The organism is Myxococcus sp. AM011 (assembly GCF_013372595.1).
GTDB classification, from domain to species: Bacteria; Myxococcota; Myxococcia; order Myxococcales; family Myxococcaceae; genus Myxococcus; species Myxococcus eversor.
This window is the reverse complement of sequence record NZ_JABXEM010000045.1, coordinates 1-50,737: the sequence shown is the minus strand read 5'-3', so window position 1 is coordinate 50,737 and position 50,737 is coordinate 1. Positions and strand designations below refer to the sequence as shown.

General features: G+C 67.3%; 42 protein-coding genes. 18 read left to right on the top strand and 24 right to left on the bottom strand.

The window, feature by feature from the left end; genetic code table 11:
• Positions 1–1,002, top strand: a 1,002-nt coding sequence (locus HUW62_RS12335; RefSeq protein ID WP_217911283.1) for a triacylglycerol lipase, incomplete at its 5' end; no start/stop codon positions are given.
• A 120-nt stretch (positions 1,003–1,122) separates the two neighbouring features.
• Here HUW62_RS12335 and HUW62_RS12330 read toward each other — a convergent pair.
• The 5 genes from HUW62_RS12330 to HUW62_RS12310 all read right to left on the bottom strand — a co-directional run bounded on the left by HUW62_RS12330 (position 1,123) and on the right by HUW62_RS12310 (position 7,986).
• Complete coding sequence (locus HUW62_RS12330; protein WP_163861682.1) at positions 1,123–2,829, bottom strand: hypothetical protein; 1,707 nt, start codon at positions 2,827–2,829, stop codon at positions 1,123–1,125.
• 27 nt (positions 2,830–2,856) lie between these two features.
• Complete coding sequence (locus tag HUW62_RS12325) at positions 2,857–3,852, bottom strand: hypothetical protein (RefSeq protein ID WP_163861680.1); 996 nt, start codon at positions 3,850–3,852, stop codon at positions 2,857–2,859.
• Positions 3,853–3,948: 96 nt separating this feature from the next.
• Positions 3,949–4,374, bottom strand: coding sequence for a hypothetical protein (locus HUW62_RS12320; protein WP_163861678.1), 426 nt, complete (start codon positions 4,372–4,374; stop codon positions 3,949–3,951).
• Positions 4,375–4,452: 78 nt separating this feature from the next.
• Positions 4,453–7,362 carry a tetratricopeptide repeat protein gene (locus HUW62_RS12315; protein ID WP_176434545.1) on the bottom strand — a complete coding sequence of 970 codons (2,910 nt, stop codon included), beginning with the start codon at positions 7,360–7,362 and terminating at the stop codon, positions 4,453–4,455.
• A gap of 15 nt (positions 7,363–7,377) precedes the next feature.
• The gene (locus tag HUW62_RS12310; protein WP_176434544.1) at positions 7,378–7,986 is read right to left on the bottom strand and encodes an RNA polymerase sigma factor; all 609 of its coding nucleotides are present in this window, start codon (positions 7,984–7,986) and stop codon (positions 7,378–7,380) included.
• A gap of 171 nt (positions 7,987–8,157) precedes the next feature.
• Between HUW62_RS12310 and HUW62_RS12305 the strand changes: the two genes are divergently transcribed.
• Entirely contained in the window at positions 8,158–9,072 is a 915-nt protein-coding gene (locus tag HUW62_RS12305; RefSeq protein WP_176434543.1) for a cupin domain-containing protein, read from the top strand.
• Between the two features lie 1,140 nt (positions 9,073–10,212).
• On the opposite strand, the gene HUW62_RS12300 is transcribed toward HUW62_RS12305, so the two are convergent.
• The 6 genes from HUW62_RS12300 to HUW62_RS49645 form a co-directional block, all read right to left on the bottom strand.
• Positions 10,213–10,683 (bottom strand): NUDIX hydrolase, encoded by a 471-nt coding sequence (locus tag HUW62_RS12300; protein WP_163861666.1) that lies wholly within the window; start codon positions 10,681–10,683, stop codon positions 10,213–10,215.
• Entirely contained in the window at positions 10,680–11,855 is a 1,176-nt protein-coding gene (locus HUW62_RS12295) for a DUF2380 domain-containing protein (protein ID WP_176434542.1), read from the bottom strand. Before HUW62_RS12295 ends, HUW62_RS12300 begins: the two co-directional genes overlap by 4 nt.
• Before the next feature lie 119 nt (positions 11,856–11,974).
• The gene (locus HUW62_RS12290) at positions 11,975–12,457 is read right to left on the bottom strand and encodes a hypothetical protein (protein ID WP_176434541.1); all 483 of its coding nucleotides are present in this window, start codon (positions 12,455–12,457) and stop codon (positions 11,975–11,977) included.
• 456 nt (positions 12,458–12,913) lie between these two features.
• Complete coding sequence (locus HUW62_RS12285; protein ID WP_163861662.1) at positions 12,914–13,372, bottom strand: OmpH family outer membrane protein; 459 nt, start codon at positions 13,370–13,372, stop codon at positions 12,914–12,916.
• 290 nt (positions 13,373–13,662) lie between these two features.
• Positions 13,663–14,822 (bottom strand): IS3 family transposase gene (locus tag HUW62_RS12280; RefSeq protein ID WP_176434540.1). Its coding sequence is split into 2 segments (ribosomal slippage): positions 13,663–14,543 and positions 14,543–14,822, totalling 1,161 coding nucleotides; the frame shifts between segments, so codons are not numbered across the junction.
• Positions 14,823–14,937: 115 nt separating this feature from the next.
• The gene (locus tag HUW62_RS49645) at positions 14,938–15,171 is read right to left on the bottom strand and encodes a M57 family metalloprotease (protein WP_163861655.1); all 234 of its coding nucleotides are present in this window, start codon (positions 15,169–15,171) and stop codon (positions 14,938–14,940) included.
• 184 nt (positions 15,172–15,355) lie between these two features.
• Between HUW62_RS49645 and HUW62_RS12270 the strand changes: the two genes are divergently transcribed.
• A complete protein-coding gene (locus HUW62_RS12270; RefSeq protein ID WP_163861652.1) occupies positions 15,356–15,727 on the top strand; it encodes a hypothetical protein in 372 nt (123 codons plus the stop codon).
• A 142-nt stretch (positions 15,728–15,869) separates the two neighbouring features.
• Positions 15,870–17,084: a methyltransferase gene (locus HUW62_RS12265; protein WP_176434539.1), complete on the top strand. Its 1,215-nt coding sequence runs from the start codon at positions 15,870–15,872 to the stop codon at positions 17,082–17,084.
• Between the two features lie 10 nt (positions 17,085–17,094).
• On the opposite strand, the gene HUW62_RS12260 is transcribed toward HUW62_RS12265, so the two are convergent.
• Both HUW62_RS12260 and HUW62_RS12255 read right to left on the bottom strand, forming a co-directional pair.
• Entirely contained in the window at positions 17,095–18,693 is a 1,599-nt protein-coding gene (locus tag HUW62_RS12260) for a hypothetical protein (protein WP_255203390.1), read from the bottom strand.
• Between the two features lie 329 nt (positions 18,694–19,022).
• Entirely contained in the window at positions 19,023–19,568 is a 546-nt protein-coding gene (locus tag HUW62_RS12255; RefSeq protein WP_176434538.1) for a DUF3060 domain-containing protein, read from the bottom strand.
• Positions 19,569–19,783: 215 nt separating this feature from the next.
• Here HUW62_RS12255 and HUW62_RS12250 point away from each other — a divergent pair, with 215 nt between their 5' ends.
• Positions 19,784–21,451, top strand: coding sequence for a phosphatidylserine/phosphatidylglycerophosphate/cardiolipin synthase family protein (locus HUW62_RS12250; RefSeq protein WP_176434537.1), 1,668 nt, complete (start codon positions 19,784–19,786; stop codon positions 21,449–21,451).
• A gap of 204 nt (positions 21,452–21,655) precedes the next feature.
• Positions 21,656–23,374, top strand: coding sequence for an LVIVD repeat-containing protein (locus HUW62_RS12245; RefSeq protein WP_176434536.1), 1,719 nt, complete (start codon positions 21,656–21,658; stop codon positions 23,372–23,374).
• Between the two features lie 187 nt (positions 23,375–23,561).
• On the opposite strand, the gene HUW62_RS12240 is transcribed toward HUW62_RS12245, so the two are convergent.
• Positions 23,562–24,437 carry an alpha/beta fold hydrolase gene (locus HUW62_RS12240; RefSeq protein ID WP_176434535.1) on the bottom strand — a complete coding sequence of 292 codons (876 nt, stop codon included), beginning with the start codon at positions 24,435–24,437 and terminating at the stop codon, positions 23,562–23,564.
• Between the two features lie 74 nt (positions 24,438–24,511).
• Between HUW62_RS12240 and HUW62_RS12235 the strand changes: the two genes are divergently transcribed.
• Positions 24,512–25,051, top strand: a complete 540-nt coding sequence (locus HUW62_RS12235; RefSeq protein WP_176434534.1) for a GFA family protein — start codon at positions 24,512–24,514, stop codon at positions 25,049–25,051.
• Here the strand turns inward: HUW62_RS12235 and HUW62_RS12230 are convergent.
• Positions 25,029–25,400, bottom strand: coding sequence for a TetR family transcriptional regulator (locus HUW62_RS12230; protein WP_368670393.1), 372 nt, complete (start codon positions 25,398–25,400; stop codon positions 25,029–25,031). The two genes, HUW62_RS12235 and HUW62_RS12230, sit on opposite strands and share 23 nt — an antisense overlap.
• Before the next feature lie 131 nt (positions 25,401–25,531).
• Between HUW62_RS12230 and HUW62_RS12225 the strand changes: the two genes are divergently transcribed.
• Positions 25,532–25,735: an aldo/keto reductase gene (locus HUW62_RS12225; RefSeq protein ID WP_255203389.1), complete on the top strand. Its 204-nt coding sequence runs from the start codon at positions 25,532–25,534 to the stop codon at positions 25,733–25,735.
• A 51-nt stretch (positions 25,736–25,786) separates the two neighbouring features.
• On the opposite strand, the gene HUW62_RS12220 is transcribed toward HUW62_RS12225, so the two are convergent.
• Positions 25,787–26,365: a TetR/AcrR family transcriptional regulator gene (locus HUW62_RS12220; protein ID WP_176434533.1), complete on the bottom strand. Its 579-nt coding sequence runs from the start codon at positions 26,363–26,365 to the stop codon at positions 25,787–25,789.
• Between the two features lie 63 nt (positions 26,366–26,428).
• Between HUW62_RS12220 and HUW62_RS12215 the strand changes: the two genes are divergently transcribed.
• From HUW62_RS12215 to HUW62_RS12200, 4 genes are all read left to right on the top strand, one after another.
• On the top strand, positions 26,429–26,854 hold the full coding sequence (locus tag HUW62_RS12215; protein ID WP_176434532.1) for a VOC family protein: 426 nt from the start codon (positions 26,429–26,431) through the stop codon (positions 26,852–26,854).
• Between the two features lie 159 nt (positions 26,855–27,013).
• Positions 27,014–27,376, top strand: a complete 363-nt coding sequence (locus HUW62_RS12210; RefSeq protein WP_176434531.1) for a MarR family winged helix-turn-helix transcriptional regulator — start codon at positions 27,014–27,016, stop codon at positions 27,374–27,376.
• A 97-nt stretch (positions 27,377–27,473) separates the two neighbouring features.
• Positions 27,474–28,256 carry an SDR family oxidoreductase gene (locus tag HUW62_RS12205; protein ID WP_176434530.1) on the top strand — a complete coding sequence of 261 codons (783 nt, stop codon included), beginning with the start codon at positions 27,474–27,476 and terminating at the stop codon, positions 28,254–28,256.
• Positions 28,257–28,699: 443 nt separating this feature from the next.
• Positions 28,700–29,020 carry a hypothetical protein gene (locus tag HUW62_RS12200; RefSeq protein ID WP_176434529.1) on the top strand — a complete coding sequence of 107 codons (321 nt, stop codon included), beginning with the start codon at positions 28,700–28,702 and terminating at the stop codon, positions 29,018–29,020.
• 92 nt (positions 29,021–29,112) lie between these two features.
• On the opposite strand, the gene HUW62_RS12195 is transcribed toward HUW62_RS12200, so the two are convergent.
• Together HUW62_RS12195 and HUW62_RS12190 are read right to left on the bottom strand one after the other, a co-directional pair.
• Positions 29,113–29,436: a hypothetical protein gene (locus HUW62_RS12195; protein ID WP_176434528.1), complete on the bottom strand. Its 324-nt coding sequence runs from the start codon at positions 29,434–29,436 to the stop codon at positions 29,113–29,115.
• Positions 29,437–29,751: 315 nt separating this feature from the next.
• A complete protein-coding gene (locus tag HUW62_RS12190) occupies positions 29,752–30,399 on the bottom strand; it encodes a hypothetical protein (protein ID WP_176434527.1) in 648 nt (215 codons plus the stop codon).
• 310 nt (positions 30,400–30,709) lie between these two features.
• Here HUW62_RS12190 and HUW62_RS12185 point away from each other — a divergent pair, with 310 nt between their 5' ends.
• From HUW62_RS12185 to HUW62_RS12175, 3 genes are all read left to right on the top strand, one after another.
• Positions 30,710–32,029, top strand: coding sequence for a hypothetical protein (locus tag HUW62_RS12185; protein WP_176434526.1), 1,320 nt, complete (start codon positions 30,710–30,712; stop codon positions 32,027–32,029).
• Positions 31,998–32,882: a hypothetical protein gene (locus tag HUW62_RS12180; protein ID WP_176434525.1), complete on the top strand. Its 885-nt coding sequence runs from the start codon at positions 31,998–32,000 to the stop codon at positions 32,880–32,882. Before HUW62_RS12185 ends, HUW62_RS12180 begins: the two co-directional genes overlap by 32 nt.
• A 311-nt stretch (positions 32,883–33,193) precedes the next feature.
• The gene (locus HUW62_RS12175) at positions 33,194–34,450 is read left to right on the top strand and encodes a hypothetical protein (protein WP_176434524.1); all 1,257 of its coding nucleotides are present in this window, start codon (positions 33,194–33,196) and stop codon (positions 34,448–34,450) included.
• A gap of 79 nt (positions 34,451–34,529) precedes the next feature.
• Here the strand turns inward: HUW62_RS12175 and HUW62_RS12170 are convergent, their stop codons facing one another.
• The 3 genes from HUW62_RS12170 to HUW62_RS12160 all read right to left on the bottom strand — a co-directional run bounded on the left by HUW62_RS12170 (position 34,530) and on the right by HUW62_RS12160 (position 38,419).
• The gene (locus HUW62_RS12170) at positions 34,530–34,907 is read right to left on the bottom strand and encodes a DUF4345 domain-containing protein (protein ID WP_163861602.1); all 378 of its coding nucleotides are present in this window, start codon (positions 34,905–34,907) and stop codon (positions 34,530–34,532) included.
• A gap of 30 nt (positions 34,908–34,937) precedes the next feature.
• Positions 34,938–35,924 carry a hypothetical protein gene (locus HUW62_RS12165; protein WP_176434523.1) on the bottom strand — a complete coding sequence of 329 codons (987 nt, stop codon included), beginning with the start codon at positions 35,922–35,924 and terminating at the stop codon, positions 34,938–34,940.
• A gap of 137 nt (positions 35,925–36,061) precedes the next feature.
• Positions 36,062–38,419, bottom strand: coding sequence for a hypothetical protein (locus HUW62_RS12160; protein WP_176434522.1), 2,358 nt, complete (start codon positions 38,417–38,419; stop codon positions 36,062–36,064).
• A 440-nt stretch (positions 38,420–38,859) separates the two neighbouring features.
• Here HUW62_RS12160 and HUW62_RS49950 point away from each other — a divergent pair, with 440 nt between their 5' ends.
• Positions 38,860–41,403, top strand: coding sequence for a glycosyltransferase (locus HUW62_RS49950; RefSeq protein ID WP_275902347.1), 2,544 nt, complete (start codon positions 38,860–38,862; stop codon positions 41,401–41,403).
• A gap of 24 nt (positions 41,404–41,427) precedes the next feature.
• On the opposite strand, the gene HUW62_RS12150 is transcribed toward HUW62_RS49950, so the two are convergent.
• Both HUW62_RS12150 and HUW62_RS12145 read right to left on the bottom strand, forming a co-directional pair.
• Positions 41,428–44,655: a hypothetical protein gene (locus HUW62_RS12150; protein WP_176434521.1), complete on the bottom strand. Its 3,228-nt coding sequence runs from the start codon at positions 44,653–44,655 to the stop codon at positions 41,428–41,430.
• Positions 44,652–45,905: a Tat pathway signal protein gene (locus HUW62_RS12145; protein ID WP_176434520.1), complete on the bottom strand. Its 1,254-nt coding sequence runs from the start codon at positions 45,903–45,905 to the stop codon at positions 44,652–44,654. Before HUW62_RS12145 ends, HUW62_RS12150 begins: the two co-directional genes overlap by 4 nt.
• A 447-nt stretch (positions 45,906–46,352) precedes the next feature.
• Between HUW62_RS12145 and HUW62_RS12140 the strand changes: the two genes are divergently transcribed.
• Positions 46,353–47,537, top strand: coding sequence for a fibro-slime domain-containing protein (locus HUW62_RS12140; protein WP_176434519.1), 1,185 nt, complete (start codon positions 46,353–46,355; stop codon positions 47,535–47,537).
• Positions 47,538–47,692: 155 nt separating this feature from the next.
• Here the strand turns inward: HUW62_RS12140 and HUW62_RS12135 are convergent, their stop codons facing one another.
• Positions 47,693–50,095 carry a hypothetical protein gene (locus HUW62_RS12135; protein ID WP_176434518.1) on the bottom strand — a complete coding sequence of 801 codons (2,403 nt, stop codon included), beginning with the start codon at positions 50,093–50,095 and terminating at the stop codon, positions 47,693–47,695.
• Between the two features lie 233 nt (positions 50,096–50,328).
• On the opposite strand from HUW62_RS12135, the gene HUW62_RS12130 reads away from it, so the two are divergent.
• Positions 50,329–50,737: hypothetical protein (locus HUW62_RS12130; RefSeq protein ID WP_176434517.1), on the top strand; the 409-nt coding region annotated here is incomplete at its 3' end.

The following is a 50,737-nucleotide window of genomic DNA, read 5'->3' as shown; positions in this document are numbered from 1 at the left end:
GGCGCCGCCCTGACCGAGTGGCCGACCGTGCAGGCCTCCTTCGCGCCCCTGGCCCCGCCCACTCCCGTCCTGAACCCCACGCCGACCACGGCGGGCGACCGGACGAATGGCGCGGAGCGCTCTCGGATGCGCATGCGCTGTGGCATGTGCGAGCTCCGGCCCAGAGGTCCCATCGACCCGAACAAAGTGCCCCACATCTCCGTGCATGGCATCGGCGCAGGCCCCGAGGTGATGGACCCGGCCATCAACAACTTCCCGTCCAATGCGCAGGTCTACGACTTCTTCTATCCCGACAACCGGCACCCCATGGAGACGGCGGACTGCCTGCGCAACGCCATCATTCAGGCACGGGGAGCGCACTCGGGGACGACCGTGCAGGTGGTGGCGCATTCCCTCGGCGCCATCATCGCGACGGGCGCGGACCACTCGCTCGCGGACCCGGAGTGGATGCCTACGGAGGTCCCCACCAACTGCGGGTTCATGAAGAAGGTGCGCGGCCGGCACCGCAATGGCTTCGTGCTGGAGCCGGCACCGAGCCCGAGTCAGCTCGACCTCCGGATGACGTTGATCGACCCGCCCTTCCAGGGGTTCACGGATGCTCCGCTCATCGTCTCCGATTGCGTGCCCGGACCGGGAGACCTCACCGCGGGCAGCGCGCTCATGCAGACGCTGAACACCCGGCCCACTTTCTCCAGACAACGCAGGGTGTTCTATGCCAACCGCGCGAACGACGACAAAGCCCGTGACCTCACCGAGTTCGATGACGCGGACCTGGAGCTGATCTGCAAGGCCATCCGAGGGGAGACCGTGCGCACCCGGAAGTTCGGCCTCATCAACGCGTGGAACGCCGTCAAGAACCTGCGGGGGCCAGGAGGGAAGAAGCTCAAGGACGCCCTGGGCTGCGGCGGCTGCTCCGCGGCACGCATCAAGGAGCTCGCCGGGCAGGTGGCACCCCGGTTGCCGGGCGACCACACCGAAGTCATCAGGGAAATCACCTTCTGACTCCTCCTCCTGGGACGATGGAAAGGGCCGCCGCGCCGGGCGGCACATGAGACTCGCTCTGGCTCATCCCCGAAGCAAAGCGTGTCGCATGGCCGCGCGGAGGGTGGCGTCGGAAGCCCGTCAGTCCACCCGCGCCTCCGGGAGATTTCCGGGGGCCGCGAGGTCCTGCTTGGAGACGGCGGAGTAGGGACAGGGGCGCAGAGGAGAGGCGTCCCGGTGGGGCTCGGGTGGGACTCGCAGCCGGGCCGTCTCGGTCTGCGCGGTCTGCTCGGTGCAGATGCTGCCCCAGTCCGCGCCGGTGGGAACGGGGAGCAGGGGGATGGAGCTCTGTGGGAGCTGGAGCAGCGTGCGGACCTGCGCGCCATAGCGCGCGCCCATCCACGCCTTCGTGGCGCAACACTTGTCCGGCGCGTAGCAGATGTTCTTCGCCTCGACGGGCACGTGGCGGAGCGCCTGATAGAGGTCCTTGCCCTTCGCGATGCGCTCCATCACCTGCTGGCATTTCTGCTTGCGGGCCTCGCCCGTGAGGTTGCCGGCTTCAAACGACATGTCCCGGTAGGCGTTGAACAAGGACTGCAGGGAGTCACTCACCGTCTGCCGGGCAAAGGCCCACTGTCGCTGCTCCACCACGGGGCCGCTGTCGGTCTCCCGGGGAAACAACTTCCCATCGCCAAAGCCCGTCCACTCATTGCCCGACACGCTCTTGAGCCGTGCACCAAAGTGGTTGAAGCCCGAGTGGTATTCCTCCTCGCCTCGCATGTGGCGCACCCAGTTCAGGTTGTAGGAGGCCAACCGGCTGGAGCGAGGAGCAGGCAGCGGCTTGGGGACCGACGCGGCGGTCTCTCCCTGCGCGTTCATTCCCCGCATCCATCGGAGCGTCTCATTGTTCTCGGGCGTGACGCGGTTGGACGCGTAGATGCCCTTCACCGTCTCTTCCCGGCTGGTGATGAGGTGTCCGGGCGCGAAGAGGTCCGTCAGACTGTGCAGCCCGTTGGCCTCGTAATGCAGGGCCTTCCAGAGGTGGGCCTCCTCGCGCGTCTCGACGGCGAGCCGGGCGTAGTAGAGCGCCTGGCGGTGCATGGCCACGTACCAGCGCAGCGCATGCTCCTGGAAGTGCCAGTCGTTGGTGAAGGCCAGTCGCATCATCTCATCGCCCCACCACGGGCCATCGGTGGGGGTTCCCCCCGAGTCCCCCGTCGCATTTCCCAACGCACCAAACGGAGGAACCTCTCCACGACCGATGTTGCGCAGGTGGCCCAGCAGGCTGGGGTCCATGTGCGTCGCCGCGTCACCGAGCGCGCACGTCCTGTCCTGCTCGTCGCAGGTGACGGCCCGTCGATAGTCACCGTAGAGCGCGATGAGGTCTCCGAAAGTGAGGTACTCCCCTCCCCCGGATGGATGGATGGAGTCCCCGACCCAGACGAGCACGGGGCTGATGGGGGGCGCGGCGGGCGGCACATAAAGCGCTCGGATGTAGGGGAGCTGGCCGCTGGTCTTGTTGTCCACGTAGCACTGCTGTCGAGCCATCAACTCCTGCTTGAAGGCCGCTTGTGAGCGCTGGTCCACCAGTCGGATTCCATCAGGGGTGCTGGGCTTGAAGGTCTTCATCAGGTCGAACTGGATGAAGTCCTGCCCCGTGCCGGAGCGTGCCGTCCGCGTCATCACCCGCCAGGGGCGGCAATTCCTCTCCTGGGGTTGGTTGCACAGCGGAATCAGGGAGCTGCCCTCGTCTCCAAGTCGCTTGTGCTCGTCGGAGTTGAAAGCGAAGGCGGAGGCGCCGTGCAGGAGGAGCAGCAGCGGCAGGATTCGCGTCAGGGTCTTCATCATGTTCTCCAGGGATGGCATTGGTCGGGCTCACGCGAAGCGGAGGGCGTAGTTGCCGAGGAAGAGGTCGACTTCGCCCGGCTCGCCATCGAAGCCGATGGCCGCGGGCGACTGGCCGTAGCGGTCGATGATGGGTGACTCGCCCTGGGCGGCGACCCGGTAGAACTTGATGTTGAGCGAGGCGCCCGGCGCCACGCGCGCGCCACGCGGCAGCCGTGTCTCCACCCGAAGCTTTCCCTTGAAGCGAGGCGGGAGCATGACGGGCTGAGACGTGAACAACTCGGCCTCCGGACGGCTGACGCTCCAGGCCTGTCTCAAGTGGGGGTCATCGCAGCACGCCTGCACCGCGGTGCCCACGGGGAGCTGGCGGGCGGCGATGACGAAGCGGTAGCGCGTGTGGACGGGGTCCGGATTGGTGAAGCCCGTGTCCACCAGGTGCTCCTGGCGCGTGGTGGGCACCACGGTGACGTTGCGGTGGCAGACGCCTGGATTCTCGCGAACCCAGCGGGCGTACTCCTCGGAGGTGATTTCGTCGGCGGGCAGCGGGTTGGCGTGTCCCTCCGTCACCACCCGGGCGATGAGGCACGGATGCGTGCCCATGGGAGAAGGCGGACGCCACTCGAAGTGCTCGCTGGAGCAGACGAAGTCGTTGGCTCCACCGCTCACCTGCACGTAGTCCGTGAGGCCCGTGGCCGTGCGCAGGACCTGGTGCTTCCAGTCGCGCGGGTGGGTGAGCAGCGCGGAGTCGGACCAGTAGAGGAAGACGCGACCCGACTGTGGCGTGGACTTGTAGTTCCACCCTCGCACGTAGATGTTGTTCAGCACGCCCGCCAGCACGTTGCGGCCAGCGTCCTCGGCCCAGGTCCGGCGCTGCTCCTCGGGCGAGAGCTCCTCGGCCTGCATCGGGATGATGTCGGGGGAAATCCACCACGACACATTGGGAGAGGGGATTCGTCCGTCGTCATCGAGGGAGTCCCTGAGGTTGATGTCGCTCCAGGGCGTACGGGTGGCGTCATGGCCAGGCATGCTGTGCTCCAGGTGGGTTGTGAGAGGTGCTCCGCGCTCACGCCGTGGCGGCGGAGCGCGGTTCGTCAGGGCTTCATGAGGGACGCGAGGCCCGGGTCAGACGCCGCCGCCCTTCTTGATGACGACCTCGGGCGAGATGTCCACGGGAGGCGAGCCCGTGCCCTCCGGCGAGGACCGGAGCACCAGTCGCCACGTGGCCAGGCGCTCCGGGTGGGCGAAGTCCTTGCCCAGCTCCCCGTTGATGCCGCGCACGGTGAAGGGCCGCTCCAGCCCGCTCTCCACGTGGAGCGCATGACCGCTCAGCGTGGCCCGCTCCGGCTGGGTGACTTCGACGTGGACCCCCTCGCTGTGCGCGTCCTGGAACGGCACGACGACCTGGTCCCCGGACCGCAACAGGGGCTGGGTCGAGTGCGTCATGAGCCGAAGCTGGATGTCCGAGTCCATCGACTCGGCGCGGAGCAGCACGCGGCGGGTGTCCATGGGGAGCTCGTACGTGGCGGGGGGACTGGCGGTGTCGGGCATCGGGACTCCTGGGTGAAGTGACTCACCCATGGAAGTGTCGCGAGCCTCCGGACTGTTCATTCACGACGCACGATTTCTTCACCGGGCCGTCGTTTCGCGGCAGCGCCGGGGGCCCGCGAGCCAGTCGGAGACCTGCTTCGCCCGCTCGGCACCGGCACCCTTCAGGGTGGCGTAGACGTCCAGCGCGTCCTGGGCGAGTCGTCGCGCCCGGCACGCCTCCCGCCCTTCCCTGTCCAGCACGCGAGCCAGCGTCCACCGCACGTCCGCGAGGTCCACCGGCCGGCCCGGAGTGGCCTCTCGCAGGCGCAGGGCCTCCTCCAGACTGTCCCGGGCCCTCGCCAGCCGCCCCAGCCGCAGCAGGGCTCCGCCCTTGGAGGCCAGCACCAGCGCGCGCAGCCGCTCCCGGTTTCCTCCCGCGTCCCGTGCCAGCTCGGCCTCGGCCTCCTCGAGGATGCGCACCGCCTCGGCGTGCCGGCCGAGCTGCACGAGCGTCTCTCCCAGGTAGCTGAGCGTCTGGATGCGCTCGGCGTGTCCCGGGGGAAGCGCGAGGCGCTGCGCGTCCAGCGCGCTCCGGTACGCCTCCAGTGAGGGCTCCAGCTCCCGGCGCCAGTAGTGCACCACCCCGAGTGACAGCTCCGCGTCCGCGCGCGCGGGGTGTCCTTCGGGGAGCACGCGCCGGTAGATGTCGCGGGCGCGCCGTGCATGCTCCAGCGCCTCGTCGCGACGTCCCGTGGCGAGCATCAGGCTGGTCAGCGCGAGGTGGGCGCGGCCGACGTCGCGGTGCCAGTCCCCATGGGCCGCGCTCCAGAGCGCGAGGGCGCGTTCGAGGCGGGTTCGACTGCTGTCCATGCGCCCCATCGTGAGCTCGAGCGTGCCCAGGTCATGGAGCGCGCGCGCCACCTGCGGATGTCCAGGGCCCAGCTCCGCTTCCATGAGGGCCAGCGACTCTTCGTAGGCGGCCACGGCGGGGCCGGTGTCCCCCCGGGATTCGAGCGCGTTGGCCAGCCCCAGCAGCGCACTGGCGAGCGCGACGGGGGCATTGCCTGCCTCTCTCAGCATGGCGACGGCTTCGCGGTGGTGGGGCTCCGCGCGCTCGGGCTGGCCTTCCACGTACTCCAGGCGTCCCAGGTAGGTGGTGAGCTCGGCCCGTCGTGGCCCTCGCGTGACGCCGATGCGAGCCAGCGCGGCGCTCGCGCGACGAGACCAGTCCCGTCCTTCCCGGGGCGCCTCCAGTTCGCGGACGGCGGTCCGGGTGAGGAAGGTCCAGAGGTCCGCCGCCACGTCGTCGGCCCTGTGGGCCTCGGCCAGGTCCACCGCGGAGCTCAGCGAGGCCACGGCTTCCACGAGCTTGCCGGTGGCCGCCTGGAGTCGGCCCACCTGGAACAGGGCCTCGGCGCGCACGGGCGGGTAGTCGAGGACGTCGGCGCGGGTGAGCGCCTCGCGGGCCTCGGCCAGTCCTTCGGCATAGCGGCCGGAGAGTTCCTCGGCGCGGGCGTGGTCCAGGCGCGCGCGCACCGCGTCGATGGCCGCGCGCGCCGCGGGAGCTTCCGGGAGGGAGGGCAGTCGCTGGAGGGCCTCCAGGTCCGCGCAGCGTGACGGCGCCGACAGCCGGGAGACGGCATCCACCGCGCTCTCCAGCGTGGCGGGGCCCGCCTGGGTGAAGGCGTGAAGCAGCCCCTCCATTTCTCGCGCGGAGCGGTCCAGGCAGGCAGTGCGCAAATCGAGCAGCGCCGGGGACTGCACCTTGTAGACGTGCGAGGCCTCGCAAGCGGCCCGGCGCTCGCGAGCCCAGGCCGACGCATGGGCGTCGAGCCCGCGCACCACCCGGAGCGCGGTGTCCATCGCGAAGGGGCGTCCCTCCCGAGACAGCGCGGCGCGCACCGCGTCCGCGCGAGTCGGACTCCACACCTGGCCGAGCTCGGTGCCCGCCTGGGCGCAGGTCGCCTCCGCGTCCGCGCCGGGCCGGGCCACGACACCGGCGACGAGGCCGAGTCCCACCACCGTCGCTGCCACCACGCCAAGTCGCTGCCGCCGGGGCTCCGGGGCCAGCGCGGTCAGCAGCGCGTCCAGGTTCGCGTGGCGCGCGGCGGGTGTCATGGACAGCCCACGCTCCAGCGCGGCACGGACTCGCGCGGGGACAGGGCCGCGCGGGGGCCGTTGAAGCCTGCCGGCGAGCACGGCGGCGCGGAGCTCGTCGCTGTTCGCGCCCGCGAAGGGGAGCGCGTCAAACAGCGCCTCGTACGTCATGGCGCAGAAGCTGAACTGGTCGCTCGCCGCGTCGGCTTCCGCGCCGCGCCAGACCTCGGGTGCCATATAGGCGGGCGTTCCAACGCGGGTGCCCGTCTGGGTGAGTCGCACCGAGGCGTCCTCACCGCCGCCAGGAGGACTGGGGGGCGAGGTGTCGGAGGTGGACCGGGCCAGGCCGAAGTCCGCGATGCGGGCCCGTCCGTCGGCGCCCACGAGCACGTTGTCGGGCTTGACGTCGCGATGGACCAGTCCGGCCGCATGCGCGGCGGCGAGGCCGCGTCCCGCCTGGATGACCACGTCGAGCACCGTGCGCCAGGTCCGGGGCTCGGCTCGCAGCCACTGACGCAGGCTCTCGCCCCGCACGAGCTCCATGGCGATGAACAGCCGTCCCTCGAAGTGCTCCACCTCGTAGACGTGGACGATGTGGGGATGGGAGAGCTGGGCCAGCGCACGCGCCTCGCGGAGGATTCGCTCCCCGGCGGGGGCCTCCAGCTCGGGCAACATCAGCTTGAGGGCCACCTTGCGCTCGAGCCTGTCGTCATAGGCGCTGTACACCTCCCCCATGCTCCCGGCGCCCAGGCGTTCGAGCAGGACGTAGCGGCCGACGCGCGGAGGCTCCACGGGGATGCCCAGCACCCGGGCGCGGCTGGCGGCCTCCAGTCGTCGCGACTCCAGGTCGGCGGATGGCGCCGCCTGGGCCACGCGTGCGCCAAGTGACGAGGGAGACGAGGGGTCCGTCATGGCGCGGGCCTCCGACTACCCGCCATCCAACCGCGCACGGAGCTGGGCGGCCCAGTGCTCGAGTCGGGTGACGGTGCTGCGCAGGTGCTCCGGGCTGTCGGTGAGCGCGGCCAGGGACTCGCGCAGCAGCTCCCTCGCCCGCATCAGCCGGCCGCGCGCCGTGGGGGCGGGGATTCCGAGCACGTCCGCCATCTCCTCCGAGGAGAGCTGCTCCCAGTAGTGCAGCTCCAGCACGGCCTGATGGGTGACGGGGATGCGACGCAGGGCTTCCAACAGGAGACGCTGCTCCTCTTGCCGGGCGTGGATGCTGCTCGGCCCGGGAGCGAGGTCCTGGATGGACACCGTCTCCAAATCCACGGGCTCACGCGCGCGGCGGCGCAGGTGCGCGCACAGCACGTGGTGCGCGACGCCGAAGACGTAGGAGCGGAAGGTGGCGCTGCTCCGGACGCGCTCCAGTCCCTCCACGCAGCCGGTGAAGGTCTGTTGGATGAGGTCCTCCGCGCCGACGGAGAGCTTGTTGCGGAAGTAGCGGGCGAGCGCCGGGTAGTACCGCTCGAAGAGTCGCGTCCCCGCTCGACGGTCTCCGGCCTTCCACGCGGTCAGCAGCGAGACGTCGTCATCCATGGCGCGGCGCTCTCACGATGTATCAGGGAGACTGCCTTCTGCTGACCGCCCGTTCGTGGAGGGTATCCGCGGACGGGGCCAGCCCTTGTCGGAGCGTAGGCGCCGGAGTGGAGGTGGGCAAGGAGCCGCGAGGACTCCGCGCCCCCATTCGCTCGCGTGTTAGCGTCTCTCATGGACTTGGAGTCATCGGAGCGACCCTTCCTCGAACGGCTCTTCACGCCGCACCCGGGTCGCGAGTTCCTGACGGAGTACTGGCCCACGCGGCACCTGGTCTGCCACGGCCCGCTCGAACGACTCGGGGAGCTCGCGGAGCTGCCCGAGCTCCACGACATCGAGCGGTTGCTGCACACCTACCGCAACCCGGTGATGGTCGCGCTGCCGGACAAGCGCGATGAGCACAGCGTCATCCGGGTAGAGGCGCAGGCTGCGGCGGCCTTGTACCGCAGCGGAATGGCGCTCATCCTCGACTCGGCGGAGCGCTACCTCCCCCTGGTCGAGCAGTGGCTGCACATGGTGGCGTTCGAGCTGGGGCTGGCGCGCAACGCCGTGGCGCGGGCCATCTTCTATGCCTCACCGTCGGGTGGCGGAAATAGCCCCCACTTCGACGCGAACGCGAACATCGTCGTGCAGGTGCGCGGCACCAAGCGCTGGACGCTCGCGCCCAATACGCAGCTGCCCCTGCCCACGGACCGCTGGGCGATGAACATGGGGCCGCCCTCGCCCGAGCTGGCCAGCTACCTGGAGCAGGAGCTGCCCGAGCAGATGCCCGAGGGTGCCGAGGTCATCACGCTCGAGCCCGGCTCGGTGCTCTTCGTGCCGCGTGGCTACTGGCACGCCACCGAGGCCTCGGAGGACACGCTGGCGCTGAACTTCACGTACAGCCAGCCCACCTGGGCGGACGTGGTCAGCGCCGCGCTGCGACAGCAGTTGCAGAAGGACGTGCGGTGGCGCGCGCTCGCCGACGGAATCGGCTCGCCGGACCCCGAGCGCAGCGGAGCGTGCCACGCGCGACTCTCCGAGTTGCTGCACGAACTGCAGGCCCACGTCCTGGAACTGGAGGCCCGGAAGATCGTGGAGGAGAGCTAGGGCTCGGGATTCGGCCCGCCGCAGTACCACCACAACGCGGAGGAACAAGAGATGGAAAGACTGAAGCGAGCAGCCAGGTGGTTGGCGGCGATAGTGATGCTTGGACTGACGGCTGGCTGTGGTGAACCCATGCCTGAGGACTCGCAAGAGACCTTGCAAGAGCGCCCGAGTGAGTTCGAGTCAAACGTGAGGGCCCAAGCATGCGAAGACAACATCGCCTGCCTTTGCTCAAGAGCCTGCAATCAATCTTGCGGCCAGACAAACCCGACGTGCTGGGATGAGTGCTTCCAGAGCTGTGTGAACTGAGGACTGCCGCACAGCGCTTCAGTGCCCTGCCCCCAGCAAGTCGGCGCATGGCGGCCCGCCCTGGTGCTCAAGGACGGGCCGCCAGCCATACTGCCCGGCGGTCATGCCCGACAGGCCGAACTGCTTGCGAGGAAGCATCTCCCAAGGACTGCCGCGCCTCAGCATGAAGACAACAGTGAGAGCCTGGGCTTTCCGTGACACGGTAAAGCTCCAGTTGTCCCTCTCCCATGGGCTTGCGCTCCATGCCGTAGATTCAGTCTCTTATGTTTGGCTATCCTGTAGACTGGTCTGGGCACTCAAAGTGTCCATGGGGGTCGCTCAATGAAGAACGTCCGTGCGGTCATGGCCGCCCTGGTCTGCATTTCCATCGTGGGGTGTGGCGGATCCACTCCCGACAACCTCGACACCGTGGAGGTCTCCTCGGACGAGGAGCGTGGAGCAGTCTCACAGTTCAGTACTTGTTCGGCGAACTGCGGTCCCAATCTGGCCCTGTCCTGCACCAGCGCGATCTGCTCCTCGGAAGATGGAGTGGGAGTGACGTGCAACGGTGTGTTCCAGAGCTGTGACTTCGCGGTCTGCACGGGCCTGTCTGCGTGCAGCCAATGGGCAAACAGCCTGTGCTCTCCCGTGGGTGCGCAGCGGGATTGTTGCCATGGCGATGCGCTGGCCCGAGTCGTCTGCAGATACGAGAACGGCCCTTCGTCGCGGACCTTCTGGCGCCTCGAATACGTCCCGTAAGAGTCATCCCTTTATTGGTTGTCGTGCCCAGCGTGGGACAGCCCACCCTGCCGGAAGCCGCGGCCTGGTCGCTGACTCACCAGCTACGGGCGGCGCTCAGGCTTCGTCGTCGGGGAGGAGCATCCGGAGAAGCTCATCGTCAGGACCGAGAGGACGCCAGCCGGCCGGTGGCGGATTGGCGAGGAGCGATGTCCTGATTTCGCGTGCACGCCCCTTGTGCGTATCTGGGGTATAGGCAATCCAGGGGCCAAGTGCCTTTGCGACTGCGAATCGACTCGTGTCGTCGAGCACTGCCGGCCACCCATCAGGGAGGCTCCCCCATAGCTCGCGCACGAGTTGTCCACGAACCAAGCGGGTCACTTGCTTGCTTCGCACCGCCTCGATGACCAGACCATCGTACACCTGGACTCCGGCAACGTCGTCCGGCCCGAGCTCCTCGGCCAGTGCCACCAGCGATGCGGTGGGGCGGGACTCGGCAAAAGTCGTGAGTGAGTCGTAGCCGCGTTCGCGGACGCGCTCATACACACGGGCCTTCCAGTTCCCCTGCCACGAACGTCCATCCGTCATCGACTTCTCCCTTTGGTGAACTTCATCGGGATGTCGTAGCTCCGCATGCGCTCCGCGACGATGTCCAGAACCTCGTTCCGCGTCAACATCCGACCTGTCGTGGTCTCAGCTTCGTGCAGTGCCTCCATGATCAGCCGACTCCATTCTCCGGGCCACATACGCCCCAGCTTCCAGTTCCCACCTCCGTGAATCGCCTCGTGGTGAGCCTGCTCCAGCCGGACACAGAACTGGTCGATGTCCATGTCGCCCTTGAAGCCGCGCGCCTCGAACCACTCGCGGTGCTCCTTCGGCATGACGTGGTGCTTCGGGGCCTCGGACATGCCCGCTCCCGCCTTGCCCGTCACGCGCATGCCGCGCACCTCGGGACTGTCGCCCAGGGCATCGCGCACGCCCGTGGGCAAGTCCTGGTGAGCTTGCGCCATCATCGCCTGCCCACCGTGAATGCGGATGGCCGCGCTCACCACGGGGACGGAGAGGACGCCCGCCTGCACCAGCCGCCGCATCATCTCCACCCACTCGGCGGAAACGACAAGCTGTGAGCCCACCATGACGCCGCCAGAACTCATGACAAGGCCCACGCCAAGCGTCGCGGGGGCGGCCGGTGGCAGCCTGGGGGGCCCCAACTTCAGCGTGGAAATCATGGCGAGCATCTCCAACACCTGCACCGCCACCATGATCTTGCCCCCTGTCTCCATGGCGGACCGGGCGTCCGCGTGCATCATGTTGAACTCACGCGTCAGCTTCCCCATCAGCTCAGGCATCGCGAGTGCCGCCGCCTCGACGCGCACGGGACTTTGGGAGGTGAGGTCCGCGAGCGTTGGCTCCATCAAGCCCTGAACGCGGTGGAGGTCGATGAACAGCTTCTCGTCGCCGCACATCGGGCACTCTCGGAGCAAGACGTCGGAGAGCTGGAGGAAGTCCACCCAGGTGGCGAACAGCAGGGCGCCGAACATCGCGGACTGGAACCGTGGGCCCGCCATGCGCAGGACGCCCAGCTCCATCTCCGAGTCCCCCACCTCCGACGCGACACTGGCCAGCTCCGTCGCGCCACCGAGAGCGCCACGAATCCACGCCACTTGCCGTGAACCGTGGTCGAGATAGCGCGTGAACGCGCCGCCACTGAGGGCCCTGCCACTGAAGACGGGCGCGCGCCCAGCGAGTTGGGAGAGCATGGACTCGGCCTCCTTCAGCGAGCCCTTCACATCGTCGATGGATTCGAGGAGGGTTTGCCGCGTCCCCTAGGCGCTCGGGCCGCCGCCTCCGGTAGCGGGTGTGCCAGGTCCAGCGAGCGTCACGGCGGCTCGTGGAGTCCTCGGTCGCCACCGCCGTTGCTCCGCATCAGGACCAGCGAAGGAGGACGGGAGGTCAACCGGGACGCGTGAGGACGTGTCGCTCGGTGTGTTGGCCCAAGAGCGCGCCCCTGGCCTGCCTGCCGGCGCATGCCGTACTCATCGAGACACCAGCGACGGCTGCGCTCGCACGCTTGCTCCAAGCTGCGCAGCCGTTCACCCCCGAAGCAGTCGTCACGCACCGTGGGGACGCTGCGCTCCACGCGCCCCTTGTCCTGGGGGCTTCGGGCGCGGGCCGCGTCCACATGGAAGCCCCGGGCCTGCGCGTACTCGAGGAAGGCGGGCGTCACCCGAGCGCCCAGCGCGTCCGCCGTGACGACGAGGGCCTTCGTGTTGTCGGGTACCAACACCCGGAGCTGCCGCGCGATGTGCTTCTTCGCCGCGCCGCCCAGCCGCAACAGCAGCGCCTCCTTCACCTCTTCCATCGTGACCTCTCGAAAGCCCGTCACCTCTCCCGGAGGAGGGGCGTAGGCCGTGAGTCACGCGGGTGGGGTCAAAGGTTTTGAGAAACCCTCATCCCCAAGGGATCAATGGTTTCGAGAAACTTGCCCCAGCGGGGATCAATGGTTTTGAGGACCGACAGCCGCCGTCGATTGTCCAGCCCTACTTGCCTGCCCGCTGGCGGGTGAGCAGCCGTGCGTGCCATGACGCCACCTCCCTACGGCGGCAACACCGCAGGCCCAGGAGGTAATTGCCGGCGTAGAAAAAACGGAGCCCTCCGACCCAAGGCACTTCCACCCGCAGGCCACAGCATCTCAATCACGCGCGGGTGCGCACCAGGGTCATAGAGGCAAGGAAAGAGAGATGTGTCTACCCAATCCCGGAACATGTCGAGACCATCTTTCTTGCCCCTCCCGCCCATCGAATGATGACGGACAAATCTATTTCACTCTCTTCAGCACATGCTCGGTGATGTCGTCAGACGGCCCCGCGTAGACGGTGGCACCGGAGTCGACAACAATGTTGAATCCATTTTCTTTTGCGAGTTCGCGCACCGCCTTTCGGATGCGATTCATTATTTTATTGGTTTCCTCCATCTTGCGCCGACGATTGTCGGCCTCGAAGGCTTGGGCCTTCGCGCTGTAGGAGTTCTGCTTGCGCTGAGTTTCCGTCTCAAGCTTGCTGCGCTCGCTATCAGTCATGCCTGGGCCGTCGCTTTGCAGGCGCTCTGTTGAGCGCCGGACCTCTGCCCACATCTTCTCAAGCTCCGCGGCACGGCTCTTAAACTCATTCTCCAATTGCCTTGCAGTAGCGCTCGTATCCACTAGCTGCCTTGCAATGTTGGCTACATCCACGACCGCAATCTTTGCGACAACCTGAGCATCGACCAGAACTGACATAGTCAAACTCTCCGTAAGTCAATGCGAATCACATTGAGCAGGCGACGACTCAGGAGGTGTTGGTTGATGGTCAGTGCGCCGTCCCATCCCCCCTACCGCCTCATTCTCATTTCCAAGCTATGGTAGGGGTACTTACGGAATAAGCGCTAGTGGGCGAGGGCTGAAGGTGTCTTGTCGCGGGCAGCCCCTCAAGTCCCGGGCCACTGTCGGAATTCGCACGCATCTACGTGGAGTCAGCGCACTTCCTCGCTGACGCACCTGGGAGTGATCCGGTTCGATGGACAGGTTGACTACGCCGCTGCTCTTTCGAACTCGGCCGGCGCAGCGTAGCCGATTGCCGAGTGCAAGCGCTGCTGGTTGTAGAAGACCTCAATGTAGTCGAACAGCTTCACCTTCGCGTCGTTGGCGCTCTCGAAGACTTCTCCCAACTCGTTCTTCAGCGCGCTGAACCAGCTCTCCATGGCCGCGTTGTCGTAGCAGTTGCCCCGTCGGCTCATGCTGCAGACGATGCCGTGCCTCGCCAGAGCGTGCTGGTAGTCCTCACTGGCATATGTGCTTCCCTGGTCCGAGTGGTGCAACAGCCCCTCGGCTGGGCATCGGTGGCGCAGCGCCATGTCCAGCGCCTTGAGCGTCAGGTGCCTGTCGTTCACCGCGCTGAGCGCCCAGCCCACGACGAAGCGCGAATAGAGGTAGACAATGGCCGCCAGGTAGAGCTTGCCTCCGGGGGTGGACAGCTCGGTGGTGCCTCCTACCCAGCGCTCATTCGGACGTTGTGCCGTGAAGCGCCTGTCGAGCAGATTGCCCGCCACGGGGTGCTGGTGCTCGCTCATCGTCGTGCCTCGGTACCGTCGACGCGCCCGCCCGACCAACTGATCCTCGCCCATGAGACGGATGACGCGATTGCGGCCGACGCGCACTCCCTGGTTCCGCAAGGCCCGGTGGATGCGCGGGCTGCCGTAGGTGCACCGCCCTTTCTGGTGAGCTTCGTGCACCAGCACCTTCAGTTGCGCGTCCTCCCGCTGTCGTGCGCTCGCAGGCCTCTGGCTCCACGCGTAGAAGCCCGAACGTGACACCTTCAGCATGCGGCACAGCCTGCTGTCGGAGAAGTAGGCCCGCTCCGCACGGATGAACTCAAACTTCACCCGTTCTCCTTCGCGGTGTAGGCCACCCATTCTTTTAGCAGCGCTCGCTCCATTTCCAGCTCGCGCACCTGCTTGCGTAGCTTCGTGAGTTCCTGCCGCTCCGCGCTCGTCAGCGCCCCGGGCTTGCCCTGGCCCTTGTCTGCTCGGGCTTGGTCCACCCACATCCTCAACGCCGACAGCGTCAAGTCCAAGTCCCTCGCCACTTGGGACGTTGTCTTTCCCTCCTCCACCACCAGCCTCACTGCCCCGGCCTTGAACTCCTCCGTGTAGCTACGCCGGGGGCGTCGTGGCTTCTTTACTTCCCTCATGTCGGACACCGTACCTGCCTCTTCCTTGGTGTCCGCTGAAGCGGATCACGCCCAACAGCCGCCCCATGGGGCGCGAGTCATTCCTTCGCCTCTCCACCCAGAGTGGAGAGGCCGTCTATCCCCAGTGCGCATGCCCCCGAGCCCACGACGTGCCCGCGCTGTCGTATCCCATTGACCCCGCGGGCTCGGTTTTGTGCTCAATGCGAGTGCCTTCGTTGACCGGACTGCCGCTGCAACTGATGCTTCTGTCGTCGCAATCCGAGCGGTGGAGGCCGACTGAGTGGCCAGGCTCATGTGTAATGACGTGCTTGATTGTGTTGGCCGAGGAGTTCGCAAGGTCGGCACGCATCAGCCGCGAGAGCGTGTCTGGACGGGTGGACCCACACCACCTCCCACCCTCGAACGCGAACAGGAAGTGAGGAAGGAATCCCCCTTCGTCCGTTACTTCACGTGGAAAGGCAGAGACGCTTTCCGAAGCCCCCCGCCCTTCCCGGGCGCGGAGGCCTCAATCCACGGAATGAGGGGACAACACCATGAAGCGAGCGTCCATCGTTGTTGCGGCGGTGATGATGTCGGTCGGGTTTTCCAGCACGGCCCTGGCGGCCCCCATCACCGTGAATGGCTACGTCTGCGCGGCGACCTACACCCGGCAACCCAACGCCTTCTATGGTCAGGGCTACGTGTTCGTGCAGGTGAACACCGCGGCGAACTGCACGGGGAGCTTCGTCGGCACCTACTACTACCTGGGCGCGAGCGCCTCGTCCGCCGGCTACCAGTACAGCGAGGCCGAGCGCCTGGGACTGTTCGAGCGCGCCACCCAGGCCGCCACCCAGGGCACGAAGGTCACCCTGTACGTGGAAGGCGCGGGCGTCGGCATCCTCGACACCACCTACCGCGGCAACTGACGGCGGACCGGCTGCCTCGCACCTCTCCGGCGCAAGACAACGCCGGGGTGGCGTGGGCGCGCCCACGTGTCGCTGAGCATCGTGGTCGAGGGACAGGCCCCGTCATCACAAACCGGCGAAGCGGCGCATAGGATGCGCCGCCATGGACTTCCAGGCGCGACTCGAGGCGCTCACGCACCAACTCCGGCCCTGGTCCTCCCTGTGGTCCCGCTCCATCCTCCAGGGCTGGCCCGGGTCCGGCACCGCCTGGCCCGAGGACTGGCTGGCCTATGCCCGGTCGCTCGATGAAGCAGGCGAGCGGCGGCTGGACCAGGGGGAGCTCGTGGGCGCCCCACCTCCGTCCCTGGGCGCGCTCCTGGCCGCGCTCCAGGAACTGACGGCGCTGCCCTGGCACGAGGGCCTTCACGCGCTGACCGTCTCGGAGACGCAGGGCCTCAGCACCAAGAAGACCCACGAACTCGAGCGGGTGCTCGCCCTGCTCGCGCCGAGAACGCGCTTCATCCACCAGGCAGTGGATATCGGCGGCGGCATGGGACACCTCGCCCGCCTCTGTGCGCGGACGTTCGGATGGACCTTCCACAGCATCGACAGAGACGCCGCGTTGCAGGACAAGGGCCGGCGGTGGCTGACGAAGACCCGCTCGCCAGTCGGGGACACCCTGTGTTTCATCCAGGCCTCCGTCGAGGACGGCCTCCAACCACAGCTCGATCCGCTCTTCACCGGCCGGGACCGGGCCTCGATTGGGCTGCACACCTGCGGGCCACTCGCCCTCACGCAGCTCCGCAAGAGTCAGGAGGCGGGCTTCGTCCTGAACGTCGGCTGCTGCTACGACAAACTGGAGACCCCGCGGGATTACCCCGTCTCCCACGTCGGAGGCGCGCATCCCCTGCCCTTCACCCCGCATGCCCTGGCGTTGACGACGCGGGGACGGCCTCACAAGACCGACGCGGAGTTCGCGCGGATGAAGCGGGTGTACGCGTGGCGCTTCGCGTTCGCGCTCCTCACCATGCGGCACTTCCCCGAGCGCGGCTTCGTGAGGGCCGGGGACGCGCCCCGGGCGCTCTATGACGGACGCTTCGCCCACTACGCGCTCGACCGTCTGGAGCGCCTGGGCCTCGAGACCCGCATGACGGATGTCGAGCTGGATGCCTTCGAGGTGTCCGTCCGCGCCGAGACGCGGGACCTCCTGCTCTGCCATCTGCTGAGGGACCGCTTCGCGAGGGCGCTGGAGGTGGTGCTCCTGCTGGATCGCGCGCTCCTCCTGGAGGAGCTGGGCTTCCAGGTCGAGCTCCTCCAGCTCTTCGAACCACGCCTGTCTCCACGAAACCTCGCGCTCATCGCGTCGAGGAGCACTTGAACACGGGCCGCTACCGCCTGATTTGCAGCGTGACGGAGGCGAAATCCTCGATGTTCGGCTCGCCCGGCTGGACGGGCTTGAGCGTGTAACCCACTGCCTTGAGGCGCAGGCCGCCGAGCGCATGCTCATTGACGGATTTGGCGTTGAACCGCCCCTTCGTCGTCGACTTCATCGCCATGCCCGTGCAGTTCTCACAGGTGGGAGAGCGGTACACAATCACCGTGCCCCCCTCGATGTCATTCGTGGCGTTGAGGCGTGACTTCGGCACGGAGATGAACAACCGCTCCTTGGGCTCGGTGCCGGGAATATCCCAGACCGCGCCCAGCGGGAGGTCGCTGGCCAGCTCGGCATTGGTCCCCACCGGGCGGAGGGTGACCGTGGAGGTGGCACCATTGGCGATGGCCGAGGTGACATTGACGAGGTCCTGCTTCTTCGTCCATCCCAGCCAGTGGAGCTGCGGGAGGTTGTAGTTATCCGACGGGAAACTGCCCATGTACGTACTCGCGTCGCCGTATGGGATGTCCTTGCCGCCTGACGGATTTCTCGCGTTGCCGTGCGCGAGACCGAGGACATGCCCGGTCTCGTGGGCGTGGTCCCGGAGCAGGTTGCCATTGAGGTAGATGCTGCGCGCGCCAGCCCTCGAGACGCTACACAGCCCGCTGGGCATCGTATACACGGTCAGGAACGTGTCCGGGCTGGCGTAGCGGACGGCATAGGTCTTCGCCTCCTCGCAGGTGCTGCCCGCCGGCGCCGTCAGGTCCCGCCGGGTAGGGGCCTCCGCCAGGCTTATCTGATTGCGAGAGGCCCCCTGGAAGAAGTCGTACATGGCGAGGACCTGCGCCTCGATGAGGTTCATCGAGGTCGTGCTCCTGCCCGCGACGGAGACGCGGACGATCTTGACGGTGTGCTTCCGGTTGATGTCGACCAGTCTGCCAGTGTTGTTGTGGTTCTTGACGCACGTCGACTCCTCGGGGGCGCAGTCATACCGGTACTCCGATGGCGGCGCCTCCAAGTCCTGAACCCGGAACGAGCGCACCTTGTCGTTCGTGCTGGTGCCGTTGGCGAACTTCGTCACACAGAAGCTCGCGTCGGTCTGGACGGAGACCCCAGTCCCCGTGCAGTCCACACCGGCGAAGAGCCTCACGGCCTTGCCGATCGGCACCTCGACGTAGGAGGCGCCAGCGGTTTGTCCGAGGGCGTAGCAGCCGTTGGCCTCGACCTCCTTGACGATCTGGGAGGCGCCATTGCAGTCCGCGCGCATGCGCACGAGCGGCGGACGGGGGGTGATGAGCTGCTCGCTCAGCGCGGGCCAGTTGGCCGCCGTGCAGTGACCTGACTGCACCTCTTCGAGAAAGAGTCCGTCCTCGAGTTCCCCGTGCTCGTGAGTCCCGCACGTCTCGACCATCTCGCTCCAGTGAGCCCAGTCACAGGTCCCCGCGTTGGCATACGTCTCGACACACGCGAGCGACGCCTCGAGCTCCGGGGAGAGGACCGCCTGACGGGTGGCCGCGACAGACGCCTCGGGGCCGGGCTGCTCGTGGGCTGGCTCGTCCCACGGTTCTCCCTGACACCCTGACACCCATGCTCCGCACAGCATGACGACCGTCATGGCCACCTTCCGCATACGTCTCCCTATCGCGGCCCAAGGCCGCATGACACCACGCGGCATATGCCACGGAGTCACCGTTGTAGTTCGATGAGTTCGACAGCCTGACGGCTGTGCGGACATGGCTGTCTTGCCCGCGAGTCACGCGGCCAGTTTCCATTCCGTCGCAAATGTTCTTACGCGATTTTCGCGGGAATGGCGACAGGGGCGAGGAATTTTCCGCGCGTCGGCTGGCGCTTCCGCCGTGGCGCGCGGTCTCACCGGAATCAATCACAATCAAATGTGACGGAGGCGCGGCGGCGGCGTGCCGCGCCTCCTCGCGACGTCCCGGCTCAGCGCGCCTGGGTGACGCGGTTGTTGCTTCCGGTGTTGCTGACGCGCGGCTTCTTGCCCTTCTCCGGGCCCTGCTGCCAGGTGACGCTGTTGCCGCTGCCCGTCGTCTCGATGCGGCGCACGGTGTGGACGGTGACCTTGTTGTCGCTGCCCGTCACCTCGACGAGCTCGCAGGTCCCCGTCAGGGTGACCTTGTTATCGGAGCCGACAATCTCCACCTTGCCCCCGTCGGCACAGTCGTGCGCCACGGTGCCGTCGGAGTCCACCAGTTCGAGCGAGCCGCTGCGCCGCGACGACGTGTCAGCCTCGTCGTCGTCGTCCCGCGCCACGGCGCCATCGACCTGGACGTCGACGCCGCCGCCACCGCGGACCCGGGTCGTTCCGCCGCGCGTCTCCACGGTGTTGCCCTGCGACTTCACCTTCACGCTGCCGTCCTTGCCGACCTGGACCGACGCGGCCTCGTCCTCATCCTGGGCACTGGCCGTCATCGCCCCCAGGACACATGCGATGACGATGAAAGTCTTCGACCTGATTTGATTTCGCATTGAGATGGCTCCCTTGAGTGACTGGGCGCGCAATATACGCATGGGCAGCTCCCTCCACACGCGCCCCGCCACCGCCGAGCCCCTCGAGGGCCGCCTGCGTGCGTTCCCGAGCAACGCGCCTGCGTCCCGGTGACAAGCACCCGGCCCTCGCCGGGAGCCCCCCGGGTCCAGAGTCCGGGGACTTCCCCTGGTACGTGGCTTGCTCAACGAGGTCCATGGCTCCGACCCACAACAACACCGCCGTGTTCCTGATGGACGGTGAAGAGTACTTCGACAAGTTCCGCGACTGCCTCTACGAGGTCCGTGACGCGCAGGTCGACCCCAAGACGTACGTGCGACTGGGCTGGTGGTGCCTCCAGCACGACACCCTGCTCGACCGCCACGCGGGCAAGAACTTCGGACAGTGCCTGAAGGAGGTGGCGGACCAGGGCCACCCCGTCGACATCTGCCTCTGGCAACCCGATGACGTCACCGTCAAGGGCCTCGAGCTCGCGAATATGTCGGACCACTTCTCCCTGCATACGCTCGCCAAGAACAAGGCCACCCGGTCCCTGCTGCACGACTACCAGCAACGCATCCAGGTGTATCTGGAGAAGCACAGCGGCGTCGGCGTGGGCTACTCGCTCCACCAGAAGATCGCCATCTTCTCCATCGCCGGCACGCTGAAGGTCCTGGTCGGTGGCTTCAACATCGAGCCCGAGTACTGGGACAACATCGACCACTCCCGGCCCTACGGCCACTCGTGCCACGACACGGGCGTGCTCCTCCAGGGCCCTGTCACAATCGACATCGAGGAGGAGTGGCTGCGCCGGTGGAAGAAGCAGATTCCCACCATCCACCTGTTCGGCCCCCCGCATCCCGCGGTCGCCCGCTCCAAGGTCCAGGCCCTCGCGAACGGCCAGGTCATCCAGAACGGGAACGTCACCGTCACCGCGCTGACCACCAACAGCGAGTCGCTATCCAACCAGACACATATCCGCGACAAGCTGGTGGACCTCATCTCCCACGCGAACAAATACATCTACATCGAGAACTTCCAGTTCTTCAATCCAGAGCTCGTGAAGGCGGTGCGCACGCGCATCAAACAGATGGGGGCCAGGCAGCTCAAGGTGGTGCTGGTCATTCCGGATCCCCTCCACGACGCGGACAAGGGCGTCACCTACCTGACGCGCATCACCTACGCGATGATGGCCGTCGAGAGTGGCTACCTGGACGAGAACTGCCTCGCCGTGGAGGTCATCGACGGGGAGGTCACCTACAACAGCGACCAGCGCCAGCAGTTCACGAGGGCCACGTACTCCAAGGATGACTATGTCTGGGAGATAGACGAGCCGTCCGTCTCCCTCAAGGACTGGCCCCAGCAGGACTACCGGCTGGTCCTGACACACAAGAAGACGAGGGCGAGGAAGGAGGTCCGGCTGGACGCCGTCTTGAGGTTCATCCACAAGGGGACGGGCCAGAAGAGCAAGCCCCAGCCCAAGCACGCGGACGTGGCCCCGAAGATACAGGTGTACTTCCCCTACCGTTATGGGGGCTTCGGGAAACAGCCAGAGACCATCTACCTGCACACCAAGCTGATGATCATCGACAGTCAGCACGTGGTGCTGGGGAGCGCCAACTTCGACTGCCGGGCCATGGACTACGACGGCGAGCTGGACGTGCACGTCGACGACGCGGGCTTCGCGAACCACGTCAAGGCGAGGCTCGTCAACCACTACGGCATCCATGGGATGTACGAAGTCCCACGCGCGTGCTGGAACGACTCGGCCGAGGAGCGCCATCAAGCCCAGTGCGTGGGGCTCGCGCGCAGGGAGCCCGAGGACCTCTGGGCCATGTTCGAGGACGTGGGCAGCTCGAAGAAGCTGAAGTTCAACTGGCTCTGACACGGCGGGGCCAGGGGGACGCGAGGCTGGTTGCAAATCGGCGACCAGGCTGTCCGTAGACCCGGGATTGGACCGCCACCGGTCCCGGGTTCCCCTCGCGGCGCAAGCATCCGCACGCCTCGGAGGTACGGCGACCCGAGCCCTTCGTTGGGCAGGCACACTTCACACCTCCCGTGGAGCCCTCCCTACTTCCGAGGTCCAATCTTGACACGCTCTCTTCGCACCTTCGGGCTCATCCTCGCGACCTTGTGTCTCTCGCCGCTGACAGGTTGTGACAAGGACTCCCCCCCCTCCACGCCCGACGCGGGCCGGGACGCGGGCAGCGATGCAGGCCCCGATGCAGGCCCCCATGAGGTCCCCGATTCAGGACCGGACGCGGGCCCCCATGAGGTCCCCGACGCGGGACCGGACGGGGGGACTGATGCTGGCCCCTATGTCTGGGATGGCACCTATGTACCGCTCGAGGAGCATGGGGACCTCGAGGACAACGGAGCCCTGGCCGCCTGCGGCTTCGACCCCCGGAACGTCTCTGCCACCATCTGCAACGAGTTGGGCCGCACTGACCTCTTCGACCTGTCCCAGTGTGACATGCGCTCACTCGGCTCGCTGCCCCAGGAGGGCATCTACCAGGCCGAGCTCCGGGGCGAGCGCGCACTGCCGGATGGCAGCATCCGCATCGTCCCGTCCCTGGCCGGGTTCCAGCTTCGCGACGACGGCCGCACCAGCACCATGTATGACCAGCCCCTGCTCAAGCTCGACATGGAGGGAGACCGCTTCGTCCTGCAGGGCCAGAATTCGCGAACCGGCCTCGTCACCAACCTGACGGGCTGCGAGGCGAAGTCCCCCAACATCATCACCGGCTGCTTCGCCTATTGCCGCCGAGGCCAGTTCACCCTGGGAGGCACCTTCGAGGCCCAGCGCCTCGCCACGCAGGAGGCCGAGCCCGAGTCCTCGGGCGGACTCGAGCTGCTGTCCGAGCACCGTGTCTCCACGGGCCACGCCGTGGACGTCTACGTCGCCAAGGGCCACGCCTACGTCGTCTCCCTTCCCCACCTGGACCAGCCGGGTGGACTCACCGTCTTCGACGTGAGCAACCCGCGCACCCCCTTGCGCACCGCCGCCATCAGCCTGCCCGGGAACAACGTCTGGAATGGCGTGTGGGCCAAGGACAACGCGCTCTACGTCGCGAGCAATGCCTCGGGCGTCATCGTCTACGACATCTCCCAGCCCGCCGAGCCGCTCTTCGTGCGCAGCGTGCCCACGGGCAGCGCGGGAGGCGCGCACACGGTGCTGGTCGACGGCGACTTCCTCTACGCCATGGACTCCACCTCGGGCACCTTCATCTACGACCTCACCCACCCGCTCGACCCGGTGCTGCGCACCGTCATCCCGGGTGGCCCCCACGACTCCTTCGTCCATGAAGGGCGCCTCTACGTCAGCGACTCCTACGACGGCTACGCCATCTTCGACATCAGCGACCTCGACGATGTCAGCGAGCTGGGCCGCTTCGTGCGTCCGGATGGCTTCGCCCACCACAGCGCCGTGGGTACCTTCGGGGGGAAGACCATCGCCTTCGAGGGCGGCGAGTTCAACGCCTCTCACGTGCGCGCGCTCGACGTCACCGACCCGGCGAACATCGTGAAGATTGGCGCCTTCAAGATGCGGCGTATCACGTCCATGCACAATCTCATCCTGCGCGGCAACCTGCTCTACGTCGCGTGGTACCACGACGGCCTGCGGGTGCTGGACGTCTCCAATCCCACCCAGCTTCGCCAGGTGGCGCACCACCACGTCTTCCGCGAGGCGGACCCGGTCCGAGGTGACAGCATCTTCGAGGGCCTCCTCGGCGTGCGAATCCCAGGCGACGGCTACGTCTACACCGCCGAATCCTCTCGTGGGCTCATCATCTTCAACGAGCTGTGAGCTTCCGCCGCCCTCCGCGGGCATGAAGCCTCCCAAACAGACCGCGACGACCCGCGCGGACCCCAGGGCCGCTGGCTCCGTTCATCGAGGCGGAGCTGGCGGAGTCGGGCATCACCTTCACCCCGCCTCCTCCAGCAGCCTCTCAGGGGCCGCGTGCGAGGTGCGCGTGGCCCCGTCCCGTCTCGCGTCAGCTCGCCCGCAGGAAGGCGCTGATGCGCCCCGCCAGCCATTGCCGGAAGGCATCCGTCGTTGGCGGACAATGGCGACAGTCCTTGATGAGCTCCTGGTCGGCGAGGGTCGGAAAGAGCGCCCGCGCGCGCGCGAGCAGCTTCTCTCCCGGAAAGCTCACATCCCCATCACCGGCCAGTACGAGGGTGGGCGCCTTCAACCTCGCGAGTTCCTCCGGCTTCGCGAGCGCGGGGATGCGCATGTCCATGTTGCACGCGCGGACGGCATCGCCGAGGAACGGCGCCCAGTCATCATCCGTGGTCGTGAGCAGGTGTCTGACGAACGCCTTCAGGCGCCGCTCCGACGGGGACATCCGATAGAGCATCATCGGGATGGCCACCTTCGTGAGCCCCTCCCAGTGCGAGCCGTTCACCACTCCCGCGGGGAAGAGCAAGGCGAGCCTGTCGATTCGCTCGGGTGAGATTGCCGCGAGCCGGATGGACACGAAGCCGCCCCAACTCACCCCCACCACATGGGGACGCTGGAGCGACAGTCCGTCAAGAACGTCTCGGAGCCACTCGCCATATTCGTTGTTCGACACCGACGGCCGCACATCCGCGCTCTTCACCGACTGGCCGACGACGTCCACCGCGTGAAGGCGGAATCGCTCCAGCATCGGGGCCAGCTCGTGGAGCACGTGCGCCGAACTCGCGAGCGCGCCGTGGAGCACGACGACCTCGGGGCCGTCTTCGGGCCCGCCCACCAGCACATGCGTGTCACCGATGCGGGTCTTCACCGTCCGGCTCTCGGTGGGCACCCGCAGGCGGCCGCGGAAGTGCTCATGCCACCGGGAAAGGACTGCCTTCGCCTGCTCGCCCTTGAACGCCGATTTCATCCGCCCAGCATCCCATTTTCTTGCCCTGGAACCGGTTTGGACCTTTGCATTCATTCCGAACGGAGAGCACGCCCATGACCCAGACCAATCGACTCGCCTGCGCTTGCGGACAGGTCCATCTCGAAGTGAAGGGCGCGCCCATCGTCAACGCCGAATGCTGCTGCAACAGCTGCCGTGCGGCCGGCGCCCGGATACAGACCCTGCCCTCGGCCCCGACGTTCCTGGAAGCAAGCGGCGCGACGCGCTTCGTCCTCTACCGCAAGGACCGCGTCCGCCTCCTCCAGGGCACCGACCATCTCAAGGAGTTCCACCTCACGCCCGAGGCGAAGACCCGTCGGGTTGTCGCCACCTGCTGCAACACGCCGGTCTTCCTCGAGTTCAAGAACGGCCACTGGCTCAGTCTCTATGGCTGCCTCTGGCCCTCGGGAACCCTGCCCCCGCTCGAGATGCGGACGATGACAGCGGACCTTCCCGCCGGCGTGGTGCTTCCCGAGGATGTCCCGAACGCCCGGCAACAATCGTTCTCATTCTTCGCCAGGCTCTTGAGCGCGTGGGTGGCCATGGGGTTCCGGAGCCCGAAGATTGCCTGCGTCAACGGAGCGCTCCAGGTCTGACACGCCGGGGGCCTGGTGCGCCGTAGCGCAGCCCGTCGATGAGCAGGTCGACCATTCGCTGGGTGTGGCCTGGGCCGACCTCCGCGACGGGAACGCAGAGGTTCGCCACGCCACGCAAGAGCTCGTACGCGTCGACATCGCCGCGAACCTGCCCCTCCGCCGCGGCCGCCGCGAGCAGTGACTGGAGCGCCGGCTCGAGGTGCTGACGGAAATATTCGGGCAGCGACTGGTACGTCGGATCCCGTGCGTTGAGCGACGCGGCGAGCCCTCGCTTGGTGGCAGTCAAGCTCGTGAACCGGTGAAGCCACCTCGTCAGCGCCTCGAACGCCGGATGCTCACGTGCCAGCACCAGGGCCTCGGCCGCGCAGGCATCGATTTCGCGTCGGTACACGGCGGCGATCAGCTCGGCCCGCTGTGGAAAGTGCCGGTACACCGTCGCGATGCCGACGCCTGCCCGACTGGCGACTTCACGAGCGTGGGATGACGCCGGCCCAACTCTCCGTGGCGTGGGTGCTGGCGAAGCAACCGACGCTCGTGCCCGTGGTCGGCGCGCGCACGCGCAAACAACTGCTCGACGTGCTCGGAGCGCTCGAGAAGCCCTTGTCGTCCGAGGACGTGGCCGCCGTCGAGGCGCTGCTCCCCCCGAGGCGATTTCCGGCAGCCGCTATCCCGAGCAGCAGATGAAGCTGCTCGACAGCGAACGCTGAGACCCCTTCCAACGGAGGCGGCCGCGGCTCAGGCGCCGGAGACGCGGTCGATGAGGCGGAGCATCGCGGCGCGATAGGTCGCGGGGTCCTCCCCCGTGCTGATGGCGAGCGCCGCGCGGTCGAAAGCGGCGGACAACAGGCTCGCGAGCGAGGGCACCAGGGCGTCATCTCCCAGCGCGGCGGCGAGCCCCTCCCGCAGCGACCCGGCGGCGTGCCGTTCGTCCAGCGCCACCATCTCCGCATGGCCGAACACCGCCGGCCCATCCACCAGGAGCAGGCGCGTGCGTCCGGGGACGGTCATCCCATCGAGATAGGCGAGGCTCCCCGCCACGAGCGCCTCGCGCGCTCCAAGTCCCGGCGGTGTCGCGGCATCGATGGCGCGGCGCAGTTCGTCGAGCTCCCGCTCCAGGACGGCGCGCAGCAGGGCCTGCTTGTCCGCGAAGTGGTGGTAGAGGGCGCCCCGCGTGACGTCAGCCGCGGCCACCACTTCGGGGGTGGACGTCTGCGCGTACCCCTTCTCCACGAACAACGCCCTGGCCGCCGTCACCAGCGCATGGCGCGTCGAAGCGCTGCGTTCGTCGTTGCTCCTCCGACCCCTGGATTGCATACATACAGTCTGCATGTTACCTGAATGGGGCGCAAGCACTGATATCCCTGGAGGAAAAACCTCGTGAAAATCACCAGTTACTACCCGGTCATCATGACGCATGACGTCACGGGCACGGTGTCGTTCTACACGAAGCACTTCGGCTTCAGCGCGCTCTTCACCAGCGACTGGTACGTCCATCTGCAGTCGACCGAGCACGCGTCCGTCGCGCTGGCCATCCTCGATGGGCGGCACGAGACGGTGCCGGAGGCGGCCCGGGCGAGCGTGGCCGGCCTGGTCCTCAACTTCGAGGTCGAGGACCCGGATGCCGTCTACCGCGACGCACAGGCGGCGGGCCTGCCCATCCACATCCCGCTGCGCGACGAGGCGTTCGGGCAGCGGCACTTCATCACCGCGGACCCCAACGGGGTGCTCATCGACGTCATCAAGCCCATCCCTCCGAGCCCCGAGTTCGCGAAGCAGTACGACGCCCAGGCGCTGCCCAGGTAGACCTTGGACTGGAGGCAGGGCGCTCGCTCGGGCGTCGAAATCGTTGAAGGCAGCCCAACACCTGCATATACAAGTAAAATGTCGCCGCCACTCGATACCCGGCTCCAGTCACCGTGCCTCTGCGAGAACCTTCGTCAGGCTGCCCGCATGGTGACTCGCATGTATGACGACGCCCTGCGTCCGGTGAACCTCCGGACCACGCAATTCTCCGTGCTCTCCTATCTCATCCAGAACGGTGACATGCGGGTGCGTGATTTGTCGGAAGGGTTGCTGCTCGAGGAGACGACGCTGACCCGGAACCTCCGCCCGCTCGAGCAGCATGGGTGGGTGACGCTTCGCGCGGGAACAGACCGGCGCGAGAAGTACGTCTCGGTGACGCGCGCCGGTCGGGCAGTCATCACCAAGGCAGCCCCGCTCTGGGAGAGTGTCCAGGAGCGGCTCCGGCAGCGGGTTTCCGCGACCACCTGGGATGCGGCGTTCCGGTCCCTGCCTGAGATTGCGGCAGGCGCCTCGCCCGTGTGATGGGGGCGGGACGACCGCGGCCCTGTGGGGGCCTCCTTCTTTACGATTTAAAACCTGTAGATACAGGCAATGTGATTCGGAAAGGACGTTGAAGACCATGGCACGGATTCTCATCACGGGGACTTCGAAGGGCTTGGGGCGAGCGACGGCGCTGGAGCTCGTGCGCCGAGGGCACGAGGTCATCGCCACGGCGCGCAAGGTCGAGACGCTGGCGGACCTGCCCGTCGCGAAGCGCCTGGCGCTCGACGTGACGAACGACGAGTCGGTTCGCCGAGCGGTGGCGCAAGCGGGGCCCATCGATGTGCTCATCAACAACGCGGCGGAGATCGCCGTCGGACCGCTCGAGTCCATCCCGTTCGAGGAGGTTCACAGGCTCTACGACATCAACGTCTTCGGCACGCTCCGGATGATTCAGGCCGTCGTGCCGGGGATGCGCGAGCGCCGGTCCGGCACGGTGGTCAACCTCTCGTCCGTCGTCGGGCGCGCCGCGCTTCCGCTGACGGGCATCTACTGTTCGACGAAGTGGGCCATCGAGTCGCTGAGTGAGTCGCTGCGAATCGAACTGGGCCACTTCGGCGTCCGCGTCGTCGTCGTGGAGCCGGGGACCATCGGCACCGGTGCGCTCGATGCGCCGCGCTCCTTCTTCGGTGCCAACGACCCCTACGCGCCGCTCGCGGCTTCGCAGAAGCACGTGCCTCGAGAGGAGATGACACCGCCGGAGACCATCGCGCGCAAGGTGGCCGACGCCGCGGAGAATCCCGAGAAGCAGTTCCGCTGGCCCGCGGGCGCGGACGCCGAAGCGCTCCTCGCCGCCCGCGCGAAGCTGGACGACAAGGCCTTCGATGTCGCGCTCCGCTCGGCGTTCAAGGTCGACTGGTGACCACCGAGGGACAGAACGCGCGCATCGGCGCCTGCGACGACCCACACCTGCCCCTCAGCGACATCCGATGAACCGCACGGGCGCTCATACGCGGAGTGCCCGTGCGCCCCTCCTGGGTGCAATACGCTGGCGCACACCACCCTGGTCCTGGGTACGGCGCTTCGTTAGGGTCCGGGCCTGATGCGCACCCCGCCCAGGCCGCCTTCGGCCCCCCGTCGCACGAAGTCCCCGCTCCTCATCGCCGCCGGCATCGGGATGCTCGGCGTCCTCGGCCTCGGGGCGATGTTTCTTCACGGCGGTCGGAACTTCGCGCGGACCGTTGACGATGTAGGGGGTCTCGCGGAGCTGGCGTTCATCCAGTCACAGCTGCGCCCCCTGGACGCGTGCAGGATTGAGTACGGAGGGCGCCGTGCCGGACGCCAGGTCTTCGGCTCTTCGACTCGGTGAAGGTCTTCTCGTGCGCCGAGCCCAGCGAGGTCGTCGGCGTCGACGTGCCCGTAGAGCGGAGGACGGAGGGCGTCTCCTTCGACATGGCCCGCCGCTCCAGCACGGAGCCGTGGGAGGTCCTGGTCGACAAGGACACGGTGGCGTTCCCCTTGCTCAAGAACGCCCTGGAGCAGCTCACGCCCCTCATCCTCGAGCAGTACCCGCCAGTGCTTCTTCGGCAGCGTGAGCAGAACGCGGAGTACTACCGCGACCTGAAGGCGCGGAGGGAAGCGCAGCAGGCGCGCGAGCAGGGCGCACGCGACTCCTATCCGCGATGAGCAACGGACACAGGGGCCCAGCAGGCCGCGGTCAATGAATCCCGCGCTGCGGGGCATTTCCGGCCACCGAGTGTCCAGAGCAAGACCAGGCCTTACTGGGGGCTGACCGCGCCGCAACAGGTACTGACGGTGCGCTCGGTGCGGGTCCCACCATCATAGCAGTCGTAGACATGCACCCCCACGGCCCCTCCGTTGGCGCAGGCAGCATTGGAGCAATACGTGGTCCGCCAATAGCACTCGCTCAGGGTGGCCAGGTCCTCGGACTGCTGACCTTCGCCCCCTTCATCACTCACAAGAGCATCGCTGCTCACGACGGATGCGGACTCCTGCGCCGTCCAGGACTCCTCGGCGAGCGCGGCAACAGGCATCACACAGAGCGCGAAAGACAACAGCAGCGAAATCGGCTTCCGGGACATGCTCTTCTCCTGGGGATTGTGTGGCTACACGTGGCACTTCTCCTCGGAAGTTCGCCCCGCAAGGAGAAGTCCCTCCATGGCTCTAGCACCAGGATCCCTGGAATGACAATTCAAAATCAGAAAAGCCAGACAATCCAATGACAATGAAAGGTTCGACCCGAAGGGGTGCCACGGCGCGCGGCGTCAGGCATAAGGGCATTCCCGCAGGGCCGACATGACACCATCGCATCTGCCTTTACGATGATAGACGCAGCGCACCGGGGACATCGGCAACAACCGCGATTCGGAATACCGCGGGCCCTGAGTACGACGCCGTCAGGCCTGGCGGCGCCGTCTCGCTTCAGCAGGACTCAGCGCCCGCTGCCCGGCGGGAAGGGGTTGCAGCAAGAGAGGATTTGCTGCGTGCACCGGCCTTGATACACCACCGGGGTCTGGTGGAGTGCTCTGGCTGGAGCGCAGCTCAGTGAGGCCCCAGAGCACCATGAAGCCCCCGGCGCCGCGGGTCAGCACGAACTCCGGTGGAGGGATATCGGCCCTGGAGGTATCGCCGTGACGGATGGGCACGCCCACCACGCCGGCCTCGTACGCCACCGTCCAGTAGTCGAGCCGCCCTGATGCGCCGGGCCGCTGGAACCCGATGACGGCCCGGGTCGAGTCGATGGCCACGCGGGGCCGCCAGGCGTTGCGCGCGATGCGGACCGGCGCGTCCCAGCGGACGCCGTCGAACTCGGAGAGGAAGACGTTCCACTCGCCTGCCTCGAACTGCTCCCACACCGCGGCGCCGCGGCCGTCGGACTCGAAGGTCGCCGACGAGCTGCGCACGCGGCCCACCAGGGCCGGCGCCACCAGCTGCCGGGCCGCCTCCTCATGAAGCTTGACGCTCGGCCGCCAGCCCTGGGCCGTGAGCGCGGTGCCCCAGGTTTCGTAGGTGCTCGCGAATGACGCGGCAGCGGGAAGTCGCACGCACGCCAGTCGTTTGTCGCATCTCTCGTCGCTCAAGAAGCCGGTGCCCGCCGCCTCCGGAGTCGCGAAGACACGAGCCCGCTGGCGGGGACCGGACAACCCAGCAGGAGGTCACGTCCGCGGCGAAAGCGCGGGTGATGTGCGAGGCCACCGTCGCGGGCACGCTCGCGGAACACGGACACACTGCAAACGACGAACGCGGCCTCCTGCGCGCGGCCGCGACTGCCCTTGGTGGTTGGCTTTGCAGGCCTTGCCCCCTGGTCGCGGAGGCGTACACTCACGCAAGGAATTTCCAACCCGAGGAACCAAGATGCCCTGTGTGCGCTGCGGAAAGAAGAACCAGATCACCGTCAAAGCGGCATGTGTCACGGAGGAGTGCGAGCTCTTCGGGGAGGAAATCGAGCTGCACAAGATGCACTTGATGAAACCGACGGACAAGGACGGAGATTGCACGAAGTGCGGCAAGCGCCTGGTCTCCCCGGAAGCGCGGGAGAAGGAGGTGATTTCCCTCCTCACCTTCTCCAAGCCCGATACGCTCTTTGGTTTGTTCAAGGAGAGGTATGTCTCGAGAATCGCCTGCTGCCATGGCTGTCTGGGAGCGAATGAAATGGGTCTGGACGAGGAGAACCGGCTCCAGCGGCTCGGCACCAAGAATCGGCTCTGCCTCACGGCACTGACGTCGGTGCTCGAATCAGGGTTTCACGAACCTGGCCCAGTAGGAGAGACCATCGACGGCCCCATGGAGCGCATGCGGGCCCACTGCGTCATCTCGAACCACGCCCTGGAATGGTACTTCCCCTCCATCGTCATCTCCTTCTGCAAGCTGGCCAACCCCAGGCGCTACGGAATCACCGAGCCCGGCACCTATTTCTTCAGGGCCGCGATGGATGTGGTGGAGCGAATCTGGGAGGCGGCGGCTGGGAAGTCCGGCCGCGCGCTCTACGATGCCGTCACCTCCGGGCTGGCCAAGGACCTGGAAGACAACCAGGACTTTCCGGCCAAGCTCAATGCCATCCTCGCCGCGATGCGCTCGTCGCTCGCCGACAAGGTGACGCCCTCGCACCGCAACGAGGATGACCCGAAGGTCCTCGGCACGCTCCCTCCCGAGCACGGGGGTGGCAAATCCCTGGCGACCACGACCATGGATGACAAGATAGAGTCCTTCAATGACTCCGGAGGCATGGAAAACCTTTTCACCGCGCTGGGCCAATACCGCTCCCCCGTCTTCATGGCGGGCAATCAATGCAAACCGTGTGAAGACAGTCAGGGAGAGGACGGGCTCATCCAGCGTCACCTCGATCTGGACCTGGCGGGCGCGAGCATGAAGCACCTCATCACCGCGTACCACGGGCAGGGAGGCGCCTTCGCCTTGACCGTGGACTACTTGCGGCCCTGCCTCGACCAGATGGGCAAGAAGCTCGTGGCGGCGAACAAGGACGCGGCGGGATTCCGCAACAAGCGGCTGAATCGCTGGCTGAACATCGTGCTCTCCAAGGAGAACTGGCCTGTCTTCAGCCTCTACGCGACCACCTGCCTGATTGAGGCCAGCCTCGGCGTCTCGCCGTTCCGTCCGTCCGGCGCCATGCGGGTCAAGGTGGATGCGAATCCCTGCCCCATCGTCCACCGCTGAGCGCCTCGCGCTGTCCGTCGAACAGGCCTGGACTGGCCCTCGCGTTGCAGTCCCTGCGTTCCGAGGGGGCACCCAGAAAATCGTCAACGCCCAGCTCGCCTTCGACGACTCGCCCACGGGCCACCGCGTCGCGCAGAACGCCATGTGGTCCCACGTCCTGCGAGTCACCGATGGCCTCATCCGACTCCTGAAGGCCACCGAGGACGCGCGCCATCCCGGCTCGTCCCTGTGGCAGCGCAGCCTCATCTACTTCGCCACCGACTTCGGCCGGGAGAAGCACCGCCCCACTGCGGGCACCACCGCCTTCGGAACAGGGCACCACCTCAACAACGGCGTGGTGCTCGTCTCCCCTCGCCTCAAGGGCAACCGCGTCTACGGTGGCGTGGACCCGAGCACCTGTCTGACCTACGGCTTCGACCGCGTGAGCGGCGCGCCCGCGCCCGGGACGGTGATGGGAGAGCGCGACGTCTACAGCGCCATCTGCGGAGCGCTTCCCGGAGGTGTTCAACCTGGGGGTGGCCACGTTGAGGGCCGCGCTGTTTCCCTTGCCGGCCCCCGGCACAACTCGGGGCCGCTCATCGTGGGCGCGGTGCTGCTGCCCGCGCTCCTCCTCGCGACGTTCTGGGGACGGCGGGAGGCGCGGGCCCTTCGGGCCTATCTCATCGCGACGAACATGCTCCTCCTCGCGCTGGTTCCCATCATGAGTGGGTGGAGCGGGCTCGACGTGAGGGGCTTCGAGGGGTTGATGCAGCGGCTCTTCGCCCTGGCCATCTATCCACCCATCGGCGTGGGCGCGTGGTTCCTCGCGAAGCAGGTCCGGGAGGTCGCGTCCGGCTCGGTGTTGTCGGAGTAGCATCGGCCCATCGCGCGAAACCGTGGGAATGTCGCCGTGCTCCCCGAGCGCGCCCCCGGCTACCACGTACTGGGGAAGGCGACGCCTTCGACGTCAGCGACTGCGTCTGTCGGGCGGTCGCATGCAGTCCAGTCTTCGGAGGTGAGCACGCGCGCGCCTGGCGGAGATGACTCTCGCGAGGAAGCCCACGGAATTCCTGAAATACAGCTTCAAGTCCTCCACCTGAGATGCTGGAGTGCCGGGTCGCAGGGCCCGGCATGAGTCCGCCGCGACTGGCCGGGCATCACCCGTTGTCGTGGGGGACGAACGTCATGCGCAAGCAATCGATTCTTCGTGTGGTGGCAGGGAGTGCCTCGCTGTGTCTGGGAGGCTGGAGTGAAGCGGCATGGGCCGGTGGGCCCGCGCAGGGCTCCGTGGGAATGCTCGTGGAGCCAGCCACTGGCGCCCCGCGTCCCCGGACGCTGGACGAAGCGCTGCTCGAGGTGGAGCGCGAGGCGCCGGGCTTCGGCGGCATGTATCACGATGAGAAGGGGCGGCTCGTGGTGCGCCTGGTGAATGCCACCGCGGCACCGGCCGCGCGCCGTGCCATCGCCTCCGTGTTCGGCGAGGACAAGCTTCCCTCGGCGGGCGTGGTGACGGAGCCCGCCACGTGGACTTTCTCCCAGCTCAAGGCGCTGCAGGAGAGGCTCACGCCGGAGGTGCTCGCGCTTCCGGGCACCGTCTTCACGGACGTGGACGAGAAGTCGAACCGGGTGGCCATCGGCGTCGAGCGCTCCGAGGCGCGGGGCGCCATCGAGCGGACCCTCTCCCGCCTGTCGTTGGCCCGGGACGCGGTGGACATCGTCGAGCTGGGGCCCATCAACCCCGCCACCGTGCAGAGCGGATGGACGCCGGTGGGAGGCGGACTGCAGATAGAGACGCCGGGCAAGTACTGCACGCTCGGCTTCCCAGCGCTCCAGGGCGGGACGCTGGGCTTCGTGACCAACTCGCACTGCACCACGGTCCAGGGCGGGGTGGAGTCGACGCCCGCGTATCAGGCGGTGGCGCCGTGGCAGGTGGGGACGGAGACGACCGACCCCGGCTACGCCAGTGGAGGAAGCTGCCCGGCGGGGCGCGTCTGCCGCTCCAGCGACAGCGCCTTCTTCCGCGCGGACGCCCCCATTGGCACCTACGTCGTCCAGACGCCGGGAGCGTTCAACCTGAACATCTCCTCCTGGTGGGATGTGACGGGAAAGGTGCCGTACCCCTCGCAGGGGCAGGTGGTGTTCAAGACGGGCCGCACCACGGGCACCACCAACGGCACCATCGAATGGGCGTGCGCCACGGTGAACTCGGGTGGGACGCCACAGACATACTACTGCAACTACATCGCGACCAGCGCCACGCAGAACGGCGCCGGCGGTGACAGTGGCTCTCCCGTGTACTTCCTCACCGGCAACGGGGTGACGCTGACGGGCCTGATGTGGGGCGCGGGCTCCAACCCGTGGAACTTCGCCTTCTCGCCCCTGGGCGGCGTGCAGGCCGAGCTGGGCGTCGTCCCGTATTGCCAGGGCGGCGTGGGCTGCTGAGCGCATCGCGCCCCCGGAAAGGACCTGGGAGGGCGAGGAGGAGCGCCCACCCAGGCCACTTTCGCCGGCGGCCCGGCTTTCAGGCGTCGCGCGTCTGCATCCAGTGCGCGACGGCGATGACGACCGGGAACCCCAGCTCCGGGATGAGATAGCCGAGCCACAAGCCCGTCGGCTCGGGCAGACCCACCTTGCCCATGGACACCAGCCTGCCCACCGCCGCCATGAGAATGGAAAAGGCGATGAGGTAGACCAGCGTCCCCTGCTGGCGAATCGTGCGGCCCGCCCACAGACAGATGACGCCCATGGACAGATAGATGCCGCCCATGAAGCGATGAAGGTTGTCCAGGCGGGGCGTCGTCTCCGGCTGCCCCATGAGCAGTTGGACAGAGCCTCCGAACAGCGCGATGGCGGCCACCAGGAAGAGACAGACCTGCACGATTCGTTGCGGTGCTCGCATGAGGGTTCTCGCTAGGAAGGTACCGCCACTTCAGCAATCCCGGGCGTAGTCCTGTTCGAACACCAGGACGCCGCGCGACTCCGGGAAGTAGATGACATACATCTCCCAGACCATACAGGCATCAGGCCACATCTCCCGGCTGTAGTGCCAGCCCGTCACCTGCACCGCCTCCGAGCCGTTGCTGTACTCCTGCCCCAGGCCTGGATGCAGGGAGGACAGCCTCGAGAGCAGGCGTGTCTGCGCGAACTGCGTGTATGTCGTATTCACCAGGCGCACGCCGAACAGCGCGTTGCTCTGCTCCGTCAGGGAGACCGCCTCGGCGACCTTGTCCAGGCTCGCGGGCGTCGAGTGGCTCCAGGGGAAGGAGTAGCCCCGCAGCTCGCCGTAGCACGCGGTGGAGGTGCCGCAGGCCGCGTTCGCCGCCGACAACGTGGCCTGAAGGCTCGAGCTCACCGGCCGCGAGCCCAGCGACACGGATGGGTCCACCGGCTCGCAATCGCCGCTGAGACAGTCGAGCTGGAGGCGGAAGCGCTTGCCCGCGCCCCCACCGCTGCTGACGACGACCAGATATTCGCCGCCCTGCGCGAAGGTGGCGGAGGCCACCTTGCTGAGCTGGCCATAGCCCGCGTCGTCGTCCTGGGCTCGCACGGTGGTGCCGTAGCTGCCGCTGGCATCCTTCGGGCCGTACACGAAGAGCCCCGTGTCCAGCCCCATGCTGCTGCCCAGGTGCGTCACCTCCAGCTTCGCGCTCGAGCCGGCCGCGACGTTGATGGCGAAGGAGTAGTGCTGGAGGGCCGTGGTGAAGGACGTCTGCACCGAGCCGGGAAGGGCCACGCTCCCCAGGAACGTGGTGCTGTCCAGGATGTTGCCGCTCGGAGGCGGAGGCGGAGGGAAGAGCACCCCCTGCTCCAGCGTGTCGATGGCGGACGGCGCATCAGCCTCGGGAAGGTCCGAGGGATGGCAGGCGGCCAGCAGAAAGGCAGACACCCACCAGGAAGACTTGAGGGAACGGAGCATCGCGGACGGCCTCGTGGAATGGGGAATGGCACACCCCTCTTCGCCGCCACCACCCTCCCCGCCCAGGTGAGCCGCGCGGAGCATAGGCGCGCGCGGCTCGACCACCCCAGGACTTCTTCACTGACAGTCCGAAGAACTCAAGGCGTGGGCTTCAACGCCTTGCGCTCCTTCACGCAGACCTGGACCAGCTCCACCATGCTCATGCTGCCGCCGCCGATGTCGAACTTCTGGTCCTTGAACTGGGGATATCGGTTCTCCAGGATGCGCCCCTCGGCGATGCACTCGTTGAGCTGCGTGAGGGCATCCGTCTTGTTCCCCTTGGAGAGGAGCGCCTTCGCCGCGTCGTACGCCTTCCGCTGGCCCTCCTGGAACCGCAACTGCACGTCGGCCCTCGTCTGCGGCTCCCGCAGCGCGTCTGCCTTCTGGGCGCACTGCGCCATCACCTCCTGCGGCGGGGTGGGGATGCCGCCCATGAGCACGTCGACCGCGGCGAGGCCGGCGTTCTCCTTCACCATCCGGGCGCCATCGTCCTGGCAGGCCTTGAGCTTCTCCATCGCGCTCGCATACAGCTCCCGCCTCTTGCGCAGGTCCGAGGAGGAAGCGGCCGCTTCCGATGCCGTGCTGGCGACCACCAGGGCCTCCCCCGTCAGCCGGCGCAACGCCCGCGCCTGCTTCGCGAACTCGAGGGCCTCGACCAGCTTCAGCCAGTCGGCGCGCGCCCGCTCCGCCGCCGACGCGTAGCCCGCGTCCTGCCGCTCCAGCTCCGCGTGCGTCTCGAACATCTGCATCATCTCGTCCACGCCCTTCGAGGCGGTGTCGACGTCGCTGTCGGTCGACGAGATTCCCTTCGCGGCCTCGAGCTTCTCCTTGGTCATGGCCATCCGGGTGGCGAGCTGGACGCGGGCGTCCGCCGCGGAGAGGACAATCCTCCTCCGGGTGATGCGGTCGCTCAGCTCCGCCATCCGCTCCTTCGTCTCCTTGGCGTACACCGCGTAGTCGCGGTCCTTCTTCACGAAGGGGGCGCCGACCTCCAGCACCGCGCCAATCTGCTTGACCGCGTTCTCCGCCTCCTGGAGCAGCGCCGGCGAGGGCGCCTCCTTTTGAATCTGGAGGACGAGCGCCGCCGCGTTCTTCCGCGCCTCGTCGACCTTCAGGCGCTGCTGCGTCAGGTCGACCTCGTACCGACGCCGCTCCAGCGTCGCCCGCCCGTCCTTGAGCAGCTGACGCGCCTCGGCGGCGGAGGGGCTGACGGCGGGGTTCTTCGCGTGAACCGTCTCGAGCGTCTTCTCCAGGACGACCAGCGCCGTCTTCGCCTCCTCGAACTGCTCGGGCGTCACGGCCCGCTTCTCGACGTTGCGCAGGGACTGGATGACTTCCGCGCGAGCCGCATCGAGGCCGCGGACCTGGAGGGCCACCTCCACCTCGACGAGCGTGTTCTTCACGTCCGCGAGGTACTGGGCAATCGCCTGGCTCCTCGCCGCCTGCGGGTCGTACTTCTCCACCAGCTTGCGGACGACGAACGCCGCGGTCTTCGCCTCGGAGAGCTGCTCGGGCGTGGGCCGCTTCACCCGGAGCGCCTTGGCGGCCGCGACGAGCTCGTCATGGGCGGGCCCCATCTCCACCTTGATTCGGGAGACGCCCGCCTGCACCACCAGCTCCTCCATCCGGCGCCTGGCCTGGGTGACCTCGGCCCGGGCCTTGTCCGCCTCCGCGCGATACGCCTTGTCTTTCGCCTCCAGCGGCGCTCCCTCCTCGAGCTGCTTCTGCAGCGCCGCCGTCGCCTTGTCGGTGGCGCCGAACTTCTCGTCCGACCAGGCCTTGTTCACCTCGGTGAGCGCGGTGGACAGGGCCTTGCGGCGCTCATCCAGGAGCCCGCGCTGCTTCTGCGCCGACACCTGCAGCCACCGCTCGTCGAGCGTCTTCTCGTGCCGGGCGATGGTCGCGTCGACCTCGGTGAGGTACGCGGCGAACTTCGGGTCCTGAGCCTTCAGGGGCCGACCCTCCTCCGTCAGCTTCCGGAGCGCCTCCAGCTCGGCGCGGGCATCGTCCATCGCCTTGGCGCCGGGGTCCCCTCCCCCGAGCTTCGCCATGCGCTCGTTCAGGGGCGCGAGCGCGCCATCGATGCGTCGGCGGAACTCGTGGATGTGGACCTTCGCCCGGCGCTCATCGACGTACTCGCGGTCCGTCCGGAATTGCTTCCGCGCGGCCAGGACGCTCTTGGCGTACTCCAGGTCCTCCGTCTCGAAGCTCGCTCCCGCGCCGAGCGCGTCCTTCAGCGCCTCCACCGCCACGAGGGCGGCGTCGAGGTCGGCGCCGCGCGGAGGATCCTGCTCGATGCGCTGAACGGCCGCCGTGAGGGCCGCGCGCGCACTCGCCAATCGCTTCGAGGCCTCCTCGATGGACTTCGCGGCACCAGCCTCTGGAGCCGCGGCCGAAGCCAGGGAAGAGGCGAAGACGAAGAACCCGAACAACACCAGCGCTGAAGTACGTACCATTCAGGCCAACCTACTACAGGGAGGCGGTGGGAGCCTCGGCATAGTGTCCGCGTCCCCGGTGCCGGGAGATGTCACCAGGCGGCCTTCTGGGGGCCTGGGAGAAGCGTCAGGTCGCCTGGGCGCCTCGGGGGCACCCGGGCACCCGCGCAAGCCGAGGTGCGCACCCGAGGGGCCCCGGCCGCGCCCTGCTCCACACCCCAGCGCCCACATCTGGGCGAGCCGCGCGGCCTCGGGGAAGGCGGGAGGCCGGGTCCGCGCGCACCACTTCGCTTGCCGGCGGGAAGCAGGCTCTTGGTCTCCGCAAGCGCTCCGGGTCCAGTCAAAGACAGTCCAAGAAGCCCCCCGCTCGGGCCACCTTCGCGAACGGAGTGGCGCGGCGATTGCTGTCCATGGCGCCCGCTATGCCATTGCGTGGATTGGGTCTCCAACTGGTCGTCGTCGTGGCCATCGCCGCGCTGTTCACCGGGCTCTGGGCGCTGAACAACCGCCCGGTCTCCGCCCCGGACTGGCCGGAGAAGATCTCCGGCTTGTCCTACTCACCCTTCCGCCTCGGAGAGAGCCCGAAGAAGGGCCGGCACCCCAGCGAAGCCGAGATGCGCGAGGACCTCGAACAGCTCAGCAAGCTGACCGACAGCATCCGCATCTACACGGTCGACGGTCCCCAGGGGGAAATCCCGCGCCTGGCCGAGGAGTTCGGCCTGCGAGTGACGCTGGGGGTCTGGATCAGCCGCGACCTGGAACGCAATGAACGGGAGCTCCAGAAAGCCATCGAGATGACCAACACCTCACGCAGCGTGGTGCGCGTGGTGGTGGGCAACGAAGCGCTGTATCGCGGGGACGTCACGTTCGAAACGCTGGTCCGGTACCTGAGGCGGGTGCGCGCGGCCGTCAGGGTGCCCGTGACGACCAGCGAGCAATGGCACAACTGGAGGGAACACCGGGAGCTGGCCAGGCATGTCGACTTGATCGCCGCTCACGTCCTGCCCTACTGGGAATACGTGCCGATGGAGCAGGCGGGGACCTTCGTGCTGGAGCGTGCCCGGGACCTCAGGCAGCTGTTCCCGCGCAAGCCATTGCTGCTGTCGGAAGTCGGCTGGCCGAGCAACGGCCGCATGCGAGGTGGTGCCACCGCCACCCAGGCCGACCAGGCCCTCTACCTGCGCACCCTGGTCAACACGCTCAATCAACGGGGCTACGAATACTTCGTCATCGAAGCCTACGACCAACCCTGGAAGGGCGGCGATGAAGGCGCGGCCGGCGCCTACTGGGGCGTGTTCGACGCCACCCGTCGGCGGAAGTTCAACTTCGAGGGCCCGGTGGTGGCCATCCCAGAGTGGCGCGCCCTCGCGGGCTGCTCGGTGGTCCTGGCCACTCTCGCGATGACGCTGCTGCTCATCGATGGTTCGGCCCTGCGCCAGCGCGGCCGAGCCTTCCTGACCTTCACCTCCTTCTTCTGTGGCTCGGCGCTGGTGTGGATGGCCCATGACTACAGCCAGCGCTACAGCACCTGGTTCAGCCTGGCCGTCGGCTTCATGCTGGCGATCGGCTCGCTCGGCGTGTTCCTCGTCCTGCTCACCGAAGCCCACGAACTGGCCGAAGCCGTGTGGATTCCCAAACGCCGCCGCGAATTCCAGCCGGTGCCGGACGACCATGCCTATCGGCCGAAAGTGTCAGTTCATGTCCCCTGCTACAACGAGCCGCCGGAGATGGTCAAACAGACGCTGGACGCCCTCGCCGTGCTGGACTACCCCGACTACGAAGTCCTGGTCATCGACAACAACACCCGGGACCCGGCCGTGTGGGAGCCACTCGCGGCCCATTGCGAGCGGCTCGGCGAGCGCTTCCAGTTCTTCCATGTCTCGCCCCTGCCCGGGTTCAAGGGCGGCGCGCTGAACCACCTCATCCCCCGCACGGCCAGGGATGCCGAGGTGGTCGCGATCATCGACGCGGACTACCGCGTCGACTCCAACTGGCTCAAGCACATGGTGCCGCTCTTCTCCGACCCGCGCATCGCCGTGGTGCAGTCCCCGCAGGACTACCGGGACCAGGGCGAGAGCCTCTTCAAGAAGGTCTGCTACAGCGAATACAAGGGCTTCTTCCATATCGGCATGGTCACCCGCAATGACCGCGACGCCATCGTTCAGCACGGCACCATGACCATGACCTACCGCTCGGTGCTCGAAGAGCTGGGCTGGGCCGAGTGGTGCATCTGCGAGGACGCGGAGCTGGGCCTGCGGGTGTTCGAGAAGGGCTACTCGGCCGCCTATACCCATCACAGCTACGGCAAGGGGCTGATGCCCGACACCTTCATCGACTACAAGAAACAGCGCTTCCGCTGGGCCTACGGCTCCATCCAGATCATCAAGCACCATGCCCGCAGCCTGCTGCGCGGCGAGAACAGTGAACTGACCCGGGGCCAGCGCTACCACTTCCTCGCCGGCTGGCTGCCGTGGGTCGCCGACGGACTGAATCTCTCCTTCACCATCGGCGCGCTGCTCTGGTCGGCGGCGATGCTCATCGCGCCCCAGCGGATAGAACCGCCGATGCCCGTCTTCGCCATCCCGCCGCTGGCGTTGTTCGTGTTCAAGCTCGGCAAGAGCGTCTTCCTCTACCGCCGCGCGGTCGGGTTCAACCTCGCGGGCGCTTTCGCCGCCGCCCTGGCCGGGCTGGCGCTGTCGCACACCATCGCCAAGGCGGTGCTGTACGCCTCCTTCACCAGCGACCTGCCGTTCTTCCGCACACCGAAAACCGCGGACAGACATGGCCTGCGGGTGGCGCTCTCGGAGGCCCGCGAAGAGCTGTTCCTCATGCTCCTGCTGTGGGGCGCCGCAATCGGCATCTATTCGGTCCACGGCCTGCCCGACCCGGACATGCGCATCTGGGTGACCCTGCTATTGGTACAGGCCATGCCCTATCTGGCTGCCTTCATCATGGCCCTGCTGTCGAGCCTGGGACAGACAGGGCCCCGGGTGCCCGCACGTTGAGACTCCTCAGCCGGGCCCCGCGCGTCAGAGCATGACGAACCCGTCGTCGTCGTCCTCGACCACGACGCCCTTGTCCTTGCTCAGGGGGGCTACCGTGCTCCCTCCGCTCGTCACCACCGTGGAGGGGGACGCTTGGGGGCGGGGCAATACGCTGCCGCCGCTGGACTGAACGACAGGCCCGGACACCAGGACGAAGTCATCCTCGATGTCCCTGTTCAAATCATCCAGGACCCGCTGGTGCGCCGCGCGAAGTGCAACGGCGGCCACGCGGGGGCTCGCGGCGACTGGGGGCAAGGCGCCGTTGGACCCGACGAGGAGCCTCGCCAGTTCGACGACCCAGGGCCCACAGCTGTGCTGTCCACCCTTCTCGCTCCCAATGGCGTCATTCTGATAGCGGAGGAGGCATCGCTCGACCTGCAGGTCCGGAAACGGACGCCGCAGCGTGCCGAGCATGGTCGGCTCGCCGGCCGGGGCGAGCGGGTCGATGTAGAGCACGCATGCCTGGCCCCTGCGCCCACCCTGGGGGGGAGCCACCCTGATGTAGATGAGCCCCCAGTGGTTCCCACCGACGTTGTAGGGCTGGATGATGATGCGGGGAGCGCCGCCTTCGACCTGACCCGCGAGGGCGGCGTCGAACGTGTTGGGCGCGATGCGGTTGAGCAGGTAGAGGTTGAGGCCATAGCCCACGTACACGTTCGGCACACCGTCGAGGTAGTGGTGCAGCAGCCTGTCGAGCTGACGATCGGTATAGAAGTGCGACCCCTCGATCTTGTCGCCGTTCGAATCCGGATCAACCAGCGCACTCGAATCCTGCGACGGAGGAGGTAACTGGCCCGTTCCCCCCGAGGAGGTGGAGGTGGACGGCGGAGGCGTCGACCCGGAGTTCGATGAGCTCGAGACCACCACCACTTTCTCCGCCGCCGCTTTCTCCCTCGCGGCCTTCTCCGCCGCCGCTCTCTCGCGGGAGCGTTGGACCTCCGCCGCCTCCTTCTTCACCTTCTCCGCGTCCTGCTTGAGAATCTCTCCGAGGTCCGCGGGTGCGCGCAGGTCGACCCGCGAGACCTTGCCCGCGTTGGCTGGGTTCACGAGCGGCGGAGATGCATTCACGGCCGCCCGACCGCTCCCGAACGAGGCACTGCGGAAAGGAGAGTTGTAGCGGACCGACCCCAGCCCTGACGGAAAGGGAGGCGGCCTCCTGCCAAGAAGGAACTCAGGGCGCTCAATCGGCATGCCATGACCCGCGGGACCCAATCTCCCGCTCACGGGGAGGCCCCTTCCCAGTCCAGGCAACCCGAACGGCGAGGGCCCAGGCACCTCCGAACTCGACTTGCAGCCGCCGACGCACCGTGGATTGACGCAATGCGGCCCCGAGTAGTGCCACAGCGGTGTCCAATACGTCCTGAGCAGATCTCTCACCGCGGGCGCCCCCTCCACCAGGTAGTTGAACTCGGAGAGGAAGCCTGGATAGAGATTGTCCGACCCGACCACATACGACGCGTCGTCGACAATCATGATCTTGGAGTGATTGCCCGGCGCGGACGGAACCTTGTCGTAGACGGCGCCGCTGGCCTTCTTGACGGACTCCACCGCGCTTCCGATGACGCCCTTGCTCGGCGGGTCCTCCACGAGCGAGGTCTGCTTCAAGGTCGCCGTGTACCCTTCTGGCGTGAGCTTGGGCCAGAAATACGTTTCACCCTCCCGGGTCTTATCCTTCGGGACCTCCGTGAAATAGAAGGGGGCGATGTGCAGTCGCTCCAAGGCGCGCACCCGGACGTCGGCGTCCGGCAGAAGGGCGTCGGTGTCGACGGCATGTGACATGTAATATTGGAACAGCTCGAACGTGCGGCACGCCCCCGAGCCGAATGAATACTGGTCTCCCTCAGCCCCGGCCCCCGCGTCCAGGGGAGAGACCACGACCTGGACCTCCAGCTTCGGATTGGCGAGCAGCGCCTCCATGATCCAATGGCAGACGACGTGCGAGGACCACTTCTTCTTCCACGCGCTCACCAGGTCCATCTGTGACAACCGGAGGATGGTCTTGGCGCCCTTGATCAACTCCTCCTTCATCACCTCGGACGCCTTCTGGTAGTTCAACTCCATGCTGGGGCCGTTCCAGTACTTCCCGATGGACAGGACCCGGGTCGCCTTCTTGTACTCTCCAAGGCCGGAGTAGCCCTCGTAATGCTTCTCCGTGAACACGGGAGTCTCCAGGTCCACGAACGTCTGGAGATCCTCCGCGCGAATCGCCTCCGCGGCCAGGTCCTCGACCGAGTCCACATCCTCGAAGATGGTCGACAGGAACTCAGGGCTGGGGCGAGAGAGACGCGGCCTGGACTCCCCCCCACCGCCCTCATGCAGCCGCGCGAAGTCCTTGTAACACGCGGCGCGGTAGTCGCCGGCCTCCCGCGAGGCCAGCGGGTTCTCGGGCTTGCGCTTCACCGCGGCGTCGTCGTCGCCGACCTTCCAGGACAGCGTATCCTTGTCGATGTCCAGGAACTCCTTGGCCAGCACGTCCGTCTTGCATTCCCACATCTGGTCCAGGAAGCGCTGCGCGCCCAGGGCCGCCTCGCCATGCATGACGACAGACACGTCATGAACGGGCGGATAGCTGGTGAACAGGTCCATGTTGAGGTTGTGGCCTCCCACCAGGGACTCGGTGCCATCCACGGCGACGATTTTCGAGTGATTCCACGTCATCTTGGTGAATTCGTCATCGCCCTCCAAACCCATCCAGGTGGGCAGGACCGAGGCGACCCGGGCGGAGAGCCCCGCGACGAGTCCCTCCTGGAGCCGGAAGAACTTCCCCATCCAGATCTCCGGCGGCATCTCCCAGGCGCCGGTCTGCATCCGCACCCTCACCAGGCGAATCAGCGCGCCCTGGAAATCGACGAGATTGGGAGACGTGCCGTCCTTGAAGATCATGGGCGTCTGCCCGAACAGGAACCTGAACTGCGTGCGATGGGTCCGCTTCAACGGCGCGCTCAGCGCGGTATCCATGGCCCCCAGAATCACCTTGGCCCAGGCGGGGTCCGGACTGTTGAGGGAGGAGATGTCGCAGCGATACCTCGACTTCTGGATGATTTCGACGAGGGCTCGCTGGAAGTCCTTGGTGCGACTCTTGGCCGCCGGCATGATTTCCGGGCCAAAGGGCTGCCCCCAGATGCGAGGCGTGTCCATGATTCGCACATAGCTCGTCCCGCTCAGGTGCGTGAAGTAGTCGCGCACCTTGGCGGACACCCGGTCGATGCTCACAGGAACCTCCAGTTCACCCACCCGCCACCGGACTGCTCGATGGTGCAGGGATAGGCCAGGTTGTAGGGGGGCGTCCCCACCACATCCTCGAGGTAATAGCGGTTCAAGGTGTTTCTCCCCATGATGGAGGAGACCTGCCGCACGTTGGGCCTCCCTGTCAGCCGGGAGGTCCGGGCCTCGCCGCCCCCCATGGCATCGAAATGGGTGTGCGCCGTATGGATTTGTTTTCTCAGGTGTCTGGCGTTCTCCCGGACGCGGCATCTGGTGCGGAAGACCGTCTCCCATTGAGTCAGGTAGGCACGGGCCAGCTTGTAGACGAGCTTGGGGACCGCGGCGACCTCGTCCTTCACCTTGGCCGCGTCGTACAGGGCGTCAGCGGTGTAGTTGCCGGCGACGGTGCCATGCCCGCCCCGACACGCGTAGAGCGTGTAGCCCTCCGGCTGCGGGAGGTCGCCGCGAGCGAGTGGATCCGCCAGTTGGCGGTTGTCCGCGAGCGTCAGATACGTGGCCCCCAGTCCCCGGGCCTCGATGTCCTCATGGGCACGCTGTTTGGTCATCCGGGCATTGGGCCGCGGAACCAGCGCGCTGAACCCCGCGACCAGGTGGTCCCAGGCATAGACGCCGACATAATTGACGACATTGGGCGGCAACTGGGTCTGGATTCCATACCACTCACCCGGTCCCGGAACGGGGTCGATGGCGAAGATGTTGACGGGGATGTCCCGGACACCAGGGCCTCCATAGGCATACAGGAACCAGGCGGCCATGATGGACTCGACCGCGCCGCGGCTGTGCCCGAGGAAGTTGTATTGCTCCGCCTTGCTGGCCGCCGCGAGACTCGCGCCGTGCAGCGCGAGCGCGCCATCGGCCCAGCCCAGCAATTGACCAGATTGCGTCCGTTGGTTGCCCTCCGAGTAGTCCCGGGCGGACGCGCGCAGCGGGCCGGGGGCATTGACCAGGCTGCCCTCCAAGGGATCGCACACGTCCTCCTGGTTGAACCAATCATTCTCGCCGACACCCCGAACGGTGATGCTGCTCTTCGTATCGCGAAGGCCGGTGGAGATCTCCGTGTGGAGCCGCACCGGGATGTAGCCGGTCTCCCTGACGTAGATGTCCTTGTTGCTGTTGAGCCACTTCTTGTCCTTGCCCAGGAGGGCGAGGATTTTGTAGTCCCAGAAGCGGGTCTCCTCGCCTTCGTCACGCGAGCAGCCGGTTCCGCAGAAGCTCACGGTGTAGACATTCTTCGGCATGCCAGTTTCATCCTGGTGGAATGGGGTCCCTGCACGGACGCGAGCCCTCGGCACCTGGGGACCGGCTGTAGGGGGACAGCCCGCTGAGGGTTGCTCCGCACTTCACATTCCGTGCCGTGCACACGCGCGAGGCCCCGCCTCTCGCGAGGACGATAGAGCGAACCCGGAGGGGGCGGATCAGGCCAGGACATGACGGAGGGTCACCAGGGACCATGGGCCCCTGCCGGGACACGCGCTGCGTACCGATGAGACGCAGCCGCGTCCTTTCAGACCGCGCAAGCCGTGGGCGCGAAGGGCGGGGTTGAACCGAAGTGGAACCCTCTCGTCGTCACGGTCGTCGAAGCGGAGAAATATCGGGATGGGTTGGGACCTCCCCAACAATCCCTCACCGACTCCTGTTGTCCGGAGCCCCTCTTCGTCCCCTCTTCACGTGCGTTCCCGCTCCCCATGCCCATCCCCCATGCGCCTTCGCGTCCGCTGAGCTTCCTGCTCGCGGCCCTGTTCCTCTCCCTGGCGGCCTGTGGAGACAACACTCCCTCCGAGGACGACCCGCCTCGCGCCCCCGGGCAGTCCGCATCCGCCACGGGTTCAGACGACGCGGGCACCGTGGCCAGCGCGGCCTTCGACGGTGGAAGCTCCAGCATCTGCGGCGATGCCTTCCTCGAGGACGATGAGGAGTGCGACGACGGCAATCACGACACGGGAGACGGTTGCTCCCCGTTGTGTACGAAGGAGCCCCAGTGCACCAACGGTGTCTGTGCATCCATTTGCGGCGACGGAGTGATGCTGCCCGGCAGCACCGCCGAGGCCTGTGACGACGGCAACACGGTCGCCAATGATGGTTGCTCGCCGACGTGCCAGCTCGAGCCGGGCTTCACCTGTCAGACGACCAACCAGCTTCCCTCCTCCATCCCCATCGTCTACCGCGACTTCCGAGGCTACGACCTGCCGCCCCTGGGCGCCCTGCCAAGAGGGCACATCGACTTCCAGAACGTGAACCAGTTCGGCGAGGAGAAGGGCCTCGTACAGACCACCCTGAATGCGCTCGGCAAGCCGGCCTACGCGAAGACGGGACTGCCCACCAACACGACGAGCAACGCCGCGAACTTCGCCCAGTGGTATCTGGACACGGACCTGGTGAACAAGCCCGTGGTCGGAACACTGACCTTCATCCAGTATCCGAGCGGCCAGCAGGTCTTCGATGCACCGAACTTCTTCCCGGTGGACGACCTGGGCTGGGTCGCCGCCGGCGCGGAGGCTCACCGCACCAACAACTACGACGTCCTCCCGCCGGGGCACAACTACAGCTTCACCACCGAGACGCGGTTCTGGTTCGAGTACAAGGGCACCGAGCGCTTCACCTTCCAGGGCGATGACGACGTCTGGGTGTTCATCAACCGCCGCCTCGCCATCGACATGGGGGGGCTCCACGTCACGGAGCAAAGCTCCATCATCCTGACGCCCGCCGTGGCCTTCAATCTGGGGCTGACGCCGGGCGGTATCTACGAGGTCGCTGTGTTCCATGCCGAGCGCAAGACCTCCCGCTCCTGGTACCACATCAACGCCCAGAACTTCGGCGTCCGCCGCTCCGCGTGTGTCCCCACACCGGCGGCGGCATCGATGACGGAGTGAACGCTGGCGCATTGCCGTACGCCCATTGACTCCACGGCCAGGATTCCCAGACAGGGCCCCCCTGTGGGCGTGACTTCACGCCCAGGGGCGGGCCGGGTACGGTCACCCCGTTGATTCAGTGCGGACCGTGAGGCTGCCGCGCGGAGACGGTCTCCTCACGCGGGCTTCATCCGGACCGGTCCTCGCCGACGGCGCCAACCCTCGGCCAATGCCAGGGCCAGGAGCGTCACGGCGGCGAGGACGAGCCCTGGCAGGACACCAGGGGCGCGGTAGTGCAGCTCGATGCGGTGCCGGCCTGGGGGCACGCCAACAGCACGCACCGCGACATTCGCTGGCAGCAGCCTCGCGGGCTCGCCATCCAGGCTCGCTGTCCACCCCGCCTGCCACGCATCGTTGATGACGAGCACCGCGTCCCCGGACGACTCGACGTCCACGATGAGGTGCTCGGGCGTCTCATGAGCTGGAGCGACTCGCCCGTTCAGAGGCTCCGGACCCGACGCAGGAAGAGGAACCGCTCCACACTCCACCGCTGCCTGGGCAGCCGTCCTGAAGGCCACGGTTCGCAGCAGCCCGAGCGCGGCGCTCTCGTCCGACACGCAATGAGACTTCGCCAGGAACAACCTCGGCAGGGCATCGGCATGCTCGACGAGCAGCAGCTCGAACACGTCGTCGCGCGCCACCACGCGGCCCGGTCTGGGCTCCAGCGCTGCATAGGTCGCTGGCGTGTATGCGCTGAACCGCACCCCGAAGAGTGGCTGTGACTCCGTGAAGAAGCCAGGTTGTGTGATTTGGAGGCGCTGCAAGCGGGAGCTCGCGGCAGGCAGATACGCATCCGCCGCGCCGATGCCCCACAGCGCGGGCGTGTCAGGCATCAACGAGGCCCTCGCCATCAACGCCACGCTGTCCTGGAACTCGAAGCCGTCGAATCGAGGCAAGCGGAAGCGCTGGATGCGGGAGGCGACGCGGGGCGTGGACTCTCCTGTCCTGGCGGCCCACTCGCGCACGGTGTCGACGAACACCGGCGGAGTGTCGAGCAGTTCCTCCGAACCGAGAATGTAGAGCGGCTCGTTCAGCGTGAACGCCGCGCCCAGTTGCAGCGCCATCAACACGCATGCCCGGTGCCACGAGCCCGCGAGGCCTGGCAGCACCAGGGCGCAGCCCAGCGCGACTCCCGCCGCGACGAACGCCGCGCCGCTGAACGCGTGCGACAGCGTCTCCAGCGTCTCGGGAGGCACCCGTGGCCAGCGCCCGAGCACGAACGCGTGGGACCACACGGCCCCCAGGCGCTCCGCGAGGGCCACGGCGAGGAGCCCCACGGACATCCCCCCCGCCGCGAGAGCAGCCCAGCGCGCTCGCGCCCTGGACGACACCAGGGCCTTCCATCCGAAGCCCGCGAGCACCGCGAGCCCAAACGTCAGGTGCACCACGAGCTTCTCGGGATAGCGGAACGGTCGCCACAACGGGAGGGCCTCGTAGAGCCATCCGTAGACAGGCAACGCGGACCCGAGCGCGAGGGCGAGCACCACGACCCAGACGGCGGCGAACGGCGCCCAGCGCTTCCATGGGAGGAAGCGCAGTCCTGTCACCGCGAGCACCAACACCGGCACGCCGATGAGCGCCGAGTCCGTCCACAGCGTGGAGAAGCCGCCCGTCGACAGCAGTGGTTTGACCCATTCCTCCGGAACGGAGCGCTCGACGGTGGGATTGGCGAGGTACGGCCCCAGGAGGAACTCCGGCAGTCGCCACGGGTCCAGGGACCAGCGCTGCGCGTCCTCGAGCGAGCTCGCGCCTGGAGCGCCCCGTGCGAACACCGCCATGCCCGCGAACAGTTGCGGCGCGGCGAGCCCCGCGCCGAGGGCCACGAGGCCCAGCGCACGAAGCAGGCGGACACCGCGTGCCTCGGGGCTCGTCACCGCGAGCAGCAGCACGAAGGCATTCGCGAACGCATAGCTCCAGGTGTCACCCGCCAGCAGCACACTGGCGAGCCCCAACGCGGCGACGGCGGCGCGCCCCGGCGTGGCGGCTCGCAGGAAGCGCTCGGCGGCCCAGAGCGCGGCGGGCAAGGTGGCGCCGGCCATGAGGTACGCCAGGCTGTTGGTGAGCGACACCAGGTGGCCGCTGAACGCGAAGGCGAGCCCCGCGAAGAACGCCCCGCTCCGCGGCACGTCGTACAGGCGCAAGAGGGCGAAGGTGCCCAGCAAGGCCAGGGGCGGGCACGCCAGCACCGCGAGCTTCATCGCCACGCCCGTGGAGAACAGCAGCCCCAACACCTGCGACGGATGGAAGGGCGCGGACAGCATGATGCCCGCGAACGATTGCCCCAGCCCGTCGAAGGGATACCAGCCCGGAAAGTCGCCTTCGGACACGCGCTGCGCCCAGTAGCGCCGCAATGGCGCGTAGACCAGGAGCATGTCTCGGGCGATGAAGACGTCCGCGCTGAAGAGGGCGCGGTAGAAGAAGAGACAGGTGACGCCCAGCGCTCCGCCCACCACGGCCCAGGGCCCGCGCGCAATCGAGGCTCGGACTCCGGCGCGCTCCAGCGATGCGGGGGGAACCATCCAAAGCGGGATTGTTCCCGGTCATGCCGTCCAGGTCCAGCCGCGAGTACCGCTGCCCTTGTCCCTCCAGGTCGTCTTCCCCGCCGACCTCGACCGGCTGGCCGGACGGACCCACACGCGAGTGAACGGCGAACAAGCCGTGACGCCGATGAGGAGAGCAAGGGCTGATGGAGCGAAGCCTTCTGGGGATCCCCGTTCAGGTCGTTGCAACCCTGACTCAGGAGTCCCCCGACATGACCCACCGCCCCCCTCTGCCCCTGCTGTCTTCCGTGCTCTGCGCCCTGCTCCTCGCCGCCTGCGGCTCACCGGCGTCCACGGAGACGCCCGCCCCCCAGAACATCGAGCAGGGCACCCTGCTGCATGAGCTGAAGCTGAGCGACACCCGCTCGGTGCGCTTCATCGAGTCCGAGCCGGGCGAGGTCTTCGTCGCGGAGTCGGGCCACATGGACATCGATGCCGCCCACCTCCAGGAGTCGATGAAGGCCGAGAAGGTGGACAGCCTCCAGGGCAAGGAGTTGGCGGACGTCTACCTCTCCCTCGCGCCCGGCGCGAAGCGCTCCGACGTCCCCGCCGCGCTCGTACAGGCCCAGGGCCGCATCGCCATGGCCCGCATCATCCAGGCCCGGCAGGCCGCCCAGGAAT

Excerpts from the sequence above, each read along its gene's own strand:
- HUW62_RS12250 (WP_176434537.1), top strand. The coding sequence starts at position 19,784 with ATGGCTCCGACCCACAACAACACCGCCGTGTTCCTGATGGACGGTGAA.
- HUW62_RS12235 (WP_176434534.1), top strand. The coding sequence starts at position 24,512 with ATGACCCAGACCAATCGACTCGCCTGCGCTTGCGGACAGGTCCATCTC.
- HUW62_RS12225 (WP_255203389.1), top strand. The coding sequence starts at position 25,532 with ATGACGCCGGCCCAACTCTCCGTGGCGTGGGTGCTGGCGAAGCAACCG.
- HUW62_RS12175 (WP_176434524.1), top strand. The coding sequence starts at position 33,194 with ATGCGCAAGCAATCGATTCTTCGTGTGGTGGCAGGGAGTGCCTCGCTG.
- HUW62_RS49645 (WP_163861655.1), bottom strand. The coding sequence starts at position 15,171 with ATGCGTGCCGACCTTGCGAACTCCTCGGCCAACACAATCAAGCACGTC.
- HUW62_RS12160 (WP_176434522.1), bottom strand. The coding sequence starts at position 38,419 with ATGGTACGTACTTCAGCGCTGGTGTTGTTCGGGTTCTTCGTCTTCGCC.
- HUW62_RS12330 (WP_163861682.1), bottom strand. The coding sequence starts at position 2,829 with ATGATGAAGACCCTGACGCGAATCCTGCCGCTGCTGCTCCTCCTGCAC.
- HUW62_RS12220 (WP_176434533.1), bottom strand. The coding sequence starts at position 26,365 with ATGCAATCCAGGGGTCGGAGGAGCAACGACGAACGCAGCGCTTCGACG.
- HUW62_RS12320 (WP_163861678.1), bottom strand. The coding sequence starts at position 4,374 with ATGCCCGACACCGCCAGTCCCCCCGCCACGTACGAGCTCCCCATGGAC.
- HUW62_RS12135 (WP_176434518.1), bottom strand. The coding sequence starts at position 50,095 with ATGGTTCCCCCCGCATCGCTGGAGCGCGCCGGAGTCCGAGCCTCGATT.
- HUW62_RS12165 (WP_176434523.1), bottom strand. The coding sequence starts at position 35,924 with ATGCTCCGTTCCCTCAAGTCTTCCTGGTGGGTGTCTGCCTTTCTGCTG.
- HUW62_RS12210 (WP_176434531.1), top strand. The coding sequence starts at position 27,014 with ATGTATGACGACGCCCTGCGTCCGGTGAACCTCCGGACCACGCAATTC.
- HUW62_RS12205 (WP_176434530.1), top strand. The coding sequence starts at position 27,474 with ATGGCACGGATTCTCATCACGGGGACTTCGAAGGGCTTGGGGCGAGCG.
- HUW62_RS12285 (WP_163861662.1), bottom strand. The coding sequence starts at position 13,372 with ATGTCAGTTCTGGTCGATGCTCAGGTTGTCGCAAAGATTGCGGTCGTG.
- HUW62_RS12180 (WP_176434525.1), top strand. The coding sequence starts at position 31,998 with ATGCGAATCCCTGCCCCATCGTCCACCGCTGAGCGCCTCGCGCTGTCC.
- HUW62_RS12305 (WP_176434543.1), top strand. The coding sequence starts at position 8,158 with ATGGACTTGGAGTCATCGGAGCGACCCTTCCTCGAACGGCTCTTCACG.
- HUW62_RS12270 (WP_163861652.1), top strand. The coding sequence starts at position 15,356 with ATGAAGCGAGCGTCCATCGTTGTTGCGGCGGTGATGATGTCGGTCGGG.
- HUW62_RS12300 (WP_163861666.1), bottom strand. The coding sequence starts at position 10,683 with ATGACGGATGGACGTTCGTGGCAGGGGAACTGGAAGGCCCGTGTGTAT.
- HUW62_RS12315 (WP_176434545.1), bottom strand. The coding sequence starts at position 7,362 with ATGACGGACCCCTCGTCTCCCTCGTCACTTGGCGCACGCGTGGCCCAG.
- HUW62_RS12325 (WP_163861680.1), bottom strand. The coding sequence starts at position 3,852 with ATGCCTGGCCATGACGCCACCCGTACGCCCTGGAGCGACATCAACCTC.
- HUW62_RS12170 (WP_163861602.1), bottom strand. The coding sequence starts at position 34,907 with ATGCGAGCACCGCAACGAATCGTGCAGGTCTGTCTCTTCCTGGTGGCC.
- HUW62_RS12295 (WP_176434542.1), bottom strand. The coding sequence starts at position 11,855 with ATGCTCTCCCAACTCGCTGGGCGCGCGCCCGTCTTCAGTGGCAGGGCC.
- HUW62_RS12265 (WP_176434539.1), top strand. The coding sequence starts at position 15,870 with ATGGACTTCCAGGCGCGACTCGAGGCGCTCACGCACCAACTCCGGCCC.
- HUW62_RS12240 (WP_176434535.1), bottom strand. The coding sequence starts at position 24,437 with ATGAAATCGGCGTTCAAGGGCGAGCAGGCGAAGGCAGTCCTTTCCCGG.
- HUW62_RS12255 (WP_176434538.1), bottom strand. The coding sequence starts at position 19,568 with ATGCGAAATCAAATCAGGTCGAAGACTTTCATCGTCATCGCATGTGTC.
- HUW62_RS12260 (WP_255203390.1), bottom strand. The coding sequence starts at position 18,693 with ATGACGGTCGTCATGCTGTGCGGAGCATGGGTGTCAGGGTGTCAGGGA.
- HUW62_RS12310 (WP_176434544.1), bottom strand. The coding sequence starts at position 7,986 with ATGGATGACGACGTCTCGCTGCTGACCGCGTGGAAGGCCGGAGACCGT.
- HUW62_RS12140 (WP_176434519.1), top strand. The coding sequence starts at position 46,353 with ATGCCCATCCCCCATGCGCCTTCGCGTCCGCTGAGCTTCCTGCTCGCG.
- HUW62_RS12145 (WP_176434520.1), bottom strand. The coding sequence starts at position 45,905 with ATGCCGAAGAATGTCTACACCGTGAGCTTCTGCGGAACCGGCTGCTCG.
- HUW62_RS12195 (WP_176434528.1), bottom strand. The coding sequence starts at position 29,436 with ATGTCCCGGAAGCCGATTTCGCTGCTGTTGTCTTTCGCGCTCTGTGTG.
- HUW62_RS12290 (WP_176434541.1), bottom strand. The coding sequence starts at position 12,457 with ATGGAAGAGGTGAAGGAGGCGCTGCTGTTGCGGCTGGGCGGCGCGGCG.
- HUW62_RS12185 (WP_176434526.1), top strand. The coding sequence starts at position 30,710 with ATGCCCTGTGTGCGCTGCGGAAAGAAGAACCAGATCACCGTCAAAGCG.